Below are 57,671 nucleotides of genomic sequence, written 5' to 3'. Positions count from 1 at the left end.
TAGAAACCCCTGATCGAACCATATTGGATGCCAGATATATATATCTCCTTAGGGGCCATGGATTATACTGTCAATGCTATAGCACTATTTAAGGAATGACGCGTTTTATAAAAATACTGCATAATCAAACAAAGCTATGCTCTGTGTTATCTTAACAGTGCTTTATGTATTTTATCTGCTTTATTATCTGCTTTATCATTCAGAAGCTCATATTAATAAGATTCACCTAATTACAGCCAATCCTTAACTATCAGAAAATCACGATAAAGCGCCTCTTCTGGGCTTCCTTTCTGGGGTTTATAGTCATATTCCCAACGAGCAAGTGGCGGCATAGATATAAAAATTGACTCTATGCGTCCTCCAGAATGAAGGCCAAATAATGTACCGCGATCATATACAAGATTAAATTCAATATAACGACCGCGACGGTAAAGCTGAAAATCACGCTCTCGATTACTCCATGCCAATACTTTTCGTTTTTCAAGAATTGGTATATAAGTATCACAAAAACTCTGTCCTACAGCCTTTGCAAACTGAAAGCTGTGATTAAAACCATGAATACAAAGATCATCAAAGAATAATCCTCCAACACCACGTTGTTCATTTCTATGTCGAAGATAAAAATAGTCATCGCACCATTTCTTATAGCGCACATATAAACCGTCACCAAATGGCTGACAAAGATCATAGGCGCTCTTATGCCAAAACACGACATCCTCAATAAAACCATAGAATGGTGTCAGGTCAAACCCACCACCAAACCACCAAATAGGTTGAGTATTTTTTGGTTTTTTCGCTATAAAGAAACGTATATTAGCATGGCTACTAGGGATATAAGGATTATTAGGATGAATTACTACTGAGATACCTACTGCTTCGAATTTACAACCAGCAAGATCAGGACGGTTTGCGGTGGCAAAGATAGGCATTGAATCTCCATAAACATGCGAGAAGTTAACGCCTATTTGTTCAAATATTGTTCCGTTTTTAAGGATGCAGCTACGTCCTGCTCCTTTTCCTGGTGCTTGCCAAGCATCTCTAATAAAAATACCAGTGCAGTCTACTTTTTCTAGTTTTCGGCAAATATTCTCTTGAAGGGAAAGTAAGAACTCTTTAACTAGAAAGATATCCGGTGTGTCCATCATGGCATCTCACTAATACATACGATACAATGCTAATACATACGATATAATATTGATATTGTAATATAATCAGCGCTAATAATAGCGGCACCGTGATATAAGTTCTAAATTCATTTCATCGGCTCGTAATATTATATTTTTACTTTTAGTGTGCACCAGTATAAGATGTAAAAGTATTTGTATTAGCCTTGTATTGCACAAAACTCTGATTCTGGAACAGAAATAAGATACTGGGTTGTGGAAAGCCAGATCTATTTTGCATGTAACGCGATTACTTTCAAAAAGTACACTCCATACGCGAAAAATCTTCTACTGTTGTTATGTGATAATTTATAATAAAAGTCTAACAATGTATCAAGTGTTTAATGTTGTGATGATATGATCATAGTGTAAATTTTCTTATATTAAACATCAAATAAACATCAAAAACAAAAACTATCAATAGCAGAATGTAAATGTATAATAGAAATATTCTTGTGAGTGTATAGTAAAATTATTTAAAACGCATACAAAATATTGACAATCATTGCCTTATTTTGTTCTGAATGGGTGACAGATTAACCTGTGTATAATATCTGAAATATTCTATATTTTATCAATTTTATAAAGTGTACCTCTCGAGCGCTTGGGTATGTTGAAAAAGAGCAACCTCTTAGCTAGATAGACTATCATTATGAGAATTCCTTGGAAAGTTGAACTTTTTCTAAATTTTCCAAGAACATATCTCTTTAAACCAATCAAGACACTCTGTCTGATGAGAGTAAGACGAGTATCGTATTGTGTTCTATAAAGAAGTTTTACATAATCCATAATGATTATTCACATAGTCAGGCAGTGATGGATGTATTCAATGATAAGATTAAGTATCTATAATCAGCAGTGACACGCCTCGGTCTTGGTTATTCTTTATTAGAGAGAGTATATACAGAAACGAGGGACATGGCTGAAAATACTAGAAGCAGAAGATTATGCTGCTAATATTTAAGTTATTGTTCCCGCCTGCAAGGTGCAATAATTTACCACAAAGTAAATATATTAAATAGATTTTGCATATTATTATGTAGAGTATTTTAACATAAAAATACATAATTAAATCATGACCGCGTATTACCTGAAAAGATAGATGCGTTCATCAAGTGCCATGTGTTTTCTAGCTTATTAGTGCACAAACCAGTCTCAAGAGCACTTAGAGGCGCTAAGTGGGTGACAGACAAGCTATATATCTTAATATTGTAATGTTCATATATTACGATATATCTTCATAAGTGAGAATGTTATTAAGAGCCCCGTCATTTCTGACGGAGCTAGATGTAGTATTAAGGTTGTATTAAGATTTCAGTTTGGATTACGTGAAGAAAGTCAATAACAAACTATAATCAATATTAGATCGCGCTAACGTTCACGGCAGCGGGACCTTTTTGTCCATCTTGAATTTCAAACTCCACGCCTTGACCTTCAGCAAGTGTCTTAAACCCGTTACCCTGAATAGCAGAAAAATGCACAAACACATCTTTGCTGCCATCAGCAGGCGTAATAAAACCAAAACCTTTAGACTCGTTAAACCACTTTACCTGACCTTTAATCTTTGCCATTTTACAAATTCCTTAGAGAGATGATGCGCCCGTGGGCTTTACGTTCAGAAAAACTAGAAACATTACTGCATGAGGCATTAATTAAGGCTCGGCAAGGAAGCGGTATGCAACGTCAACGTCTTTACTCGGATCTTCTTTACTGAAAGATGCTACTCATACACAGAGCTGTATCTCGTTTTGCTAAGATATTTATCACACATCCGTTCATTAATCGCAAGTCATTTTTCATACAGGTTCGGTGATCTCGTAAATAATGCACTTGATCTGTTTAGGTACTGATGGATACTTCAGTTCTTGATAGCAAGTGATATATACCATTATTTTTAGATATTCGAGTTCTTATGAAGATAAAATATACAAGAAGTATTGCAATGAATGACAGTACTACCGTTCACGATATAATATTCTATCCTTAGGAAGATTGTACAGAGATTTTACGAAGACTATAACAACTTTGTTATCAGTAGTTAAAATAGTTAAAATATTTTATGTGTATTTTATGTTAAAATATTCTACAGAACCTATACTTTATAAAAAGTCTACTCGATATATTTACTCTGTAACAATCTATTACACCTACACCTTTATAGGCACGAACAATGACTCAAATATTAGCAGCACAATCTTCTGTTGCTGGTTTTTTTAGACGCCTGGTGTCTACATGTCTTAAATAGCACTTAGCTAGTGTCACAGCACACCATTGATTATTAATAGATACTTAACCTTGGTGCAGCACTAACCTCTGAGTAATATGCATAACCATCCTGTCTGACTCAGAGCTTTCTGTCGTAATGTAAAAATACATCTTGAACAAAATCAGATGAGAGCCTTAAGTGCGGTAGTTTTTCCTGGACAGCACAACACGGATTGGACTAGTTAACGTTTTTGGATAGTGATGATGTATCTGAATAGACAGTACGCTACATCTAGTGATTGATAAATCTGATTTTTGTTACACTACTAGTGTGCGACAAGCAGTATATTACGTTCTATATAAATATCTGAACACTATATAATATTAGAGTTGATCTCTGGTAACTTCTGATAACTTTTGAGTAAAATTTTTAGTTTTATTTGTATTGTTGCTAATTTTTCTTTATATATAATCATGATTACTTATATTTTACTGCCGTGGTTTACTAGCAGATTTATCATATATTTATCATATTATGTTTATGATGTTTATCGGTCTCTTTTGATGTTTATATCAAACTGGAATTTTTATAAAAACTAGATTTTTTAGCAAGGCATGAATGATGTGCATACCGATACTGCTCAATCAGATATTTCCAAATATTTATAGATGTGATTTTTGCTAAATAGCTCTAAAAGTTATTATAGGCTAGTATTAAATGAATTAAATGCTAAATATATCCCTCTCAATATCTAATATCTAGCTATAGCCTCATATCTAGCTATAGCTAGATAAATTACACACACTAAGTTAAGTTTCTAAAATTACGTAAAAACTACGTAAAAAATACGTAAAACAACGTAAAAAAAATGATGTAGGGAGATAGTACATAGGTAGTCCGGTTCATTAAATCTAGTTAGGACCTTTATTGTAGGCTATCATCTTATTTAAGATTATCAAGTATTGATCGATCTGAGCTCTTTAATGCGTAAAAATATGCATATAAAATATATATGCTATGCTGTTCGAATATTTTAAATACTTACCAAGAAATCTCATTAGATATCGTAGTATGCTTGTGAAGGTTTTGATAGACTCTTGATTTAATATATCAGGATACAAAAAATGATGTCATCATAGCAAAATATAGACGTTTAGTGCACAACAAAGAACGGGTATTGGAGAAATAAGAAAGAGAGTGTTAGTGACATTTGAGCACGCTGCGCTAATTAGGACAGTATGTAAATAGATTAGTTTTTAGAAGTCTCTGAGCATCATGTGTATTTGTATGTCTCTGGAAGCTCAGGCTTAAACTAGGGAAGTAATAAACACTCTGTGTAATTACCACCTGACTATACGTAGTAGCACTTTAATATATTAGAATTACAATCTCACGTAAGATACAGTTATGACATGATATTCGGGACAACCGCTGCCACTACTTCAACTAGTGCTTATTGACGTTATTAAAGATGAATGCTATGTATCAACCAGTTCTTTTATTTATCGCTTTACGTTACATGAAAGGTCGTGGCTCTAGAGCAAACCGTTTTGGGTATGTTATATCTTGGCTTTCAGTGCTTGGTTTAACGTTAGGAGTCATGGTTCTTGTAACTGTATCATCAGTAATGAACGGATTAGAAGAGCAATTAGAACATAAAACCCTTGGTTTCATGCCGCAGGCATTCATTACTAGTAAGATTGGTTCAATTAACCCACAACAAATATCTGCTAGCAGATTACATTTCTCAGGGGTGAACCGTATTTCACCTCTTACTACAGGTGAAGTGGTTTTACATGGTGATCACAATCTTGCTGTCGGTGTACTCTTAGGTATTAATCCTAATGAAGATGACCCTTTAGTACCTTTTTTTTTAAATGTGAGACGACAACAGCTTCAGGCTGGGAAATATAATGTAATTGTTGGCGCGGTATTAGCAAATAATCTAGGTTTAAGACCGAACTCAAAAGTGCGTTTACTGGTACCAGCTAGAAGTTGGTGGACACCATTAGGGTGTATACCAAGCCAAAGATTATTTAATGTAATTGGTACTTTTTCTACCAAGACTGATATCGATAGTTATGCAATCCTTCTCAATCAGGAAGATGCATCACACCTAATGCGATATCCAAATGGGCATATCACTGGTTGGCGTCTATGGTTAAACAAACCACTGCAGATCCACGCTATGCCACAAGGAGAGTTACCAAATGGTTTAGTATGGCATGACTGGCGTGAGACAAAAGGAGCTTTGTTTCATGCAGTCAAAATAGAAAAAAACATAATGAGATTATTGCTGAGTTTGATTATTTTAATAGCTGTGTTTAATATTTTTTCATCGCTTTGTCTTCTTATTACAGAGAAAAAATGGGAAGTGGCTATTTTACAAACCCAGGGTTTTAAGCGTGAACAAATTCTGATTATATTTATCTTACAAGGGATTATTATTGGGGTATTGGGGTCTATGATTGGATCTCTGTTAGGGGTAATTTTGGCTACTCAATTACCTCGCTTCATCGCACAAGCAGGGATATTCGGTGAAGGGTTATCATTACCAGTATTAATCTCTGCCTCACAAATAATGATAATCGCCTCTCTTTCTACTGCTATAGCATTTTTGTCCGTTCTATACCCCTCTTATCGTGCTGCTTCTGTTCAGCCTTCTGAGGTTTTACGCTATGAATAAAAAGATTATATTGCAATGCAAGAATCTATGTAAAAGTTATCAGGAAGGCAATGTAAGAACTGATGTTTTGCAAAATATCTCACTTCAAGTGCAAGAGCGAGAGATGATAGCAGTGATTGGTAGTTCTGGATCAGGAAAAAGCACTTTGATGCATTTACTAGGTGGTTTAGACACGCCAACTACTGGTGATGTGTTTTTTAAAGGGGAATCTTTAAATGCAATGTCATCTACAGAAAAATCTGTATTACGTAACAAGGATCTAGGATTTATTTACCAGTTTCATCATCTTTTGCCAGATTTTAGTGCTCTGGAAAACGTAAGTATGCCGCTGCTTATTGCGAATATGACCACAAAAAAAGCTAAGATTAAAGCAGCCGAAATGTTACAATTACTCGGTCTAGAGCATAAAGCCTCCTATCGCCCTTCAAGGTTATCTGGTGGAGAAAGACAGCGAGTCGCTATTGCGCGTGCGTTAGTAAATAACCCCCATATAGTTCTGGCTGATGAGCCCACGGGTAACCTTGATGAACGAAATACTAGTGTTATCTTAAGGTTATTAACTCAAATTAACCAAAATCAAGGTACTGCTTTTTTGGTGGTTACCCATGATTTATATCTAGCAAAAAACTTACCGAGACAACTTGAGATGCATCATGGTTATTTATCTGAACCAAACATTTTAGGAAACGACCAATGATTGGTGGCCTTGCTTGTTTTCTTGGTTTTCGGTTGAGTTACGGAAAGAGCCAAGGCGGCATGACACCTCTTATTGCAGTAGTTTCTACTTTGGGTATTACGCTTAGTATATCGGTGTTAATCATTAGCCTAAGTGTTATGAATGGTTTTGAGCGTGAACTTAACCAACGCATTCTATCAGTAGTTCCTCATGGTGAGATTGAGCTGATTAATCAGGATTGCACCACATGGAGATCTTTATTATCAAAAATAGAAAAAGTACCTGGTGTAGCAGCAGCAGCACCTTATATTCAGTTTACTGGCTTAATTCAAAAAGGCAGTAAGGTGCTCACACTACAGATAAAAGGCGTTGATTCTAGACTAGAAAGCCATGTTAGTGCCATATCATCCTATCTACAAGGATGCGCTTGGAAGAATTTTTCACCAAATAAGCATCAGATTTTAGTTGGACAAGGAGTGGTTAACAGCTTAAGTTTAAAAGTTGGTGACTGGATAACTATGGTAATCCCAAATAGTCATACGGGATATCAAATATTACAACCAAAGTATGTGCGCTTACAGTTGGTCGGAATTCTTAAGCTGAATGGTATGCTTGATCATAGTCTCGCGTATATTCCAATAGAAGATGCTCAAAAATTGTTGTGTATTGGCAGTCATGTTACTGGTATTGCGATTAAAGCACAAAATCCTTTTGAAGCCGATCTGCTTGTCCGTCAGGTTGGACAGGTAAGTGCTTCATATGTATATCTACGTAGCTGGATTAGCACTTATGGTTACATGTATCACGATATTCAGATGATTCGCACTATGATATATCTATCAATAGTATTAGTAATGGGTATCGCTTGTTTTAACATTGTCTCCACACTGGTTATAGCAGTAAAAGATAAACGTCGTCAGATTGCCATCCTACGAACTTTAGGTGCTAATGATTCGTTAATTCAGTCTATTTTTATTTGGTATGGCCTTCTATTAGGGGGAGTATTAGGTAGTTTAGTTGGTGTTATCATAGGGGGTTTGATAGCTCTTAAATTGACATCTATTGTTGAGATTATCGAAAAATTGACAGGATGTGAGTTTCTTTCTGGTGATGTTTATTTTATCGACTTTCTGCCTTCAGAGGTGAAACTGTGTGATATTTGTATTATATTGGTAACATCGATATTGCTTAGCTTGCTGGCTAGCTGGTACCCAGCCCGACAAGCTAGCCGCCTTCATCCTGCGCAAGCTCTGAGCCTCCAGTAGATAAAGACAGGTATTTTTATAACCGGTCGTAGTATTCTCTATTTAAGAAGAGTACACATGGAACCTATGAGTATATGCAAAATAAATTAGTATATGCAAAATAAACATTAAGGTTTGCATGAGATTTTAGTTTTAATTAGTAAGTTATTGCGGCTCGTTGATGTGAATCGCATTATTACACTATAATACGAGACTAGTGCTATCTAGTGACCACCTGTGCCGTGGATTATAGTTTCTAGTGGCTGACTTTTTTAAAATATATGCGCTTAACATTTGATAATGTTAGCTTTTATAACAGGACACATTTTAAAAGGAAATATTTTTCTCTAGTATGAATTTACTCTAAATCAGAATAGTTAATGTCAATAGTATTATATTGAGTTAATAGTATTATATTAGAGTTAATATCATTAGTATTATATTAGAGAGTGGTTCATGGCGTTTATAGTATGTTTAATAGCGTGTTACACCAAAACCAACAAGACAGGTAATCATTCCGTTTAATGTGTACGTTAATTCTTATGGTGATATACAATATCATATCATAAATATCTACTTTTAAGTCATCAAAAGTTGGTTGACTCTCTAAATATGTATTATGGTATGCATGCATATTATTTTATTTGTTTGGTTTTTAAAAATCTAATTGCAGAAAGTCTAAGACGTTTTTAAACAACTGTATTTTAAATAAAGCTAGTTGTGATGTGCTGTATATCAAAATATTATAGGTGTTTTAGTGTTGATCTGTGAAACATAGGCAAACATTGTAATGTATAAGTGTTTTAGTTTGAGTTGCCATTATTAAAGAATTTAAAGCATATTTTGAATGCAATGAACGGCTACCTAGAGATATAACAAAAATTAGATTATAGTAGAATAGGTTATTTAAAAAATGTATCACCCTGTCGGGATAATGTATGAAGAGGTTGATTATGCTAGCAGAAAATTTGCATACTGCACATTCAGTTACACCTGCAGTTACACCTGTCTGGAAAGGATTAACTCTAACGCATAGAGCAGCAGAGCAAATTAGTTATCTCTCATTAAGAGAACCTAATATTAAAGGGGTTCAACTAGATGTAAAAACATCGGGGTGCGCTGGATTGAGTTATACTATGAATTTAGTAACAGAGATATCCACAGATGTTCTAATGTTTAGCCGTAATCGTGCATGTGTGTTTGTCCCATTGAAGGCTATGCCATACATTGATGGTACAGAAGTAGACTATGTATCTATAGGTCTAAATCAGATGTTTAAATTTAATAATCCCTTGGCTCACCAAGCCTGCGGCTGTGGTGAGAGCTTTGCCGTTGAGTGATATCTAATGCTGCATGATAATAACAGATCTGATGATAATCCGATTTTGTCGGGTGCCCATCCAAAATACACAGAGGGTTTTTTTACTCAGCTCAAAACTGAACAGTTTTCAGATGGTATTAACGAAGATATTGTGCGCGCAATTTCATCTAAACGCCACGAGCCTGAATGGATGCTAGCATTTCGTCTAAAAGCATACGCAGCCTGGCTGACAATGGAAGAACCACACTGGCTGAAAGCTCATTATCAAGCATTGAATTATCAAGATTATCGTTACTACTCTGTACCGTCCTGTCGTCAAAGTCGCAGTGATCATCAAACCGCATCAGAAAGCAATATAGGATCTACAGGTACAGGTACACACACGACTAACTATCTCACGAAGGAAGTTGAGGAAACTTTTAATCAGCTTGGAATACCTGTAAGAGAAGGAGACCAGGTAGCTGTTGATGCAATTTTTGATTCAGTATCCGTAGCTACTACCTATCGTGATAAGCTGAAAAAATCAGGCGTTATATTTTGCTCTTTTAGTGAAGCCATTCACGATTATCCTCACCTAGTGCACCAGTATCTTGGGAGTGTAGTCCCCAATAACGATAATTTTTTTGCTGCTTTAAACGCGGCGGTTGCCTCTGACGGGACTTTTATTTATGTTTCGAAGGGTGTGCATTGTCCAATGGAGCTTTCAACCTATTTTCGAATTAATGCAGAAAAAACTGGTCAGTTTGAGCGTACACTGCTTATTGCTGATATAGGGAGCTCTGTGAGTTACCTGGAAGGTTGCTCTGCTCCTATACGTAACACTCAGCAGCTTCATGCCGCTGTAGTGGAAGTTGTCTTGCATCACGGCGCTACCGTGAAATACTCGACAGTTCAAAATTGGTTTTCTGGTAGAGATACGACAGGTGGAATCTTAAATTTTGTTACAAAACGTGCTCTTTGCGTTGGAGAAAGAAGTAAAATGTCTTGGACACAGCTAGAAACTGGTTCAGCGATTACTTGGAAATATCCAAGCGTAATTCTGCGTGGTGATAATTCTATTGGTGAGTTTTTCTCTGTAGCATTAACCAGTGGCTCTCAACAAGCTGATACTGGTACTAAAATGATCCATGTAGGCAAAAATACAAGTTCAACTATTATCTCCAAGGGTATTTCTGCTGGCGATAGTCAGAATACTTATCGTGGCTTAGTTAAAATTACGCCAAATGCTACTTATGCGCGGAATTATACACAATGCGATTCAATGCTAATTGGCTCTCAATGTGGTGCGCATACGTTTCCCTATATTGAGGTAAAAAATAATACCGCTCATCTTGAGCATGAGGCAACAACATCGCGTATCGGTGAAGACCAATTGTTTTATTGTTTACAGCGCGGGATCAATGAAGATGATGCGATTTCAATGATCGTAAACGGTTTTTGTAAAGATGTTTTTTCAGAGCTTCCTTTAGAATTTGCGGTTGAAGCGCAGAAACTACTCACTATCAGTCTTTCACATAGTGTGGGTTAATACTACATATTACAGATAGGTTTCATAAGGACCCGTATGTTAAGAATTCAAGATTTACATGTTAGTGTTGGTGATCATAAAATCCTTAGCGGTTTAAATCTTAACGTAAAACCAGGTGAAGTGCATGCCATTATGGGTCCTAACGGTTCAGGAAAAAGCACCCTTGCTGCCACCTTAGCAGGGCGTAAAGATTACGTAATAGACCATGGAGCAGTGACATTAAAAGGTAAGAATTTACTACAGTTAGACCCGGAAGAGCGTGCGGGAGAAGGAATTTTTGTGGCTTTTCAGTATCCAGTTGAAATTCCTGGAGTGAGTAACAATTTGTTTTTACAAACAGCAGTTAATTCTATACGTAAATACCGTCAAAAAGATGCGCTTGATCGATTTGCTTTTCAAGATGTTTTAAAAGAGAAAATGGGCCTACTAGAAATCCCAGAGGATTTTATGACTCGCTCTATGAATGTTGGATTTTCTGGAGGAGAGAAAAAGCGTAATGATATACTACAGATGTCCCTTTTAGAGCCGGATTTATGCATTTTAGATGAAACTGACTCTGGACTTGATATTGATGCATTAAGAGTTATTTCTAATGGCATTAATAGTCTCCGTAATAATAAGCGTTCATTTATTATTATTACTCATTATCGGCGCATATTAGATTGCATCAAACCATCTTTTGTGCATGTATTATCTCATGGAAGGATTGTAAAATCAGGGGGTTTTTTGCTGGTACAGCAACTGGAGGAACACGGATATGGCTGGCTTGTTGACCAAGAATGAGGAGATATTACAACAATGGAAACATTTGTTAGAAACGAGAGGCAATCTTGATAGTCTGCAAGCACGTCAACACTGGTGTGAAGTTTTACGTTTAGGCTTTCCTGTACAGACGCAAGAAGAGTGGAAACATATACCATTGAATTGGCTATTGGATAAGCAGTTTGTTTCACCAAATCCTGTTATTTTAAGTTTAAACACCATTATAGAACACGCTCTGCCAATTAACGCACTTCGATTAGTTTTTATAGATGGACGCTTGTCATCTGAATTAAGCGATACTGAATATGATCCTTTTACTGTTCATAGGATTCCTAGGGTATCCCAAGAATCGGCGTGTAGCAACTCCATTCATCCTGAATTTTTTTTGCATTTTACAGAGAGTCTAGTGGAGCAGGTTACATTTATTCGCCTTTCTTATGGTAAGAAAGCAACACGTCCATTATACCTATTACATGTTACTACTGGTGGAGATTCTAATCATTGTAGTGCTACTGATAAATTATACACTTCAGGATACCGTTGCCATCTACAACAAGATTCTAATAGTGAGGCCGTAGTTATTGAGCACTTTATTACTTTGAGTAGCTCATCGTGCTTCACTGCCGCACGATTTACTGCAAATATTGGTAATTATGCTAGCTTTAAACATTACTATCTCGCGTTTGAAGATTCTCGTGGTTATCATTTTTCTCATAATGATTTAAACATAGGGTCTCACACCCAAGCAGAAAGTCATAATTTTTTATTAGGATCAATACTGACTCGCCATCAGACTAGTATTAAACTGCATGGGGATAGCTCTAGGTTGATATTGAACAGCTTAATGATACCCATCGGTACAGAAGTATCTGAAAATCGAACTTGGTTAGAGCATGCCAATGCTTTTTGTAACAGTAAGCAGTTACATAAAACGATCGTATTCGACTGCGCAAAAGCAATATTTAATGGAATGCTTCAAGTATCTTTAAAGGCATCAAAAACTCATGCACAGATGAATAACAACAACTTGCTGTTAGGTCCTGCGGCAGAAGTTGATAGTCGACCTCAATTAGAAATTTATAATGACGATGTGCAATGCGGGCATGGAGTAACAATGTCATGCATTAACGAAGAGCAGATATTTTACTTAGGAACACGTGGAATTAAAAAATCTCTTGCACAGCGCATGATGATAGAGGCATTTTCTTCTGAAGTTACGGAGTTCTTGTCTGATTCCCCTCTTAAGGAAGCGGTGCAAAAACGTATTGCTGATCGTGTCAGAGGAGGTGCGTAATGAGTGTGAATATTTCTAATATTCGTTTAGAATTTCCATTATTAGCCAAAGAAGTAAATGGACATCCATTAGTTTATTTAGATAGTGCAGCAAGCGCACAAAAACCGCAGGTTGTCCTTGATGCTGAATCTTATTTTTACCAGCATGAATATGCAGCAGTGCATCGTGGTATTCATACTTTAAGTGCCAATGCTACTACCAGGATGGAAGATATTCGAAAACAGGTCGCGAGTTTTTTACATGCAGCTAGTTCAGAAGAGATAGTATTTGTCAAAGGGGCAACCGAAGCAATTAATCTAGTAGCACATAGCTGGGGTGAGAGTCAACTCCAACCTGGTGATAATATTATTATCACAGAAATGGAGCATCACGCAAATATTGTGCCTTGGCAGATGCTTATAAAGCGTATCAATGCTGAATTACGTTATATTCCTTTGACATGTACTGGGACATTAGATGTAACGCGTTTATCATCATTAATAGATTCTCGTACTCGTTTATTAGCATTAACTCATGTTTCTAATGTATTAGGTACTCAAAATCCGGTAAAAGCAATTATTGCTCAGGCTAAGGCATGCGGAATAGTAACATTAATTGATGGTGCTCAAGCAATTATGCATGATACGATAGATGTTCAGGACCTAGATTGTGATTTTTATGTGTTTTCTGGTCATAAAATTTACGGGCCTTCCGGTATTGGGATCTTATATGGTCGTAAAGCGATTTTAGAATTAATGCCACCATGGGAGGGCGGAGGATCAATGATTTCTACCGTTAGCCTCAGTAAAGAAACAACATATACTACAGCTCCTTGGAGATTTGAAGCTGGCTCACCAAACATTGGGTCTATTATTGGTCTAGGTGCTGCGTTACGATGGGTGAGTGAGCTAGGGATGGATAGTATTATTCAGCATGAAAAGAAACTGATGAGATATGCGCTAAATAAGTTATCAGATGTGCCAGATATAATAATTTATAGCCCCCCGAAAGCTATAGGGGTTGTATCCTTTAATCTTGGCCGTCATCATGCGTTTGACGTAGGTAGTTTTTTAGATCAATATGGTATCGCTATTCGTACTGGCCATCATTGTGCCATGCCATTAATGCAGTATTATGGTGTTTCATCAATGTGTCGTGCCTCATTTGTTCTCTATAATACTGAAGACGAGATAGATCGTTTGGTATCTAGTTTAATTCGCATTCAGCATTTATTAGGTTAAATTATTTAAAACTAATGCGTTAGCGATGCGTGTAAAATATCACTTCTCTATGATAGTCATTAAAATATGTATAAGGTTTTAATAGAGCATGAGATATATGCTAAGATATTTTTCTGCAAATACTGTCAGAATATATAGTTGCAATGACTACCATCTAGCTTGTCTTGCTAGTACTGATGATGTACTTTTAACGCTAATGGTTTTTTTGGATTTTTGTAAGAAAATCAAACATTACATACAACATATGTATGCTTATCATATCAATTTCACAAGCATAATCCTTTTGAAACATTTAGTAATGATAAGCAGTATTTTATAGATTTAGCTCTAATTATTAACACATACATTATGGACGCGCACTAAATATGAGAAATATGAGCCGAGGGGATGCAAGATTACTACTCATGTAGTATATCAGATATCTCTTTACTATGCATATACGATATATGATATCTAAACATTAAATTCGTAAAACAGACAACAGACATGATTACTGCTATTTTCCAAATAAAATGGAAGAATAATAACTTGATTGTGATAGAGCTTACTAGTCTGTTGACTGATATCTTGCTTTTGAGCATCCAGGTTCTTTAAACCTGTGTGACAGCACAGATTGTTGACTTTTGCATTAGATTCTGATTTTTTTCTTTACTATAGTGTAATTCTACCAACGCGCAAGAATTTAAGAACGCTACGAGTATCATGCCGATGATGTATATCGGATGCTGTTTTGTTCTGAAAATTCTCCATTAGATCATCACCCATATAACTATTCAAGTGAGGAAGTATGTCTGTTTTTTTGGATAGAGATATACTAGTTTGTAATTTTCATCGTTGTGCAAATCAGGAAGAAAAGTATTTATATATTATTGAATTAGGCTTGGCTATGCCGGTGCCTTCTAAAGGTCTATATCATTCAAAAAACGTTGTTCCCGGTTGTCAAAGTCAAGTATGGATTTCTGTGGATACTGATAAAGCAGGTTTGGTAATATTAGACGGAGATAGTGATGCAGCACTTGTCAAGGGTTTGTTAGCTATTGTTTTTAGTTGTTATCAACATATGACACCACAAAATCTTATAGATTTTAATATACAATCATGGTTATCAGGTCTGAATCTTATACAACAATTAACGCCATCTCGCTCACATGGTCTGGGGGCTATGATTTATGCTATTCATAAAAAATTGAGATTATTAATAAATAATTAAAAACTCAATGTATTATGTATGTGTTTTTCGTATCTAATACATGACATTCATGATTGTTGTTTCATCAAGCCCACCGTTTATCGATAGTATAAACGAAAGCAAAGCGCTATTGTTTTTACAGCAAGATTATAGATCAAAAAAACTCTAAGAAATTAATTGACAGATGCTTTTAGAGTGCTGCATTACTGTGGCTGTAATCTCTTGTCTGCTAAAATTAGTTATTCATAAACAGGAAATCGAGAGCATAACTCTATTACTTGATTTTTTACGTTTCGACTAATTTCTAGATTTCTTATGTTATCAAGCAGATCACTAACCCAGTCTGCTACTAAGCAGACATCATCTTTTTTCAAACCTCGGCGTGTTACAGCAGCAGATCCAATACGTATGCCAGATGTAATAAATGGATTTTGGGGATCGTTTGGAATACTATTTTTATTGATAGTAATATTAGCACGATTTAAAACATTTTCCGCGACTTGTCCAGTAAGATTTTTATCTATTAAATTTAAAAGAAAGAGGTGATTATGTGTGCAGCCAGAGACTACATTATATCCCCGATTTAAAAAGATCGATACCATTGCTTTAGAGTTTTCGATTATATTCTTTTGATAGGCCTTAAATTCAGGTTCCATTGCTTCCTTAAAGGCTACAGCCTTGCCAGCAATAACATGCAGTAATGGGCCTCCTTGTCCACCAGGAAAAACAGCAGCGTTTAGCTTCTGATAAAATGCTTGATCACCACCTGATGCTAATATTATACCTCCACGAGGACCAGCTAGTGTTTTATGGGTAGTTGAAGTTACAACATGCGCATGGGGTAATGGGTTTGGATAAATATCAGCAGCAATTAACCCAGCAACATGTGCCATGTCAATAACAAGATACGCACCAAAACGGTCAGAAATTTCGCGCATAGCTCTCCAATCACACAAGCCAGAGTAGGCAGAAAATCCACCAATAATCATTTTCGGTTGATGTTTTTTGGCTAGGCTCTCTATTTCATTATAATTAATTTGACCAGCATGATCAGTACCATATGAAATTATATTATAAAGCTTACCTGAAAGATTTACTGGGGACCCATGGCTGAGATGGCCTCCATGAGTTAAATGCATGCTTAGAACAGTATCACCATAATTTAGCAGTGCAGTATAAACAGCAAAATTTGCTTGCGAACCTGAATGGGGTTGGACATTTGCATAATCAGCTCCGAATAGCTTCTTGACACGATCAATAGCTAATTGCTCAATAAGATCTATGTACTGGCATCCACCATAATAGCGTTTTCCGGGGTATCCTTCAGCATATTTATTCGTCAAGTGAGATCCTTGTGCTTGCATGACACGTGGGCTAGTATAATTTTCGGAAGCAATTAGCTCAATATGTTCTTCTTGACGCTGTTTTTCCTTTTCCATAGCATGCCATAAGACAGGATCATAATTAGCAATATTCATTGTTCGTTCAAACATCTGACCTCCATAATTTTAGGTATCGATAATTAATAAGAGATAATCTTATAGAGTGGTATCTCATGCTCATTATTTTTATCTTGATGTTATTTTTGTCTTGATATTAGTTCAGAAACAGAACGAATAAGCTTATATACTATATTGTATTTATGAAATATATTGAAGATCTAGTAACTACTTAATAGAGGCGTCGATACGGTATTTATAAATTTATGCATAATAGCAGACTATTGTAGTATTTTTTATACTGTATAGATAGTTTTCTGTAAAAATTGATACGCATGTGACTATCACAACACCCCTTTTAGTTCAGGATATGATACTGCTCTAATGGCTCTAATATAGATCTTCACGCTATACAACAGTGACACGTAAACATGATACATAGCAATATATGATGGGGCATGCAAAAGTTTAAATTAAAATCATTTAATAAAAAATAATGACAGTTACCTAGCGATTACACTCAGTGATATGTATTTTATTATAAATACTATTATTTACTTATAGCGTTATAGATAACATTTGTATTTGAGAGTGATTATGTACTGAAGTTACTCCTCCTTACCCCAAAAGCTTCTGCTCAAGAAGCTTTTGGGGTAAGGAGGGTTGTTTTTGCATACTACTTGCATACTAACAGTACTGCCAATGATTTCTGAACACCTACAAAGTATAATGTTATGTCGATTAGCTTTTATCGTTCATTTTTACATGAAATCTTTTTATGAGATTTCCGAAGAATGCGATCTAACTATATTATGGTCAATATCAGGCTAATCTGACTAGAATATAATAGCAATAGATTTATGGAATTTCTTTAGGTTATGGAGTGTAACTATGTAAAAACATATTATTCTTTAATGATTTTTATGATGTTCTTGGTGCAAACGATCTATTTTTGTTGATAATATAGCCTTTTGAATTAGTTTTAAGGAGTGATATTCATAAAGGCATGAGACTACTATAGAACAGAGACCGAATCTATAGTACAATAGCGTGGTAAATTCTTAGAAAAAATCTTACTTCAATTTTACTTGAAAATTTAGAATGCTTTCTGGATATGCTTTAATATAACTTATGCGATGAAATACGATAAAATGCCATTACCACAATCAGTCGTACTTTGATGTGGCGCTCTTTCTGCAAAAAAAATCAAAAAATCTTAAAAATTTTTACAAAAGATATCTGTATTTAAAGAGCATATCTTAAATTATGGTTATTTTAATTATAGTGATTTAACATAATAATTATAGTTATTTAACATAATATGTTAGAGATCATTTTATAGCATTAAAGAAATATGTTAGAGATCACTTTATAGCATGAAAGATTACCGAGCAAATGATTAAATATTCAACATTGATGCATTATGTGTATAATACATCAGATCATAATCGATTATTGAGTGCGTTTAGTATCTGCATCGGTAAGATACGCTACTATATATAGATAGATTATTTTATAATATGATCTTGATCAGCTATAGTCATTTAAGGTTATTGCCATATATTAGAAAACAGAAAGTTTAAAATAGCATGGATAACTTTACTTAAATGAATCCAATATGATTAGATATATTATATCTAGGATTGCATAGATTGCACCTATTATATTTTTTAATTTTTAGATTTTTAGATGTAGAGTCTTTGTGTATCTCTATCATCATTGTGTACACATATTAGATATATCTATTATCTATTATTATAGGTTATAGATACACCTAGTGTAGTATAGGTATCCCATTCTTGATAAGAACAGTTCCTATCTGGAACGCCTGTAGTATGACATCATAGTATGACATCAGAGTGTCTCTTATACTATGTGCATTTATATATACACTTTTAAAAAATAATACAGAAGTTTTGATATAAACTTACCATGTAAGAATCAGTACATTATTGTACACATACGCTATGTAGTATAGTATCTCGCGTGTGGTATAATGGCTAATAGAATATTTCAATATAGTAATTATTCTGCAGGTTTAAGATAGTATTTTCTCTACCAAAGGTTTTACTAGCCTATTATTGAAGTAATGATGCTATTTGCCCAAAGCATTTTAATACATCTTAGTTAGCGAGTATCTTGATTATGAATTATAGCGATACTATTGTCGCTGAGGCAACGCCACCAGGGCGCGGCAGCGTTGGGATTCTGCGTGTTTCGGGTAATGAGTCTGCTAGAGTTGCTCAGAAAATTTTAAAAAAGTTACCTCAAGCGCGTTACGCCGAATATCTTGAATTTTACGACCAAGATGATTGCGTTCTGGATAAAGGGATCGCGTTATGGTTTCCTGCGCCATATTCTTTTACTGGTGAGGATGTTTTGGAACTACAAGGGCATGGCGGTCCTGTAATTCTAGATTTAATTCTTAAGAATATCTTGTTAGTACCAGGACTACGAATCGCTAATCCTGGCGAGTTTTCAGAACGTGCGTTTTTAAATAATAAGCTCGACTTAATACAAGCAGAGGCAATTTCTGATTTAATTGATGCTGATTCAGAGCAAGCGGCACGCTCAGCTGCACGATCATTACAGGGGGTATTTTCTGCGCGCATCAGGGATCTTGCAGATGCACTTACTCATCTTCGCATTACAATAGAAACGATGATTAATTTTCCAGATGAAAATATTCATTCTGTACCAGATTCCAGTATAGAATCTCAGTTATACGAATTAATTTCTAAGCTAGATTTGGTTTATAAAGAAGCTCACCTGGGAAATTTACTGCGTGAAGGAAGAAAAGTAGTTATTGCTGGTCAGCCGAATGCCGGAAAATCCAGTCTACTAAATAGACTGTCTGGACGACAATCCGCCATCGTTACTGACATTGAAGGTACAACACGTGACATACTGCATGAATATCTTTATATCGACGGCATGCCATTTCATGTGATTGATACTGCAGGGCTGCGTGACACTAAAGATAAAATAGAGCGTATTGGAATTGAACGCGCTTGGCACGAAATTAAGCAAGCCGATCATATTCTTTTTGTAGTAGACGGAATGACGACAAATTCTATAGATCTTTTTGATATTTGGCCAGATCTTAGCACCAAGTTAGATCAAGTACCGCCTTTTACAATTATACGCAATAAGTCAGATATTACGCATGAATCTCAGGGCGTACAGCAGGTTCGTGGAGGCTCACTAATTTGTTTATCAGCGCGTACTGGGGTAGGTATTCAACATTTACTTGACCATTTAAAGGCTAGCATGCTTGGGTCTGAAACTATAGAAAATAGGTTTCTTGCTCGTCGTCGCCATATACAGGCTCTTAAATTAGCAACAACACATCTTCAGGATTGTCAGCATCATATGCTAGTGCAACTATCGGGAGAAATTTTAGCAGAAGATTTACGTTTAGCACAAAAAGCGTTAAATGAGATTACTGGTGAATTCAGTTCTAATGATTTATTAGGATCTATATTTTCTACTTTTTGTATAGGAAAATAATTCTGATAATACATTGTATATAACTCATTACTGCTATTCCGTAAAAATTATTACACAAGGTAGGAGACGAAATATGCTGTAGGCTGAATAGAATAGAACAGCCTTTCGTGTAGTAGGTTTGTAGTAATTTTATAACAATCAATCTATATCAAAAGCAAAAAATCACAGGGCATAGTCTTCTTCTGTTTACTTATTTTTCATTTTCATACATAGAGGTTATAAAAACAGCATTGGCGTAAAGATTCAGGTAGTGGTATTTCTACCATGGTTTATTATGACAGCAAGTAAAGAATAAGAGCAATAAATTAAAAATTTACAAAATACTCAAGATGTATTTTACGAAAAAATAATATCTAGATGTTTATAGAATACTTTTTTGTATGCTAGCATACAGAATGCAGACAATTGTCTATTTAGGCTTATTCCTATAGTGCGAGGTATAGTGATGAATCAGATTCCAATGACATTAAGGGGTGCGGATAGACTACGAAAAGAGCTAGAAGAGCTCAAAACTATTAAAAGACCTATCATGATTGCTGCTATTGCTGCTGCACGTGAGCATGGAGATCTGAAGGAAAACGCAGAATACCATGCGGCCCGCGAAGAACAAAGTTTTTGTGAAGGTCGCATTCAAGAGTTAGAATCTAAATTATCACGTGCTAATATAATTGATGTAATTAAAATGTCTGGAAATGCTAATGGTCGGGTTATTTTTGGGTCTACCGTTACTATTTTTAATAGAGAGATTCAGAAGGAATCTACATACTGTATTGTCGGTGATGATGAAGCCGATTTCAAGGATAACTTAATATCTATTAATTCTCCTATGGCACGGGGATTAATAGGAAAAACCGCAGGTGACATAACAGTGATATGCACTCCTGGTGGTGATGTGCAATACGACGTTATAAAAGTAGAGTATATCTAATAGTTTGTGTTGATGAATCCTCTCTGCTTTTGATAAAATCACGGATAGTAGCAGTACGTATTACAATCCTGATAGATTTTTTTATCAATAGTAGCGATTGTGTTATTACTTTAATTTCTTGCGGATATTAGTATAATAAGTTTGGAACTATTGTTAGAAATGTTATTATTAGAGATAAGGATACAGATATCTCTGCATACCTTTTTATGTACACTGATTGCGCTATTTACAATAATCATCTCCTGAGTCACTAAGGAGATGCTAAGATTCTTGAGTATACTGTTATCTATCAGATCTGTCTCAATAATTATACCATAGTAGTTTGAGCAGAAGATTTCTTGATATTGCCATGGAAAGGGATCATAACGCACTATAAGACATAGGTCTTATGAACTGTAAGACCGAGCTAAAGAGCGTTTATTTTTAGATATCAGGCGATATAGCATGTCATGAAAATCTATGTAACATGAGCGTTATTAAAATTTCAAACGTTGCAAAAAAGGCTTCCAAATAGTACATGATTTATGCATTAGACTAGTAATACTAGGTACCTGTCTTGATAGTAATGTTAACTACCATCAGCTTCTAGTAGTTACTCTAGGTCCTTAAGTGTTGATCTCTAATATGTTTTATTCAAATGAGAAAAAGGGTTAGCACTAAGGATGGAGATAATTTAAAGCTCTAAAATTTTTAGATAATGTGATTGCATGTATAATGCATATTATTATATATGGTATATCACAAGTCGTTAACATACCTGAGTGATATCTGGCAAAATATAGTATGGATTGTGAACTATTGTATTTATAGTTCATCCATTACGTGGTAACCGAAACATGTATGACTAGCAAAAAACGCTCTTCTAGTTCTAAGCGATGGTTAAAGGAACATTTTTCTGATCAATATGTTTGTCAGGCGCAAAAAAAAGGATTACGCTCCCGATCGTGGTTTAAACTAGATTCTATACAGAAAAGCGATAAAGTGTTCAAAGGCGGGATGACTGTCATTGATTTAGGAGCGGCTCCTGGGGGTTGGTCGCAGTATGTTGCGATGAAAATTCGCCCTGCTAGTTATATTATTGCGTGCGACATCCTGAATATGCATCCTATTTCTGGTGTTGAATTCCTGAAAGGGGATTTTCGAGAGCCATCGGTTATGATGAGCATACTGAAGCGTGTAGCAGGGCGTAAAGTTCAAGTGCTAATGTCTGATATGGCCCCACAGATGACTGGTCATCCTCTAGTGGATATTTCAAGGTCAATGCATTTGTGTGAGCTTGCGCTAGAGATGTGCGGTAAAGTATTAGACCCTGGGGGTTGCTTTGTAGTAAAAGCTTTTCATGGAGAAGGCTTTGAGGAGTATCTCAAGGAAATTCGCAGTCAATTTAAGCAGGTAAGAATTCGTAAACCAGAATCTTCGCGCGTTCATTCACGTGAAGTGTACATTGTAGCTACAGGTCGACAACTATAACCAGAATAAATAGAATGCCTGTCAGTATCTTGGTTATTTTAAGTATACAGGATATATAGTTGATAGTAAGAGCCGAACGCTATTTATTAATACCATTGTAATATGAGGTTAAGCACTTGAGTGATATGGCAAAAAACCTAATTCTCTGGTTAGTTATTGCAGTTGTTCTAATGTCTGTCTTTCAGAGCTTTGGACTCAGCGACTCGAATGGCCGTAGGGTTGATTATTCAACCTTTTTGTCAGAAGTCAATCAAGATCAAGTTCGTGAAGCACGCATCAATGGGCGTGAGATTAATGTTATTAAAAAAAATAGTCATCGATATATTACCTATATTCCTATGCATGACTCAAAGCTACTGGATAATTTATTAAGTAAAAACGTTAAGGTAGTTGGGGAGCCATTAGCAGAACACAGTATTCTAGGGTCGATTTTTATCTCATGGTTTCCCATGCTATTGCTTATTGGTATGTGGGTATTTTTTATGCGCCAAGTACAGGTTGGTGGCGGAAAGGGTGCGATGTTTTTTGGAAAAAGCAAGGCGCGCATGCTAATAGAAGATCAAATAAAAACTACCTTTGCTGATATCGCTGGCTGTGACGAAGCAAAAGGAGAAGTGAGTGAACTGGTAGAGTATCTTCGTGAACCGAGTCGGTTTCAAAAACTTGGTGGTAAAATTCCAAAGGGTTTGCTAATGGTTGGCCCTCCAGGGACTGGTAAGACATTGCTAGCAAAAGCAATCGCCGGTGAAGCTAAGGTTCCATTTTTTACAATTTCTGGATCTGATTTCGTAGAAATGTTTGTTGGGGTAGGCGCATCTCGTGTGCGCGACATGTTTGAACAAGCCAAGAAGTCTTCACCATGTATTATATTTATCGATGAAATTGATGCAGTAGGTCGTCAACGAGGTGCGGGTTTAGGTGGTGGTCATGATGAGCGGGAGCAGACGCTTAATCAGATGCTTGTAGAAATGGATGGTTTTGAAGGTAGCGAAGGTATTATTGTAATTGCAGCAACTAATCGTCCTGACGTACTAGACCCTGCCTTGCTGCGCCCTGGTCGTTTTGATCGACAGGTTGTCGTTGGATTACCCGATGTACGAGGTCGAGAACAAATTCTTAAAGTACATATGCGTTGCGTTCCTTTATCAAATGATATTAATACAGCTATTATTGCCAGAGGTACACCTGGTTTTTCCGGTGCAGATTTAGCAAATTTAGTAAATGAAGCCGCTCTTTTTGCTGCACGTAGCAATAAGCAGATGGTTTCTATGGTTGAGTTTGAAAAAGCTAAAGATAAAATTATGATGGGTGTGGAACGGCGATCCATGGTTATGACAAATAACCAAAAAGAGTCTACTGCATATCATGAGGCTGGTCATGCCATCATCGGTCGTTTGGTCCCAGAACACGATCCAGTACATAAAGTAACTATTATTCCTCGTGGACGTGCGTTAGGTGTAACTTTTTTCCTGCCTGAGGGTGATGTTATTAGTGTTAGTCGACAAAAGCTAGAGAGTCAAATCTCTACCCTATACGGTGGTCGCTTGGCAGAAGAGATTATTTATGGTATGAAGTATGTTTCCACTGGCGCCTCTAATGATATTAAGATGGCCACATCTATTGCTAGAAATATGGTAACGCAGTGGGGTTTTTCAGAAAAACTTGGCCCCCTGTTATATGTAGAAGAGGAAGGCGAGGTTTTCCTTGGTCGCTCTGTCGTAAAAACCAAACATATGTCTGACGAAACGTCACGTATTATTGATCAAGAAGTTAAATCTCTAATTGAAATTAACTATCAACGTGCACGTATGCTCCTATCTAAAAATATAGATATTTTGCATGCTATGAAAGATGCATTAATGAAATATGAAACTATTGATGCACTACAGATTGATGATTTAATGTCACGACGTACGGTGCGTCCTCCAGCAGGATGGGAGGATTCTAGTGATACGGATAATTCTAAGGGTCATGATATATCACAAGATTCATCTGTAGTTGATGAACCAAATACACCAGATTCAGATAATACCACATCAGAGCAATGTACTAAGAAATAATGCGCTGTTTTATTATCTTAAACTGCTTTTAACTGTCACCCATCCTAAATATAAGATGAGTAAATGCATCTTAATTACTAGGAATGCTCTCTAATAATGAAACTCTACGCTAGAAATGTAGTGCTTGATTTGTCATGTCCTCATATCATGGGCGTATTGAACGCTACCCCCGATTCTTTTTTTGATGGTGGTAAACATTACAATCTCGATCAGGCATGCACGCATGTGGAAAAAATGATTAATGCCGGCGCCACAATGATTGATATTGGAGGTGAATCGACTCGCCCCTATGCTTTAGCGGTTAGCGTGGATCAAGAGCTTGCACGTGTGATGCCAATTATTGAATCTATCGTACAGAATTTTGATATCTGGATATCAGTTGATACATCTAAACCAGAAGTAATGAGAGAAGCTGCTCGTGCTGGGGTGCACATGATTAATGATGTTCATGCGTTAAAATTACCTGGTGCACTGCGTGTAGCACAAGAAGTGGATCTACCAATCTGTCTTGTGCATATGCAGGGTCAGCCTTATAATATGCAGTGTTTACCTTGTTACGATAACGTGATTGATGATGTAAAAAGTTTTTTTATAGAGCATATTTCTCGCTGTGAGACGCAGGGGATTCCGAGATCACGATTATTATTAGACCCCGGTTTTGGTTTTGGTAAAAGCATGATACACAATTATAAATTGTTAGCTCATTTAGCAGATTTTCATCAGTTTCACTTACCATTATTGGCAGGTCTGTCTCGTAAAAGTATGATTAGCCAGCTTTTGCATACAAATGCCAAACAATGTTTAATTGGTAGTATTGCTTGCGCTGTGATTGCAGCTATACAAGGTGTCCATATTCTACGCGTGCATGATGTAAGAGAAACCGCAGAAGCACTACACATTGTTTCTGCGGTGCGATCCGCTAAGGACCAAACATATCATGAGAGCATGTAAATATTTTGGTACAGATGGTATTCGCGGTAAAGTGGGAGGTTTACTCATAACCCCAGATTTTGTTTTAAAGTTAGGTTTTGCTGCAGGCAAGGTATTGTCTCGCTGCGGATCTAGAGAGATCATTATTGGAAAAGACACACGTATATCTGGTGACATGCTAGAAGCAGCTCTAGCCTCAGGTCTAGCAGCAGCAGGTTTATCTTCCTCTTTAACGGGACCGATACCAACACCAGGTATTGCATACCTTACTCGTACTTTTCGTGCTGCAGCAGGGGTTGTTATCTCTGCTTCGCATAATCCGTTTTATGATAATGGAATTAAATTTTTTTCAACGAATGGCGAAAAACTTTCTAATGAAGTAGAAGATGCGATTGAATGTGAAATGGACAAATCATTAATGTGCGTAGAACCCGCTTCTTTAGGGCGTTCCAGTCATATTCCTGATGCCGCTTGGCAATATATCGAATTTTGTAAAGGAACTTTTCCTGCCCAACTTACTCTGAATACACTAAAAATTGTAGTGGACTGTGCTCATGGTTCAACATTTCATATCGCACCTAATGTTTTGGAGGCACTGGGGGCAACTATAATCTCTATCGGTGTAACACCTAATGGTGTGAACATCAATAAACAGTGTGGTTCTACTGATCTATGTTTATTACAAAAACGTGTAATTGCAGAGAATGCCGATGTTGGTATCGCTTATGATGGCGATGGCGATCGTGTTATGATGGTTGATCATATGGGATATGCAGTAGATGGTGATCAAATTTTATATTTAATTGCTCGTGAACAGTTACGGCAAAACTTACTTACAGGTGGTGTTGTTGGGACCCTCATGAGTAATCAGGGACTAGAGTTAGCGCTGAACAAACTACGTATTCCATTTTCACGAGCAAAGGTCGGTGATCGGCACGTGCTAGAAATGTTAAACATAAAGGGTTGGCGTATAGGGGCAGAAAATTCTGGTCATATTATTTTATTGGACAAAACAACTACAGGTGATGGAATCATAGCCAGTTTGCAGGTGCTTGCGATTATGCTATACTCTAATAAGAGCTTGCATGATTTATGCGGAGATATTACTCTATTTCCACAAAAATTAGTAAATATTCCATTTAGTGGCAGTCAAAATCCATTAGATGATATCCATATAAAGTTAGTAACTGCTAAAGCTAAAGCAGAGCTACAAGGTAAAGGACGTATTATGCTGCGCACATCAGGTACGGAGCCATTAATACGTATTATGGTTGAGGGTGAAGATGAGTGCCAGGTGAACCTGATCTCTAATTATATTTCTCATGCAGTGCAAGATGTTATGAGCAGTACAAAAACTGACCGTGATAGATGCAAATTATAGCAATAAGAATTGGTTGTGCATTGTGATTTCTTTTATATTACACTATATTGTGCAATAATCGTTATATTCTTCTCTAACTGTCTGGTGTTTTTGCTAAGAGAGATAAAGCATATTTTTACTTAAAGCCTCATATTTTAAAAGTTGTAAATATAATCACAACTGTCATTTAGATTGCATTAAAAATAGATAATAGATACTAACTTGCCCAGGAAAGCGTTGGACTATTTTGATCAATCAAATTATTCGTGAATATATTCTATGGAATTCTTGTGATAATTGTGTAAGATATAGACTTTGATGTATACGCATTTGATAGATATGAAGAGGTTCTTAATTTTATTGCTCTGCATGGTATGACAATGATATTGATAAGTTTAGAATCAATTAAGATTTTATATGTGCGTATGTGATGTTGAGTTGAGACATGTCTAATATAAATAGATGGATGACTCTTATTAGCGGTTGAGATTGACAATAGAATTTCAGAGCGTTACATAATGTGCTTTGGTGAGACTTATTTTTATTGATAGTATTGTATTGATAGAATAGTATAGATATAAAATTTTATGTAGTAGTATCTAACATACTCTGTGTTTCTGAATGAGAAACACCTGAGGTATGCACATTACATTATCAATGCATAGAGCTTTAGGGGTTTATGGTATGAGCATAAGGCTTCTTATTGCAACCATAGTAAACTTTAAAGAGGTTCGTTCCAAGAGATTAGATATTTATGTCTTAACCGTAGACAATAGTAATCTCCTTGATTGGATGACATAGTGATATATATCATATATCACTATGTCATGAGTGTCATTGGTGTCATTAGTAGAATACTACCTGTGTTTTCGGTGCAGACTTCAAAGACTGACATATACTTTTACCTATTAAATTAAAGAGAACAATAAAAACCATTTCAACTCACGCATCAACAATCTAAACATCAGACAAGACAAGATAAGATAAGACAAGGTTTATTATGTATGACGCTCTTTTGATAATTTATTTAGTTATCGCTATTAGTTTAGTGAGCCTGATATTGATACAGCAAAGTCATGGACACGCTATGTGGTCATCATTTGATGCCGGTGCATCACATACTCTATTTGGTTCTCATGGATCAAATAATTTCATTACACGTCGAATAATTCCGATTTTAGCAGTATTATTTTTTTTTCTTAGTTTAATTTTTGGTAATATTAATAGCCGAAAGACTCGAACAACAGATCAATTTATAGGTTTCCCTAAATCAGAGGCCTCTCCGTTAGTAAATGGACCAGTAAAAAAGAATGTTGTTAAGAGTTGACGTTTTAGATAGTTAGCCCGTTCTCTCAGCAGGAAAACGCATTACATTTCAAATATAAAATGTATTGCATCAATATCATTGAATTGCCGTGGTGGTGGAACTGGTAGACACGCTACCTTGAGGTGGTAGTGCCCGTATGGGCTTACGGGTTCAAGTCCCGTCCTCGGTACCAAGTTAAAGTTTTACTTGCTAATTTTTCACGGGAATGCTTATAATAAACAGCGGGGTGGAGCAGTTTGGTAGCTCGTCGGGCTCATAACCCGAAGGTCGTCGGTTCAAATCCGACTCCCGCAACCATTTTCACATCAGTGCTTCGAGAGACAGCATCTGAAATATATTACATATGTCACTCTACCTTAGAATAAGGTCGTTGACGGTGTAGATGCATTATTCACGGGTTTCAAGTAACGGGTTACAAGCGTTGTAATTGCAAAAACCCCGAAATTTTTCGGGGTTTTTTTATTAGAAAGCAGAATAATGGGGCAGGGTGCCCCTTTTTTATATCTATGCCATATACTACATTTGATTTTAACGTCCTACATCAATCATAAGCAGTTAGAAATGGCCATTCCTTGACGCATAGAGCTGGGTTTTCAGATAAGAGTAGCTATTTTTAAGCGTGCTACGCGTGCTACGATTAAAGGAATGCATCTTCCTTTAAAGAACAAACGTAACTATTGTTTGGTACACCTTTGGTACACCATTGATGATTCTTTGATGGATTGTATGATGCCTGTATTTTTACAACATTAGATATATAGTAAGAGCTAAAGTAAGAGCTAAAATTTAGTAAAAATTGTATTTAAAAGCGATGAGTAACGCCTCGATATTGGAAATACATAATGTAGTTGTTAAAGGGTAACATAATGACTGTTACTATACTATAGAGTACAAACAGTATGCGAATTGAGTAATATCTAGAAAAAGAACGTGGTTGTCCACCTTTTAAAGTCCAGATTGAGGCATACTTAAGATGAACAAAGAAATCTTAGCTGTTGTAGAAGCTGTCTCCAATGAAAAGTCGCTTCCACGTGAGAAAATTTTCGAAGCGCTAGAGAGTGCGCTTGCAACAGCTACCAAAAAAAAATATGAAAAGGATATTGATGTACGTGTCAGTATCGATAGAAGAAGTGGCTCTTTTAAAACTTTCCGTCGCTGGTTAATTGTTGAACAAGTTATGCAGCCCACCTGTGAAATTACATTAGCAGCAGCACGCTATGATAATGCGTCTCTTTCTGTCGGTGGATTTGTTGAAGAACAAATCGCATCTGTTACTTTTGATCGTATTACAACTCAGACCGCTAAACAAGTTATTGTTCAAAAAGTGCGTGAAGCTGAACGTGCAATGATTCTTGACAAATTTCGAAAAAAAGAAGGTAAAATTATTACGAGCACGGTCAAAAAAGTTACTCGCGATCATATTTTACTGGAGGTTCGTTTAAATAATGGTTCGAACACTGTTGCTGAAGCATTAGCTCTTCGCGAAGATATGTTACCTCGAGAGAATTTTCGCGTCGGTGATCGTATGCGCGGGGTTTTGTATGCTATTCGCCCTGAGGCGCGGGGTACTCAATTATTTATTAGTCGCTCTAGACCTGAGATGCTTATTGAGCTCTTTCGTATTGAAGTACCGGAGATCGCTGAAGAAGTGTTGGAAATTAAAGCTGCAGTTCGAGACCCGGGTTCTCGGGCTAAGATTGCTGTAAAAACTAATGATAAGCGCATCGATCCTGTAGGTGCCTGTGTAGGTATGCGCGGTGCACGTGTACAGGCAGTGTCTAGTGAACTAGGTGGTGAACGTATTGATATCATACTTTGGGATGATAATCCTGCACAGTTTGTGATTAATGCGATGGCCCCCGCAGATGTCTCGTCAATTGTGGTAGATGAAGATAGTCATACCATGGACATCGCTGTAGAAGCTGAAAATTTAGCCCAGGCAATTGGTCGGAATGGGCAAAATGTACGGTTAGCTTCACAGCTTAGTGGATGGGGTCTGAATGTTATGAAAATGGAGGACTTACAAGCTAAACATCAAGCTGAAGAGCATGCTGCCATTGATGTCTTTACTAAGCATCTCAATATTGATGCAACCTTTGCCACTGCTTTGGTAGAAGAAGGGTTCTCTTCTTTAGAGGAATTTGCTTATGTACCAATTAATGAAATCCTAGCAATGAATGGTCTAGATGCAAGTTACGTAGAAGAATTGCGAAGCCGAGCGAAAGATGTATTGACTACCCTCGCACTTGCCAGAACAGAGGGCCGTGAGATCGCACAACCCTCTGAGGATTTGCTTAACCTCACTGGATTAGATCGGGAGACAGCATTTAAGCTAGCAGCAAAGGGGGTATGCAGTCTGGAAGATCTTGCCGAACAGGGTGTAGATGATCTCTCAGATATTGATGGATTAACTGATACATTTCGCGCGGGTGAACTAATTATGGCTGCACGCAATATATGTTGGTTCGACTCTGACGGGTAATCAACTGTAGCAGGAAGGGACAGAATGACAATAGATGTAACTATAAAATCGTTAGCAGCAGAGATTCAAATGCCAATAGAACGCCTAGTTCAGAAATTTTCTGATGCGGGGATGAAAAAGTCTACGCACGACTCTGTGAGTCAGCGTGAAAAAGAAATGCTACTTTCTTATCTAAATCACGACTATGATGCTAGATCTAGTAAATTAACTTTACAGCGTAAGACGCGAAGCACTTTAAATATTCTTGGCACCGGAGGTAAAAGTAAGTCGGTACATATTGAAGTACGTAAAAAACGCACATATACAAAGAGTATTCTGTCTTCGTCTGAACGAGGAGAAACCATTGCCTGCACTAAACAGGAAGATACAGTCGCACAGGAAAAGCGTATCCTAACAGAGTTAGGAAATAATCAGCCTAAAGTTACAGTTCAATCTAATGTGCAAAAACATACACAACGTCCAGATATTATTTTAGCAAAATCTGAAAAATCTAATAAATCTAAATCTCAAATGATCGATAAAGATCAAGGCCGCACACAAGAACCTGATGATGGATTACGTGTTTCTCAGTCTGAGAAAGCTCGTCGCGAAGCACAATCTGCCGAATTGAAACGCAAGTCTGAGGAAGAAGCGCATCGTAAGATCGAGAAAGCTGCCAAGAAAGTAGCGGAAGCGGCACGTCAAATGGCAGAAGAGAAAGGTGAAGAATGGACGTCAGTAATAAAAGATATTGAAGATGCTACAGATTACCATCTGACTACTTCAACACATGCGCGTGCAGCCGAAGATGAAAATGACGCTCAAGTTGAAGGTGATCGTCGTAGCCGCACTATAAGAACAAGCAAGGGTCATGTGCGCAAAAAAGGCAACAAGCACGCAGAAGCCAAAACTGATCGCGAAGAAGCACGTGCACAAATACGTGGTGGAAAGTTTGGAAAGCGCAAAACGAGTTTGTTACATCAGAGTTTTAATAAACCGGTTCAGATTATTAATCGAGATGTTATTATTGGTGAAACTATTACTGTAGCAGAATTAGCTAACAAAATGGCTGTGAAGGGTTCTCAAGTAATTAAAGCTATGATGAAATTGGGCGCTATGGCAACAATTAATCAGGTTATTGATCAGGATACTGCACAATTAGTAGCAGAGGATATGGGTCATAAAGTTACATTACGTTGTGAAAATGCGCTAGAAGCTGCCTTAATGAGTGATCGTGACACTAATGTTATACGTAAAGCCCGGGCACCAGTTGTGACTATTATGGGTCATGTAGATCACGGTAAAACTTCATTACTAGATTATATTCGGTCTACTAAAGTAGCGCGAGGTGAGGCGGGTGGTATTACTCAGCATATTGGTGCGTATCACGTCGAAACTACAAATGGTATGATAACGTTTTTGGATACACCAGGTCATGCAGCATTTACTGCTATGAGGGCGCGTGGTGCGGAAATTACAGATATTGTGATTCTAGTGGTGGCTGCGGACGATGGTGTTATGCCCCAGACTGCCGAGGCAATTCAGCATGCGCAAGCAGCCAGCGTACCTGTTTTAGTTGCAGTAAATAAATGTGATAAGGCGGAAGCTGATCCAGAGCGCGTTAAAAAAGAATTAACACAATATGGAGTTATCCCGGAGGAGTGGGGAGGTGATAATATTTTTATCAATGTTTCTGCTAAACTTGGTACTGGCATTGATGACCTTTTAAAAGCTATCTTACTACAAGCGGAAGTTTTAGAACTCACTGCAGCACATGAAGGCATGGCAGGTGGTGTAGTTATTGAGTCCTTTTTAGATAAAGGACGAGGTCCAGTAGCGACGATTCTAGTAAGAGAAGGCACACTTAAGAAAGGTGACATTGTTCTGTGTGGTTTGGAGTATGGGCGAATTCGTGGTATGCGGGATGAGATTGGTAGAGAAGTGTTAAGAGCAGGGCCATCTATTCCAGTTGCGATTCTTGGTATGTCTGGTGTACCGGTTTCTGGTGATACAGCAACAGTAGTACGTGACGAAAAGAAGGCACGTGAAGTGGCACTGTATCGACAGGGTAAATTCCGTGAAGTAAAACTAGCTCGACAACAGAAAGTAAAGCTAGAAAAGATGTTTTCTGACATTTCAGAAGGCAAGACATCTGAAATGAATATTGTATTAAAGGCCGACGTGCAGGGTTCAGTCGAAGCAATTTCAGAATCTTTAGTGAAACTGTCTAGTAAAGAAGTACAAGTAAAGATTATTGGTTCTGGTGTGGGCGGCATTACTGAAACTGATGCTACACTGGCAGCTGCATCTAGTGCGATTTTAGTAGGTTTTAATGTTCGCGCTGACGCGACAGCACGGCGAATAGTTGATGAGGAAAACTTAGATCTGCGTTACTATTCTGTAATCTATCACCTCATTGATGAAGTAAAACTAGCTATGAGCGGTATGCTAAGGCCTGAGTATAAACAGCAGATTATAGGTTTAGCAGAGGTACGTAATGTATTCAAATCCCCTCGATTTAGCGCTATTGCTGGTTGCATGGTCACGGAAGGAATTATTAAGCGTCATAATCCAATCCGTGTTTTGCGTAATAATATAGTAATTTATGAAGGTGAGCTAGAATCTTTACGTCGCTTCAAAGAGGATGTTAGTGAAGTTCGTAATGGCATAGAATGTGGTATTGGTGTAAAAAATTATAATGATGTACATATCGGTGATACGATTGAAGTGTTTGAAATTCTTGAGATTCAGCGAACTATCGCTGAATAACTCAATAATTGATAAGATACTAAAGATATGCCAGATATTAGAATGTATAGCAGCATAAAATCGGCGTTCTGATTAAGATTAATATTAAACATTAATAGAATCGCGTATAACTCAGCGAAGTATATAGAGATTTACCAATGGCAAAAGAATTTGATCGACTGAAACGCATTTCTCAAGAGATTAAACGAGAGATCGCAATTATTCTTCAGTCTAAAATAAGAGATCCACGGTTAGACAGAATGATTACTGTATCTAGTGTGAACGTGTCTCGCGATTTAGCATATGCAAAGGTATTTGTGACATTTCTTCAGGATAAAAATAAAGTAGAAATAGCATTTAATTTACAAATTTTATCTGGGGCTGCTAGTCATATACGTACTTTATTGAGTCAAGCAATAAATATTAGAATGACCCCTAAGCTTAGTTTTTACCATGATGATTCCCTATTAACAGGCATGCGTATTGCTAAATTAGTTACTAATGTCACTCAAGGTGATAAAGGGAATCAACTGTTAGAAGAACAAGCATTGGTACTAGGCTCATTGCAATCATGAGCGATTCTTATGATCCGCGTCGTAATGTTCATGGAGTTCTGCTTTTAGATAAACCTTACGGCATCTCCTCAAACCAGGCTGTGCAACAAGTTAAGCGCATATATAATGCGAAGCGGGCAGGACACACTGGCTCACTGGATCCAATAGCAACAGGTATGCTGCCTATCTGTTTAGGTGAGTCCACTAAGTTTGCACAATATTTATTGAATGCAGATAAACATTATCGTGTGATTGCCCGACTCGGGCAAAGGACTGATACAGCAGATGTAAGTGGTGTGCTATTAAGCGAACGTCCAGTGACGTTTAATGCTAATATGCTTGAGGAGGTTCTAGATAGTTTTTGTGGAGACACAGAGCAAATTCCACCCATGTACTCAGCGATAAAATATAAGGGACGTAAATTATACGAGTATGCACGTGCAGGAGTGCATGTTCCAGGTAAATCACGCAAGATTTCGGTGAGTATGCTACAATGTATACGCTATGAGGGAAATGAATTAGAGCTAGATCTGCGTGTATCAAAAGGAACATACATTCGAACTATCATCGATGACCTTGGTGAAAAACTAGGCTGTGGTGCACATGTGTGCTATTTACGTCGCTTACAGGTTTCTAATTATCTTACGACCCAGATGATTACTATGCAGTCTCTTAAGGCTATACTTAATGACAAAAAAGATATCGACTCTAGATCACAAAACCTTCTTGATTCTCTGTTGATGCCTATGGATAGTCCGATCGCTCATTATCCATCGGTTAATTTGTCAAGTATTATGGCTCGATATTTGAAAAATGGTTGCTTAGTATCATTAGTGAATGCTCCAGCCAATGGCTTAGTTCGCGTAACTGAAGGAGTGGAGTCTAATTTTGTTGGAATAGCAGAGATTATCAATAATAGTCTATTGGTACCACGTAGGCTCTTATCTAGATCTTCTTCTTAGATAGTGTATGCAATATTAAGAGATAATCGGAAGCGTTGTATAACATGTACACTTTGTTAAAGTTATTAACAATGCTGACTATGTCTATTTGCGTTTTTTTGCTAACATGCAAGGTTAAGGGCGTGTTGCTGTGATCTGATTAGAGTTGTTACCTTTAACTAAAGATGAAGTGATTATTCCATACTACAATCATTCTAAAACAATCATAAATGTTTATATATTAATTTTATCATGCTAAATGTTCTCACATAATCTATTTTAGTTAATGTATTTTGATATAATGTATTAGAAGTTAGAGTCCTTGTATAGATTTTAGAAAAATTGGAGTTATTTTATGTCTCTAAACACTAGAATGAAAGCACAAATTATTTCTGATTTTGGTCGTCATTCTCATGATAGTGGCGCAACAGAAGTGCAAATTGCACTTCTGACTTCCCAGATTAACCATTTACAGGGTCATTTCTCTCAGCATAAGAAAGATCATCATAGTCGTCGAGGTTTGCTGCGTATGGTATCAAAGCGTCGCAAGTTGCTAGATTATCTCAAACGTCAAAAGATTTCTCGTTATACTCGATTGATTGATATCCTAGGTTTACGACGCTAGTTATAGCGTTGTCTGATCATATTCATGAGTCTCTCAGGAGACTGACTTATTTCTTGAAGCGCTAGAAGAGTGAGAGATAGATGATATCTTTATCATTTAGTATCACTGTAGTGAATGATGATCTTTTGATAAGAGATAAGAAAAAAACTTTATAGTCTAATGACTGTTTTAGTTGAAGCTATTGATATGTTTATATCAAAAAGTGATATAATATTCTATGCAAGTCGACCTAGTCATAATAGGTACTATACCCAAGACTTAATATTAAGGAACTAATTTTGCTTATCCCGATTGTACAAAAATTTCAATATGGTAAAAATATAATTTCTATTGAAACTGGAATGATGGCGCGTCAGGCTACTGCAGCTGTAATGATTAGCATGGACGACACGACGGTATTCGTCACGGTAGTTGGAGAAAAAATAGCAAAATCAGGTCAAAACTTTTTTCCCCTGACTGTAAACTACCAAGAGCGTACTTATTCTGCTGGTCGCATACCTGGTAGTTTTTTTAGGCGTGAAGGGCGTCCAAGTGAAAATGAAATGCTCACCTCACGTTTAATTGATCGTCCAATTCGACCGTTGTTTCCAGCGGGATTTTTTAACGAAGTTCAGGTGATTGCTACCGTAGTCTCTATCAATCCCCAAGTGAACCCAGATATTGTTGCGATGATTGGTGCTTCTGCCGCTTTAGCCTTATCCGGTTTGCCCTTTAACGGACCAATTGGTGCTGCACGTGTTGGTTATCTTAATAATCAGTACGTTTTAAACCCAACCAGTGATGAGTTAAAAGAAAGTACGCTAGATTTAGTAGTTTCTGGCACTAAAAGAGCAGTCTTAATGGTTGAATCTGAAGCTGCGTTATTAAACGAAGATCAAATTTTGGACGCCATAGCATTTGGACATGATCAACAACAGGTCGTAATTGAAAATATTAATTCTTTAGTCGCTTTAGCAGGAAAACCGAAGTGGGATTGGAACCCAGAAATTCTTAATGATACATTGCGTGTTTGTATAGATAAGTTAGCTACATCTCGTTTAAGTGAGGCTTACCATATCACTCAAAAGCAGGAGCGATATATTCAGATAAACCGGATTAAATCTGAAGTAAGTGCAGAAATATTAGCAGACAATCCAGACTTAGATCTTTATGGAGTTAATGCTTATCTATACTCTTTAGAAAGAAATATCGTGCGTAATCGTATTCTGCGTGGCGAACCGCGAATTGATGGTCGCGCAAAAGACATGATTCGTGCTTTAGATATACGTACGGGTATACTGCCGCGTACTCATGGGTCAGCATTATTCACTCGTGGTGAAACTCAAGCATTGGTCACCGCTACACTAGGGACTGCGCGTGATGCGCAAAACCTGGATGAATTGATGGGGGAACGTACTGACAATTTCTTGTTCCACTATAATTTTCCTCCATACTCTGTTGGTGAAATCGGCACTGTCGGTTCACCTAAACGGCGTGAAATTGGGCATGGTCGTTTAGCTAAACGCGGTGTTCTTTCGGTAATGCCAAAAGGAGATTCTTTTCCTTATACAGTACGCGTAGTTTCTGAAATCACCGAATCAAATGGTTCATCTTCTATGGCATCTGTTTGTGGTGCATCCTTAGCATTAATGGATGCTGGTGTACCTATTCAGTCTGCAGTAGCCGGTATCGCTATGGGTTTGGTAAAAGATGATCTCAATTTTGTAGTCCTCTCTGATATTCTAGGTGATGAAGATTACTTAGGTGATATGGATTTCAAAGTAGCAGGCAGCAGAGAGGGAATTAGTGCACTTCAGATGGATATAAAAATTGAAGGGATTACGCGTGAAATTATGAACGTTGCTCTCGCTCAGGCCAAGGGTGCGCGTTTACACATTCTTAGCGTTATGGATCAGGCGCTTAGTAAGCCTCGTGATAACTTATCACAGTTTGCGCCTCGCATGCATAGCATGCAGATCAGTATTGATAAAATAAAAGATTTGATCGGTAAAGGGGGCTCAGTAATTCGGGCACTAACCGAGGAAACGGGAACTAGCATTGAAATTAACGATAATGGTGGAATCAAAATCGCAGCCAATAATGATGAAAAAGCGCAATACGCTATTCGTCGTATTGAGGAGATCACTGCAGAAATTATAGTGGGTCGTATTTATAATGGGAAGGTGACACGTGTTGTTGATTTTGGTGCCTTCGTTGCGATTAGTAGCAGTAAAGAAGGTTTAGTGCATATCTCTCAGATAGCTGATAAACGTATTGAAAAAGTCACTGACTATGTGAAAGTTGGTCAGGAGATTCCAGTAAAAGTATTAGAAATTGATAGACAGGGTCGTGTGCGTTTAAGTATAAAAGACGCTATACAGTAAACATTATCATAGATAATCCTATAGAATCATAAACTTTGTCATAAAGACACAGTCTATTTATTTTGATAGTATTTCACCAATGTTCTCTGTTCATGATTCTATCGATAACATATCATGAAATATGTTTATTTCTTTCTGAAGAGATTATAGATATTTGCAGGATGTCTCTGATTGTATCAGGTGATGATACGAATAGCAAAGCATAAGGTCTAGCACGTGTGCAGCTCCTGCCTAGTATAGGCATTTAGTTGCACCTATGGTAATGATGTGGAGGTAGAGGTAGTAAAATAGTGTACTGATATTGTATGGTGTATTAAGCTTAGATATGATATAGATATAGCATAAAATGCATAGATATAGCATAAAAATGCTATTTTATGACATGTATTGAGAATCGATGATAAAAGTTTTTCTCGAAACACTGTGTGTGTATCATGATGTATACATACTAATTTCTTCTAAGTGAACAGAAGGTTCAGGAGATTCTTGCTGAGATTTTCAAGGTAAACACTGAACAAGAAATAATTATTTATATTTAACTATAAATCGATTTCCGCATTTTTTTGAAAAGCTACTAGTCGAGTCAAAATCAATCTAAATAAAATAGAGAAGTATATTCAATATTCTAAATATCTCAATTATACCACACTGTATTAAAATAAAATAAGTCACCCTAAAATGGAAGAAATAGAAGGATTTTTAAGAAATAGTATTTATCTTTAGAATCTAATCATTGGATTAATATCTAATTACTTATCAGATAACAATTAATCTAGCAGATACTGCCTTAGAGAGACATAAGAGACTTTTATTAGATAGTAATAACAAGAGTAACCTGATATTAAGTTATTCATGTCTCTAAATTTTGCATAATAAGTATTTTATAAATGAGGTTTTTAGTTTATTCAAACCATTAACTTGAGCCGGTTCACACTTTTTAATGAAAATAACTAATAATTTTCACGACGAGTTATGTAGACTGGCCGATGAAAGCTAAGAGGCATATGTACTACATGACGAATCCCCATACTACTTTTTCTTCCCTAGGTCTAAAAGAAGACCTTTTAAAGTCTTTAAACAGCATGGGTTATATTAAACCATCTCCTATTCAAGCTGAATGTATTCCTCATCTCTTAGCCGGAAGAGATGTACTAGGTATGGCGCAGACTGGTAGTGGGAAAACTGCAGCATTTGCATTACCACTAATACATAACATTAATTCAACTATAAAAGTTCCTCAAATCTTAGTATTGGCACCTACTCGTGAGCTAGCCATGCAAGTCTCCGAAGCTATAGCGGCATTCTCTAAAAATATGAGAGGTGTTCATACCGTAGCGCTTTATGGGGGGCAACGTTATGACATTCAGTTACGCGCCCTTCGTCAGGGTCCGCAAGTTGTAGTCGGCACACCAGGTCGTTTACTAGACCATCTGAAACGTGGCACATTAAGTCTATCTCATTTGCGTGGATTAGTATTAGATGAGGCTGATGAAATGCTTCGCATGGGTTTTATTGAAGATGTAGAAACGATTATGTCTCAGATTCCAGATACTCATCAGACTGCATTGTTTTCTGCTACAATGCCAGAAGCGATTCGCCGTATTACTAAACGTTTTATGAAAAATCCACAAGAAATACGTATTCAATCGAATATTACCACAAGGCCAGATATTCATCAGAGCTATTGGCCTGTCTATGGTCGAAAAACAGATGCGCTGACCCGTTTTTTAGAAGCTGAAGATTTTGATGCTGTAATTATTTTTGTACGTACTAAAAATGCAACATTAGAAGTTTCTGAAGCGCTTGAACGCAGTGGCTATAATAGTGCTGCGCTAAATGGTGATATGAATCAAGCGCTACGTGAGCAAACACTGGAACGCTTAAAAGACGGTCGCTTAGATATTTTAATTGCCACTGATGTTGCCGCACGTGGTTTAGATGTTGAACGTATTAGCTTTGTAATTAACTATGACATTCCAATGGATGTAGAGTCTTATGTGCATCGTATTGGGCGCACCGGTCGTGCAGGTCGTAGAGGACGAGCTCTTCTCTTTGTAGAGTCTCGTGAGCGTCGCTTGTTACGTAATATTGAACGTAATATGAAGTTGCATATTCCTGAAGTTGAGCTCCCAAATACGCAAATCTTATCTCAGCGTCGTTTAGCTAGCTTTTCCGAAAAAGTAAAAAAACAACTAGCCGATGGTGATCTAGAAGAATATCGAGCTTTGCTATTTAAAATACAACCTAAAGATACAAGAGACATAGAAACCTTGGCTGCAGCACTATTAAAAATGGCGCAAGGTGAACGACCACTTATTGTTCCTGTGGATCCACCGCAACAGCGTATGCGTCGAGAGCATCGAGACATTAATGAACGGCGCGTTGATCGTTTAGATCGTGGTGTGCGTTCTTTAGAACACTCCAGTCGTTTTCGTAAAGAAAATAGTAATATACGATTATATCGTATTGACTTAGGTCGTGATAACGGCATAGAAGTGCGTCATATTGTTGGTGCAATGGTGAATGAAGGTAATATTAGCAGTCGTGAGATTGGTCATATTAAACTATTTAGTACATATTCAACTATTGAGCTACCAAAAGATATCTCACATACAATTCTTCAGAATATCGCTAGAACACATATTCTTAATAAACCAATGAATATAAAACTCATTGGTGATATACAACCGCGTTATATAAGTCGTAATAAGGATCGTATCCATGAGCGTAGCTCTGGTACTGTTTCTTCGTGTATCGGATTAAGCACGCCTTCTGATAAAGGAGGTAATCGCTATACTACTGAGCGCAAAAGTGAGCGTCGTTTTGGTAATGCTAACGATGGCAAGTATATATCACGTCGTCGTGATAATGTATAAATGATGTACTAGGGTTGAAACTCAGGCGATGATAACTTAATCGCCTGAAAGGTATATCTAGTAGGTATACAAATTACTAGCGAGAGTTAATATAATCAATCGCAGCCTGAACAGTAGTAATTTTTTCAGCTGCCTCATCTGGGATCTCAGTATCAAATTCTTCTTCTAGAGCCATTACTAGTTCTACAGTATCTAGAGAATCTGCACCTAAATCTTCTACAAAAGAGGCAACGTTAATAACTTCCTCCTGTTTAACTCCGAGCTGCTCGCTAATAATTTTTTTAACGCGTTCTTCTATAGTGCTCATATAGTGTTATTTCCTATCACAACTCGCTTGCGCGATGGTTGTTGTAGTGTATAAAATGCTCAAAAAGATGCAACTAAATTTCAGTAAGTTACGAAATCATTTTATATATATTATGTATAATAATGATACATTATCATGATTGCACGGTTAGATCATCAACATTCCACCATTAACGTGTAGTGTCTCTCCAGTAATATACGCGGCTTCGTCAGACGCTAAAAATGCAACGGCATGAGCAATTTCCTCTGCCAGTCCAAGACGACCCACAGGAACTTGTGACATCAGATCCGCCCGCTTTTTCTCACTTAAAGAGCGTGTCATTTCAGTATCAATAAAACCTGGAGACACAACATTAACTGTCACACCACGAGAGGCTATTTCTCTAGCTAGGGATTTACTAAATCCAATGATTCCTGATTTTGCCGCTGCATAATTTGCTTGACCGATATTACCCATGGTGCCAACTATAGAACCAATAGTAATAATGCGTCCTGTGCGTTTCTTAATCATGGCTCTCATGACTGCTTTTGATAAGCGAAATATAGAGGTGAGATTGGTGTTTAAAACATCATACCATTCATCATCTTTCATTCGCATGATTAAATTGTCGCGTATAATTCCTGCGTTATTGACTAATATATCAACTTCACCAAAATCACTGCGAATTTTTTCTAAAACATTCTCAATAGAAGATGCAATCTTTACATTCAATAGTAAACCTTTACCGTGATCACCTAAGTAGTTGCTAATGGTATCTGCACCATACTGACTGGTTGCAGTCCCAAGAACTTTAGCACCATGAGCAGCTAGTGTTTCTGTAATAGCACGTCCAATGCCTCGACTGGCACCAGTAACCATTGCAATCTTGCCTTCGAAATTCATATTATTTTCCTCGTGACTTTTGTAACGCTGCGATGAGGCTATCTTGGTCATTGACTGATATTGATTTCAAAGTTGGTATGATGCGCTTTGTTAGGCCGCTGAGAGTTTTTCCTGGACCGATCTCTAACAATAAAGTAAGGTCTTGTTTCGCAATAAACTCTATACTTTCCGTCCAGCGTACCGGGTTGTATAATTGACGGATTAAAGCTTTTTTTATTGCGTTTGGGGAGGTTTTAATCATAACGTCAACATTATTTACTACTCGATACATTGGTGTCTGGAAATGTATTTGGTCAAGTATAATCGCAAGTTTCTCTGCTGCGGATTTCATCAGGGAACAGTGCGATGGTACGCTTACTGGCAGTGTTAGTATAATTTTTGCCCCCGCAAGCTTACAGGCGATCCCTGCACGTTCTACGGCAGCTTTATGACCAGCAATAACTACTTGATGAGGCGAATTATAATTCACTAAGGATACAATCTGATCATGCGCAGACTCTCGACAAGCTCTAGCTATTGCTGTAGCCTCTAGACCGATAATTACTTGCATGGCACCTGAATTTTCAGGGTACAGCTTCTTGCATGAATTTTCCACGTAGATCTACTAGTTTAATGGCTTCAGTAAATGAAAGAGCTCCTGCACAAACTAAAGCACTGTATTCACCTAAGCTATGCCCTGCTAGTATTGTTGGCATATCTGTGCTTTTGTCTTGCCAAATACGAAAAATAGATACAGATGCCGCTAATATGGCTGCTTGAGTTCTCCAAGTTTGATTTAATAATTGCGTCGGACCTTTTTGTACCAATTTCCACAAATCGTATGCAAGAACATCCGAAGCTTCTGCAAAAGTTTGCTCAACTCTATTATACGCTGTAGCTAAATTAGTTAACATACCTATTTTTTGCGCTCCCTGGCCTGGGAAAAGCATTGCAAATCTCATGATTTTTCCTATTAATTACTGTTGTAATAACTAGAAACGAACTAAAGCTGACCCCCAAGTAAATCCACTACCAAAGGCTTCAAGAAGCAGTAATTGACCGCGTTGAATACGATTATCACGTACTGCTGCATCAAGTGCGGAAGGGACAGAGGCTGCAGAAGTATTACCATGACGGTAAAGAGTAATAATAATTTTAGCCATATCTAACCCTAACTTTCGAGCAGTGGCGCTAATAATGCGCAGGTTCGCTTGATGTGGAACCAGCCAGTCAATATCGGCACAAACAAGATTGTTTACTGCTAGGGTTTCTTCAACGATATGTGCTAGTTTATTTACAGCTATTTTAAAAACCTCATGTCCAGCCATATTAATATAAGAAGGATGCTGTAGCTTCTCGCGGTCCTGGTGCGGTAAAGTTAATAAAGAGCCATATTGTCCATCTGCATGAAGATGTGTGGAAATAATCCCTTGTTCTTTGCTTGGACCTAAAACTACCGCACCAGCGCCATCTCCAAATAAAATTAGTGTTCCACGATCGTGAGGATCTAACATACGAGATAGAATGTCAGAGCCAATTACTAATGCATATTTTATAGAACGATTTTTAATATACTGATCTGCCACACTTAGTGCATAGGTAAAACCAGAACAAGCCGCAGAGAGATCAAAAGATGCTGCATCATTAATTTCTAGCATCTTTTGAATCATGCACGCCGAACTTGGAAAAGCATGACTAGAAGATGTAGTGGCCACGATAATTAGATTAATATCAGTTTTGTTAATACCAGACATTTCTAAAGCGTTAAGTGCTGCCTGAAAACCCATTGTTGCTACATTTTCTTTGCGGTGTGCAATACGTCTCTCACAGATACCAGTACGAGATCTAATCCATTCGTCTGATGTATCTACCATTTTTTCCAGATCGGCATTCGTTCGTATCTGCTTGGGTAGATAGCTACCTGTGCCGATAATCTTTGTATACATGTACTTTAGTCACTCTTTGGTAATGAGATAGCTTGTAGATGTCTAGAGCATCTTTTTTAAAAAGGTTTTCTTCTAAACAGCCTGGTATTCTGCTGAATAGCTGAGATTAATGTATTGTAATTTGTGGAAACATAGTGTTAAATTATTTTGTTCTAAAAGTCTAACAAGCAGGCGTTATTCTCATAATCAGGATTAGTATGTTTGAATTGTATCACGAAATATTTATTGTCTACTCTGTCAAGTAAGCGTTGACAATAGTATTTCTGTGTCCTATATGCAGTCTTGTTCATTTCAGTAGAGACACCCTCTCCTAGCAGCACTAGCTATAGCTTTACCATAACGTTTTCTGCAAAATTATTATAAATTCGCACATCTATTTTACCAGTAAGGAGATGAGTAGTTTGTATACCTCATAGAATGCTTTCTATAGATTTTTAGTTTTTCGTATAGATAAAAAATCCTGAGTAGATCTTAATCTTTTATTTTATATTGTGCCAATATAGATTAACCCTATGCGAGGACTCTTAATAGCTATAGTTTCTTGTGTTACTAATGGAACCATGATGTAGTATTGTACTAGAACAGTAATCTCTAAATTAATCGTATGTTCTATATCTGGAACTGTAGTTTCCTTTGCGTTGGGGTAGAAAATAGTCGTGATTATCGATTGATCAATAGTGTGCAAAGGTTTTAATAAACAATCTTGCTAACCTAATCGTTGTGCTAGTATCGCCAGTACTTAAACATGCGTATGATGTTCCCTTTTGACTCTTTTCGCACGTGAGTCGCATAGAGCGATGATTATACGTTGGAGTAAGCTATATAGGATAAGCATTTCTCTGAACGCCTAATTGATTAGGCATAATGTATAGGCGTTTCGTAACATAGAGCCTGTATTAAACAGTAATCATGGGACTCATCTGGGATTATCTACTAAAAGAATACTCTAATCTAGATTAGATACCAGGGATTTTATTGATACGGGTAATATCATGCTGGAGTCACAATCTTTACCCTTAGCATCTATCGTTCAGGTTAAATTTTTTAAGATATCCCAAAACTTAGCACTCATTAAAGATAAACTTTTTTCCGCAGTAATAACCATCGGCAGTGACATGATGGCGACGATGAGTTTCATTAGATGCTTTATCTACGGAAAGTGTAGGCTTAGCTAAGGCATCATGAGAACGACGCATACCTCGTTTAGAACGAGTAGGTTTATTTTTTTGTACAGCCATTCATCTTTCCTCTTTATAATATACGTGCGGCTATAAATATATGATCGGTCGGTGGTATTGTCTGTTTTGATATGGCGTAAAAATAAAATTTTTATCCATATACATTTTTTGATATTTTCTCTATCAAGTAGAGATAGGACTACAGAGATAGGGCTAGCATAAGTAAAATTTTTATCACCTAATCACTGATATTTCACTTTTGACTGACATAACATTATCGGTCCTACCGGACCGATAATGTTATGTATTATATATTATTAATGCTAAACTAGAGCAGGTAATACCCAAAACATATCAATTTCCTTTAGTGGTGTAATCTTTACACTGTAAAGATTTTAGCGTGATCTATAATTAGGCAATTAAAACACTACATATAATTCAAGTCTTAATATGTAAGATGATAACTCTGATTTTAGATATCTTCACAGGTCGGCGGTATTTTTGTGCTTCCTTTCAAGAATGAGGTAGTATGTTGATTATCTATATTTGAGTTGCTTCTATTAGGTTTGTCCTCAATTTACTCACAACTCCTGATGTATCGAGAAGATACAACCATTTATATTATTATAGTTAGAGTTATAGAATGCAATCTATAATATGCTCTAGTAATATATTATATAATATATGATTATTAAAAGAGACTCTAGCAATTTTGCTAGTGATTTTTTATAAACTTACTAAGTGTTTTATATGCATTATCTATGATAATTCTATGTAGAATTATCATAGATAATGAGAATTGTGATGCGTTATTAACACATAATGCTCTTGATATGTATAGAAAATTATATATATATCGATATATATATCAAGGTATGGCCCTCTATCTACTGATGATACCATCTGTTTTATCTGGTATAGAAATTGATGTATCAAATTCTATATGCATTTTTTTATATATACTGTTATTACACTGAAATTATATTTACATAACAACCCCGTTATGGTCGTGATTATATGCTTATGTGTTTTGATTACGGCAGGATAGTTTAACAATTAAAATTTCAATATAACATATATCAAGAGTATTTTATATACTTGCAATAAGGAATTGGTAAAATCTTAATTCCTTGTTACTAAATGCTTTAGTAGAAAAGCTCCTGTGTGTGTTATAGAAAAGACGCGTTAGTCCAACCCATTAGCTGTTTCCGACTGTTAATTCATATTACTAACCAGATACCTGTAGACATTATATTTTGTGTGCTTCTTGCAGAAATTGGAGACCGCTAATGAAAGCACTATTGTTAATAACAGTAGAAACAATATAATGTCATTATACAGTATATTAACATCTTCTGTGTTTAATCAACGCTCTTAGTTTATGAAATTATTTCATCTGTATAGTAATAACATTGTAAGATGACATAGGGTTTTAAACTGTAAGTGCTATGTGTAAGTAACTAAGTACAAAGATGAAGGTAATTGCATAGCACGTAATATATATCGGCGTGATTGATGAGAGTTTTTGTATAAGCAAACATCATACTTCAGATAACACTAGGTCATATTACACAAGATATGCAGAAGATTGTGATCTTATACATCAGGATATAGATTAAGAGATATGTATATCCAATATAAGTATATGCATCTATCTCAGAAATATTCAGATTATAAGAATTTTTTGTGGGTAATATTTTTTGAGTGAACGCTGATGGTATCTCTATTAGATTTATAATACGCTGATTCTATAGTATACGTGTATAGAATTGTCTTCTATACACGCGCTATAATTGTCTGAATATATAGCTTCTTATTTACATCAATATACCGTTATCTATAAAATAGATAAGTTGCTTACTTTAGTAATGTTGACACGTTCTTTATGAAACACCCAAGACATAACAATGCGTAAATGTTTTTCTAGGTATAGATTGGCGCATCTTGCAAGATATACGTTTTTAGGAAGGTGAGCTAACAGGACTTAACCAAGAATTTCATAAAAACTGTAGTTTATGTTAAATCAACTGAACCAGCGGACTCTTGGTACACTTTATTGAGCCTAAAGTGAATTTTGCTGTTTTGAGGTATCAGTTAATATCACCCGCAGCGTGTCAGCTGCATGACATTGAGATACTGTTTTTTGAATGCCATTATATAAGTCTTTAATTATACATTGATGATGTTTGATTTCATCTTCACCTAACGCTAAAGCAATACGCGCACCTAATTTGTTTGCTCTAGTAAATTGTGTGCTAAAACTGCCGCCACCAAAATTAGTCATTATTTTAAATTCCGGTAGTTTATTTCGGAGATACTCAGAAAAAAGGAGCATAGCATTTTCTGTACCTTGACCCAAATAGATCAGGTAGATATCAACATTTTGTTGGTGTTCTAATAGGGGAGAAACTAAACGAACAAGCAATACCAGGCGTTCTAGTCCAATAGCGCAACCAACTGCAGGAATATCACCTCCACCCAAGAGTTTGACCAAATGATCATATCGTCCTCCTGAGCATACTGCGCCTTGAGCACCAAGGCTATTGGTAATCCACTCAAACACCGTGTTATTATAGTAGTCCAAGCCACGCACAAGACGCTGATTGATACGATAAGAAACACCAGAAAGATCTAGTAAGCGACACAGCTCAGTAAAGTGTTCTCGTGATTTATTATCTAGATAATCCCCAAGCGGTGGTGCATTGTCAAATAATGCTTTTATAGAAGGGTTTTTACTGTCCAATAATCGCATTGGATTAGAATGCATACGGCGTTTAGAGTCGTGATCTAGTATTGAAATATGCTTTTCAAGTATATTAACTAGTGCATGATGATATTTTTTTCGCGCTTCTATTGAACCTATAGAGTTTAGTTCCAAGTGAACATGATTAGCTATACCCAGTAATCGCCAGCACCGAGCAGTCATGAGAATCAGTTCTGCATCAATATTTGGGCCTTTGAGTCCAAATACCTCAGAGCCAATTTGGTAAAATTGTCTATATCGGCCTTTTTGTGGACGTTCATAGCGGAACATGGGTCCCATATACCATAGACGTTGTTCTTGATTATGCAGAAGGCCATGTTCAATACCTGCACGTACACAGCCGGCGGTCCCCTCTGGGCGCAGGGTTATGCTGTTACTATGACGATCATTAAAGTTGTACATTTCTTTATTAATAATATCAGTATCTTCACCAATAGCGCGTTTAAACAAAGGCGTATATTCGATAATTGGAGTGCGAATTTCACTAAAACCGTAGTTTAAAAGTACCTTTTTAAGAACTTTTTCTACATACTGATAGAGAGAGATGTCACCTGGTAGCACATCATTCATGCCACGAATAGCTTGTATTGTTTTCGTCACTACATGTATTCTCTTAAAATGAAAAAACTTAAATAAAATCAGTTTATCTAACTAAGATCTACCATATATATGGTTCCTATTTTGACCATTTACTTTTAATTATTACTCTTAAAAACAAAAAACGTTTTAATTTTAGCGATTTATGATAGTTTTTATATCAATTCGACGGGTAGCACTGATTGTACACGATTTACGTCGAATGTATGCCTCAAGTTGATCAATAATAATCTGATTATCTAGACGCTCACGTAATTGAATGCCATCCTCATAGAGACTGCTGCTTTTTTTTCTACCAGATACTGCTATATCTGCCAGTTTAGCTTCACCAGGGCCATTCACCATGCATCCTATAATAGCAACATTCATTGGTGTTAAAATGTCTGATAAGCGCTCTTCTAGGGTATTTACTACGCTAATTACGTCAAATTCTTGGCGTGAACAAGTTGGACATGCAATAAAATTAATACCTCGTGATCGAATATGTAAAGACTTTAGGATATCAAAGCCAACTTTAACTTCCTCTAGCGGGTTAGCTGCTAGAGAAATACGTAGTGTATCACCAATACCTTCTAATAAAAGCGATCCAACAGCAATTGCTGACTTTACTGCTCCAGCCCGTGCGCCACCAGACTCTGTGATACCTATATGTAGCGGTTGCTCAATTTGTTGCGCTAAGAGACGATATGACTCCATAGCGATAAAAATATCAGATGCTTTTACACTAACTTTAAATGTATTAAAGTTTAACTTATCTAAATAATCAATCTGACGCAAAGCAGAGTCTAATAATGCTTTCGGCGTTGGTTCTTTATACTTTTGTTGTAGATCTTTTTCTAATGACCCACTGTTTATTCCGATTCTGATAGGAATATCATGATATCGCGCGCATTCAACAACAGAACGAATACGTGATTTATTGCCAATATTACCTGGATTAATACGAAGGCAATCTACACCATATTCAGCAACTTTTAAAGCAATCCGATAGTCAAAATGAATATCTGCTACTATTGGTACATTGACTTGTTTTTTGATTGAACGAATAGCCTCTGCAGACTCTATGGTAGGTACTGAGATTCTCACAATATCGACACCGATACGCTCTAGAGCTTTAATCTGACTAACAGTTTCTGCAATATCCGTTGTACAGGTATTTGTCATAGATTGAATAGTAATGGGGGCATTGTCACCCACAGGGACTGTGCCAACATAAATACGTGTTGACTTACGACGTGTAATTTGTTGGACATGAGACATGGTTCCTCCGTAGTTACTTCTCACTTGAGAAAGATCTGTTTTAATGTGATCACCATTAGACAGAAACCTTATCTCATATAGTTGATATTGCTTAATAACTTCGATGCCAATAATGACTAGAGAGGTTTAGCGTCTTTAATGGACGGATGCTGAAAATTAAATAAAGACAGAGTATGGTTTACTGAAATTCTAAAATTTTAAAATTCGTTTTAATAGCTATATATATCGTTAGGTAGTAAGTATATATATTCATATATTTATAATAGATATTGATCGGGAGTGGTTTGATTTTATCTATCACTGATACAAATCGAGGCATATTTACTAGCAGTATTATCACTGATTTAGAACGATCACCACCGCTGATAAGCTAAACTTAAAGAAAGAGACTGGTTATACAGGATGTAAAAAACCAATTATGAATTTTTTAATTTTTAGTATGGAGCTATATGACATATAGGTCAGGTTTTTAATGTCTTTCAAAGACAGTAAGGTTTGTAGAACCTATACCTATAATAGAGATTACAATTAGTGGTCACGTTAATCTAATCAAGATGAATCTGTATGTTTCTAAAAATTAATGATTATCCATTGAGTTTTCTGTGTGCTGACTATTTATGAAAGAGGTATTATCTTGAGTAGCGGTGTTGTTTTGCCAGAAGCATACAATAATTATCACTGAAAAACAGAATACCGCTAACCATATACATATTATTAATAACCTCTCTCTTTGCTTCTTATGCTTATCTAAAGAGTAACTTTTCATTATTGAAACGTGCAATTCTTTTATTGCAGGCCTCTGATCTATTATAGATATTAGCTCTTCTCCAGGGATTCGAACCAGGCGAGCATATGATCTAATATAACCCCGAAGAAAAGTTAATGCTAGCGAGGCAGGTACGTTATCATCTTCAATATCTCGAATTACAGATATTTTTAAGCAAAGACGTTTAGCAACATATTGTTGCGTAAAACCTAGGTTTTCACGGGCACTACGTAGGCGTTCCCCTGCTGAAGTAACTTTGTATATATTTTGAGTGTTGTCAGTATTCATGCGCGAAAAATGCTGCTATTATATTGATAATGAAAAAATTTCGTTAGTTTACGCATCACGCAGAACATGCGATGTGTTATTTTTTTACAAAAACAGATGATAGGCATTACTATAGATCTCACGAGTAAGTAATAAAGGATGTTCTGTGCTTCTTTTTAGATTGACTGGGCTCCTCCGGTTAGAGTGAGCATATATTATTTGTATGAGACTATATACTATACCTTGTAGTATCATATATTTTATCCTTTATGTCACAGATATGCTCTAGCGTTTACAAGTATCTACATATTGTTAGAAGTAGGTGCTGCGCTGGTGACTTATCTTGTGAGGTGTTTGCACAGTCACTGACTATGTCAGAAAAATTATATTTTCTGTCTACAGAATAAGGTGCCACTAAGTCTTTTTTAAGCTTTTTCTTTTGATAACTGCTCGTCTATTCTAGTATGCACTGAGTTTATGCTCAAGTTAGGGTGATATACGTTCTATGTAATAGTAATGGTGACGCTGTCCTATAGATAATTTTACTATTTATCTTATTGCCACATAACACTATCGGAGAAAATCTTCACACTGGGTTGAAACAGGAATAATTTAGATTGAACAAGCATACTTGTTTTTACCTGTCTTGTCTCTCTAATATAGTGCTGAATTGCATCTGAATATCCTTCTACAGTCTTTGAGCTACCGCCTTTTTAAAAATGACTCGCTAAAGTAGCATCTACATATCAAATTTTCACTTTAGGCCTCACTTTAGGCCTATTTTCTTAGCAATACTAGAGAGATATATCGATATCTTCTAAGCTTACCGTAAGGTAAGTCTTTGTTTTAAAAGATCAATATTAGTGTTGATCATATAATGTTATAAAATTTTATACTATTTTATAAGATACGTTTAGTGCGGTTAAAAACATTTCCAGTTAATTGCCCACAGGCTGCATTAATGTCTTCACCGCGCGTTTTACGAACAATAGTAGTAAAGCCATATGCCATTAAAACCTTAGAAAAACGATCAATGCAGCTATTTGAACTGCGATTATAGGATGAGCCGGAAAAAGGATTCCAGGGAATTAAATTAATTTTACATGGAATATCTTTAAGAAGGTTGGCCAATTTGTGCGCATGATCTATTCTGTCATTGATTTGATTTAGCATGACATATTCAATAGTTACCCTCCCTTGGTTAGCTTTAGATTGACTAATATAACGTTGTACCGATATAAGTAAATTCTCAATATTATATTCTTTATTAATGGGCATAATTTGATCGCGGAGTTTATTATCTGCTGCGTGCAAAGAAACTGCTAGCGCAACATCCAATTTATGACACAGTTTGTCTATTGCTGGGGTTATGCCTGAAGTTGAGATAGTCACCCGTCTTTTAGACAAACAGAAACCAAAATCATCTAACATCAGTTCAATTGCTGATATTACATTAGTAAGATTTAGAAGCGGTTCCCCCATACCCATCATAACTACATTAGTAAATGGACGCTGATTAGTACTGGTAGTAACACTGAGTCTTTGTGCTGCGCGCCATACTTGACCAATAATTTCAGATACTAGTAAGTTTCGGTTAAAGCCTTGCTGTGCTGTTGCGCAGAATGTGCATGCTAGTGTGCATCCAACTTGTGAAGATATACATAGTGTGGCGCGATCTTTTTCAGGAATATATACTGTTTCAATGTTCTGATGATCGACCTGCATAGCCCACTTTATCGTACCATCCGATGATTTTTGCTCTTTTACTATCTCGGGTGCACGGATTTCAGCGATAGTTTGTAGTTTAGTGCGAAATAATTTTTTAATATCTGTCATTTGAGAAAAATCAGAACAGTAGTATCGATACATCCATCTCATAACTTGTTCAGTATAAAATGGTGGTGCACTGAGACTAACAAAAAATTGACGCATCTGCTGACGATTTAAATCCAATAGATTTATTCTTTTATTTTTTTGTGTTAGTTGTGTGGGTGATCTAGATAATGGATTGACCATTAACGCCTGCATAAATAGTATTTGACCTTATATTAACCAGTTGGCTCTCGGACCACATGAGACAGCAGAATACATCATTGATAAGCTCTTCCGCTATTATGGAGATTCTTATTGATTATTGATCCAGGGTTATATGAGATTTTAAAATAACCTAAGATTGGTTGATGCATGATTTTAACTATCTTTCTAGTATAGCTTGGTTCCAGTGTTGTAATATTTTATAGAATAGCGAAGACAGCACAATAATCTAGAAACAGTTTGGTTTGATCTTAGAACTTAAGAGATACGCGATACATTTACATTATCGGTAGTTATCTGGAAAAATTCTAGTACCTTAGCTTTGTATTGCTCTAAGAAAAAAATTTTGGATAGAAGATTATGTTAGAGCGTACCAAAAAGCTTTAGTTAATATGAGTTAGCCAAAAAGTTCAATAGAACTAATCTACGCATTATAACATGTGTTATAATGCGTTACGCTCAAGAAATTACACCTCATGTTTTAGAGATAATTTTTAGGAGTAGTATATGGCAGCACGGTTTTGCATTGCAAGATTACAAAGACTTTTACTTTTACCATGACCATGTCATGAGCGAAATGCTCGTGGAAAGATCTCGTTCAAATTAAAGAAAAAATCGATCTCTCGTTCTGCAGATTCAGAGGAATCAGAACCGTGGATCACATTCTCGGTTAGGCTATCTGCATAATCTGCTCGTATAGTACCAGAAAGAGCATGCATTGGGTTTGTTGCACCCATTAGCTCACGGTAAGAATAAATCGCGTTTTCTCCTTCAAGAACAGAAACCATAGATGGGCCTAAAGTCATGCATTGAATAAGATCCTGAAAGAACATTTTACCTTGGTGCTCTGCATAAAACTTTCTAGCTTGTAGTGGAGTTAATCTTATCATTTTACTACCAATAATGATAAGCTTAGCACGTTCTAATCGATAAAAAATTTCACCAATAATGTTTTTTGCTACTGCATGTGGTTTTACGATCGATAAAGTACGTTCAATAGTCATGTAATGCTCTAGTTAATGCAAAAAGAATAGCGTAAGAGCTTTATGTACGCTAGTGAGCGATGCATCATCAATTCTAGGAAATTGACAATTAATTTTAGCGATGATTAATGTGCATAAAATTATGAAATAATCTTGTAAAAGCGTACTGCATGATCCTGTTATCACAGGATAAGAAGAATAATAACACTTATTAGTGCGTTATAGTTTTGGATTGCGTAGAATCCCTCGTCATAGCATAATCTCAAATAGCTTCAATTAGTAATTTTAAAAAATTTATACTGCCTAAAATAAGCAGTGAAAATCACATTTTTAACGAGAAGATAGAGTATTCAAATGCCTTGATGATATCTAATTTATGACATCCAATTGTTTACTATAATATCATCAATTCTACCAGCCAATCTAGATACTTAATAATCTTGTAGTAATTGTAACTCTTTTATTTGTCTAGTCAACTACATCTGAATAAGATGTTTAATGTTTACAACTGGATTAACAATTTCTTGATAATTTATGTTTTTGCAATTAAAGCCAAAGAGGCGCATAAATTCATTTTTATATCCAACTAGGTCAGTTATAGTGTGCAGGTTTTGATTGTTCACCGCAAACCAGAGTTTAATAATTTTTTCCTGAATATCAGGATGTATCTCTGCGTAATCTGCTCGTAAGCGTCCCATGGTGTCTAGAATAGGTGCATTATTATATAAACTATCTTTATATAATCCATATATCTGTTCGATACAACCTTCATGTGTACCTTCTTCCTTAGCTAATCTGAAGAGTAGAGATAAATAAAGAGGCATTACTGGAATGGCAGAACTGGCTTGAGTTACTACTGCCCTGAGTACTGCGACGCGCGCATCACCGTTACCATGTGCTACCAGTTTCTCACGAATTTTTATGCTGTATCGATCGAGATCCTTTTTAGCTTCACCGATTGATCCATTCCAGTAGATATCGTGTGTGATTTGTTCACCTAAATAAGTAAATGCGACAGTTTTAGCGCCTTTTGCTAGTGCACCTTCTTCTAGTAGTGCATTAATCCACATTTGCCAATTTTCTCCACCCATAACAACTATGGTGCTATCAATTTCTTTCTGTGATGCAGGATCTAACGAAATGTCAACAATAGTTTCTGTGTCAGTGTTTAACCCTCGTGTTCTTAATGTTTTACCTATCGGTTTGAGCGTGGAGTAATAAACTTTACCAGTTTTTGGGTGTGTGCAACGCGAACTAGCTAGGCTGTACACTACTAGATCTACCTGTCCTAAATCTTTTTTGATGAGCTCAATAGTTTTCTTTTTAATAAGATCTGAATATGCATCACCATTGATATTTTTTGAGTATAAACCCTCTTTATTTGCTAATTCTTCAAAAGCAGAAGTGTTATACCAACCAGCGCTTCCTGGTTTATTTTGTGTACCTTGGCGCTCTAAAAAGACCCCTATTGTGCTTGCTGAGCAAGCAAAAGCGGAAGAGATTCGAGCTGCTAATCCATATCCCGTTGAAGCACCAATAATTAATGCTCGTTTAGATCCAGATTTTATCTTTTCTCTAGAAAGGACATATTTTACTTGTTGCTCTACATTAGACTTGCAACCTTCAGGGTGGGCTGTAACACATATAAATCCCCGAATACGTGGTTGAATAATCATTCTGGCCTCAATTAAAAATATATCAGATAATTCTATAGTATATCAGATACCGATATAATACAAATAGACTCCAATAGACTGACTATTGATCTAAAATTTACTGCGTAATTTTGGTGTTACGGTTAATTTAATTACTGGAATAGAATGATAATTACACTGAATGTTTCAGTTATCATTCTTAGGATCTTACATGTTACATAGGAATAACATGGACACGTTGGCAATTAAAAGACTGTGCCTATGTTTACATCTTCCGTCCCTAACAGTATTAAGACGCAATGCTTTACTTTATTTTGAGTTGAGATCATGATACTGTATATACAGGTTATGGAATTAAAATAGTATCGTAGTATTCATTACATGAATTAAAATCTAATACTGGTATTATCTCTGTGAGATAAGAATATAAGATTTAAGTGTAGTTTTTTGGTTTTTTAGTTATGGAGTACATACGCTGTCCTAATAATTAAAAGTATTTTTTGCCGTATTTAGAACAATACTCACTATTTAGAAGAACACTCACTAAACAATACGCACTAAGTAATAATACGTAAATGTCTAGACTCAATGTCTATTTTTACTTCTTTTACTTCTTTATGCTGCTCTTGCTTCATGTACTTCATTTACTTCATTTCCTACTTGCATTTACTTCATTTCCTACTTCATTGCCTTCATTATTGCCTTCATTACTTCATTGAATTTTATTTTTCATGCCTTTGCATGCGCTGATTGTAATGTTTTACAGGTTTATTAGGATGCTCTCCAAAAAATGATCAATTTCTTGAATTTGAAAAACATAAAAATTTTAACAATTAAAGCTCATGGATGTTTATCCACTACACTAATGACACTATATTAATATGATAGTGGATTATGATAGTTTTAAATCTATACTGATCGTCAACGAGTACTGGTCGTGATGTTGTAGTTATACGATCATTTTTACTCATATGTATTTTCTTTTCTTTTATATTATGTATATTTATGAAAAGAAAGTAGACCTGAAGAGAGTAGATCTGTATTCAATCAGGAAGCTGACCGATAAGCCGGGTTCTGTCGTGAACAGTCATTCATCTAGGCTAGTAATCACTTACTCGCTCAAGCAGCCCACCCGAGCTCTGTGCGGGTCGCACCTAATGAGCTCCTATTTGGCCTTTCTCCAGGGTGGAGTTTACCATACCACTTTCTGTTACCAGCTGCGTGGTGCGCTCTTACCGCACCATTTCACCCTTACCTAACCTAATTAATTAGGTTATCGGCGGTTTATTTTCTGTTGCACTAGTCGTTGACTTACGCCCCCCAGGTATTACCTGGCACCCGTACCCTATGGAGCCCGGACTTTCCTCCCCCTGAATGTACCATGCTTATGAACACAGGTTACTCAGGCGGCGACTGCTTAGTCAGCTTCGGGGAGCAGTATGACAAGTTTATAGGTATTTGTCACTAATTATTCCGCTTTTATAGATTACTAATAAGTGGTTATAAACAATATTCTATGTTTATTTTTAAGAGTATATGCAAAAACCATTAAAATGTATTACGACATGCTTGTGTATCAATGCTTTGATCATGACTAATATCATAGTGATTTTACAGGTATCGAGGACACAATCAGTCGTGTATTGCTCAGTAAGTGCAAAATATATTATTATTTGAAATTTTGCTTGATTATAGCCTGATTAATAACTAACTCTAGTCTACATCTAGTCTGATTAAATTTTAGATATATTATGAACATCAGATGATAGTTATGATAATAATAATATTAAACGAGCAATTTAATATAGCATGTTACAGTAACATATACCGCTCTTGATGAAATTCGTTAATGAATATATTACAATATATTGTAACAATAATATTGAAACGAGTTTTTTTAGTGAAGATTTCATCAGTAAAGTATATTGATTTTTTAAACATACCGCATTGAGAAGAGAAACGTACATCACAACTAGAAATATCTATTTTATATTAAAAATATATAGTTATTCTGATGATACGACCGTCTTTTAGGTTCATATTAGGTTCATAAAACCACTTATATTATATTGCTAATGCAGGAAATTTTCTTAACCTATATTTAATTTCATAAAAACACCGATACGTAGTGTACACTAAGAAGTGTACTGATACTCTTCGTACAAGAATCTA

The 57,671-nt window shown here is 36.4% G+C and carries 36 protein-coding genes, 2 tRNA genes, 1 other RNA gene and 2 pseudogenes; 26 read left to right on the top strand and 15 right to left on the bottom strand.

The window, feature by feature from the left end; translation table 11 throughout:
* Positions 1-230: 230 nt before the first annotated feature.
* Complete coding sequence (gene hemF, locus CIPSTX3056_RS02720) at positions 231-1,142, bottom strand: oxygen-dependent coproporphyrinogen oxidase (protein ID WP_072666401.1); 912 nt, start codon at positions 1,140-1,142, stop codon at positions 231-233.
* A 1,382-nt stretch (positions 1,143-2,524) separates the two neighbouring features.
* Positions 2,525-2,734 carry a transcription antiterminator/RNA stability regulator CspE gene (gene cspE, locus CIPSTX3056_RS02715; RefSeq protein WP_072666400.1) on the bottom strand — a complete coding sequence of 70 codons (210 nt, stop codon included), beginning with the start codon at positions 2,732-2,734 and terminating at the stop codon, positions 2,525-2,527.
* A 2,115-nt stretch (positions 2,735-4,849) separates the two neighbouring features.
* Between cspE and lolC the strand changes: the two genes are divergently transcribed.
* From lolC to sufE, 9 genes are all read left to right on the top strand, one after another.
* On the top strand, positions 4,850-6,055 hold the full coding sequence (gene lolC / locus CIPSTX3056_RS02705) for a lipoprotein-releasing ABC transporter permease subunit LolC (protein WP_072666399.1): 1,206 nt from the start codon (positions 4,850-4,852) through the stop codon (positions 6,053-6,055).
* Positions 6,048-6,752, top strand: a complete 705-nt coding sequence (lolD, locus tag CIPSTX3056_RS02700; RefSeq protein WP_072666398.1) for a lipoprotein-releasing ABC transporter ATP-binding protein LolD — start codon at positions 6,048-6,050, stop codon at positions 6,750-6,752. The genes lolC and lolD overlap by 8 nt, the downstream gene beginning before the upstream one ends.
* Entirely contained in the window at positions 6,749-7,996 is a 1,248-nt protein-coding gene (gene lolE, locus CIPSTX3056_RS02695) for a lipoprotein-releasing ABC transporter permease subunit LolE (RefSeq protein ID WP_072666397.1), read from the top strand. Before lolD ends, lolE begins: the two co-directional genes overlap by 4 nt.
* 932 nt (positions 7,997-8,928) lie before the next feature.
* Positions 8,929-9,315: an iron-sulfur cluster assembly accessory protein gene (locus CIPSTX3056_RS02690; RefSeq protein WP_072666396.1), complete on the top strand. Its 387-nt coding sequence runs from the start codon at positions 8,929-8,931 to the stop codon at positions 9,313-9,315.
* 6 nt (positions 9,316-9,321) lie between these two features.
* Positions 9,322-10,824: a Fe-S cluster assembly protein SufB gene (sufB, locus tag CIPSTX3056_RS02685; protein WP_072666395.1), complete on the top strand. Its 1,503-nt coding sequence runs from the start codon at positions 9,322-9,324 to the stop codon at positions 10,822-10,824.
* Positions 10,825-10,860: 36 nt separating this feature from the next.
* Complete coding sequence (sufC, locus tag CIPSTX3056_RS02680) at positions 10,861-11,607, top strand: Fe-S cluster assembly ATPase SufC (protein ID WP_072666394.1); 747 nt, start codon at positions 10,861-10,863, stop codon at positions 11,605-11,607.
* A complete protein-coding gene (gene sufD, locus CIPSTX3056_RS02675; protein ID WP_072666393.1) occupies positions 11,582-12,880 on the top strand; it encodes a Fe-S cluster assembly protein SufD in 1,299 nt (432 codons plus the stop codon). Before sufC ends, sufD begins: the two co-directional genes overlap by 26 nt.
* Positions 12,880-14,100, top strand: coding sequence for a cysteine desulfurase SufS (gene sufS, locus CIPSTX3056_RS02670; protein WP_072666392.1), 1,221 nt, complete (start codon positions 12,880-12,882; stop codon positions 14,098-14,100). The genes sufD and sufS overlap by 1 nt, the downstream gene beginning before the upstream one ends.
* 787 nt (positions 14,101-14,887) lie before the next feature.
* Entirely contained in the window at positions 14,888-15,310 is a 423-nt protein-coding gene (gene sufE, locus CIPSTX3056_RS02665) for a cysteine desulfuration protein SufE (protein WP_072666391.1), read from the top strand.
* Positions 15,311-15,528: 218 nt separating this feature from the next.
* Here the strand turns inward: sufE and glyA are convergent, their stop codons facing one another.
* Complete coding sequence (glyA, locus tag CIPSTX3056_RS02660) at positions 15,529-16,782, bottom strand: serine hydroxymethyltransferase (protein WP_072666390.1); 1,254 nt, start codon at positions 16,780-16,782, stop codon at positions 15,529-15,531.
* 2,091 nt (positions 16,783-18,873) lie between these two features.
* Here glyA and mnmE point away from each other — a divergent pair.
* The 17 genes and pseudogenes from mnmE to CIPSTX3056_RS02575 all read left to right on the top strand — a co-directional run bounded on the left by mnmE (position 18,874) and on the right by CIPSTX3056_RS02575 (position 40,881).
* Complete coding sequence (mnmE, locus tag CIPSTX3056_RS02655; protein WP_072666389.1) at positions 18,874-20,238, top strand: tRNA uridine-5-carboxymethylaminomethyl(34) synthesis GTPase MnmE; 1,365 nt, start codon at positions 18,874-18,876, stop codon at positions 20,236-20,238.
* 445 nt (positions 20,239-20,683) lie between these two features.
* Positions 20,684-21,166, top strand: coding sequence for a transcription elongation factor GreA (greA, locus tag CIPSTX3056_RS02650; RefSeq protein WP_072666388.1), 483 nt, complete (start codon positions 20,684-20,686; stop codon positions 21,164-21,166).
* Between the two features lie 840 nt (positions 21,167-22,006).
* Entirely contained in the window at positions 22,007-22,636 is a 630-nt protein-coding gene (gene rlmE / locus CIPSTX3056_RS02645) for a 23S rRNA (uridine(2552)-2'-O)-methyltransferase RlmE (protein ID WP_072666387.1), read from the top strand.
* 125 nt (positions 22,637-22,761) lie between these two features.
* Positions 22,762-24,696 (top strand): ATP-dependent zinc metalloprotease FtsH, encoded by a 1,935-nt coding sequence (ftsH, locus tag CIPSTX3056_RS02640; RefSeq protein ID WP_072666386.1) that lies wholly within the window; start codon positions 22,762-22,764, stop codon positions 24,694-24,696.
* A gap of 96 nt (positions 24,697-24,792) precedes the next feature.
* Positions 24,793-25,647: a dihydropteroate synthase gene (folP, locus tag CIPSTX3056_RS02635; RefSeq protein ID WP_072666385.1), complete on the top strand. Its 855-nt coding sequence runs from the start codon at positions 24,793-24,795 to the stop codon at positions 25,645-25,647.
* Entirely contained in the window at positions 25,634-27,007 is a 1,374-nt protein-coding gene (glmM, locus tag CIPSTX3056_RS02630; RefSeq protein WP_072666384.1) for a phosphoglucosamine mutase, read from the top strand. Before folP ends, glmM begins: the two co-directional genes overlap by 14 nt.
* Before the next feature lie 979 nt (positions 27,008-27,986).
* Positions 27,987-28,223: pseudogene (gene secG / locus CIPSTX3056_RS02625) on the top strand (preprotein translocase subunit SecG); the annotation flags it as partial.
* Between the two features lie 175 nt (positions 28,224-28,398).
* Positions 28,399-28,485, top strand: a tRNA-Leu gene (locus CIPSTX3056_RS02620).
* A 48-nt stretch (positions 28,486-28,533) separates the two neighbouring features.
* A tRNA-Met gene (locus tag CIPSTX3056_RS02615) sits at positions 28,534-28,610 on the top strand.
* Between the two features lie 676 nt (positions 28,611-29,286).
* On the top strand, positions 29,287-30,795 hold the full coding sequence (nusA, locus tag CIPSTX3056_RS02610) for a transcription termination factor NusA (protein ID WP_072666382.1): 1,509 nt from the start codon (positions 29,287-29,289) through the stop codon (positions 30,793-30,795).
* A gap of 24 nt (positions 30,796-30,819) precedes the next feature.
* Positions 30,820-33,543: a translation initiation factor IF-2 gene (gene infB / locus CIPSTX3056_RS02605; protein ID WP_072666381.1), complete on the top strand. Its 2,724-nt coding sequence runs from the start codon at positions 30,820-30,822 to the stop codon at positions 33,541-33,543.
* Positions 33,544-33,680: 137 nt separating this feature from the next.
* Positions 33,681-34,097, top strand: a complete 417-nt coding sequence (gene rbfA, locus CIPSTX3056_RS02600) for a 30S ribosome-binding factor RbfA (protein WP_072666380.1) — start codon at positions 33,681-33,683, stop codon at positions 34,095-34,097.
* A complete protein-coding gene (gene truB / locus CIPSTX3056_RS02595; RefSeq protein WP_072666379.1) occupies positions 34,094-35,038 on the top strand; it encodes a tRNA pseudouridine(55) synthase TruB in 945 nt (314 codons plus the stop codon). The genes rbfA and truB overlap by 4 nt, the downstream gene beginning before the upstream one ends.
* A 334-nt stretch (positions 35,039-35,372) precedes the next feature.
* Positions 35,373-35,642 (top strand): 30S ribosomal protein S15, encoded by a 270-nt coding sequence (gene rpsO, locus CIPSTX3056_RS02590; protein WP_072666378.1) that lies wholly within the window; start codon positions 35,373-35,375, stop codon positions 35,640-35,642.
* A 278-nt stretch (positions 35,643-35,920) separates the two neighbouring features.
* Positions 35,921-38,005 (top strand): polyribonucleotide nucleotidyltransferase, encoded by a 2,085-nt coding sequence (gene pnp / locus CIPSTX3056_RS02585; RefSeq protein ID WP_072666377.1) that lies wholly within the window; start codon positions 35,921-35,923, stop codon positions 38,003-38,005.
* Between the two features lie 940 nt (positions 38,006-38,945).
* Complete coding sequence (yrbN, locus tag CIPSTX3056_RS03490; protein ID WP_125918809.1) at positions 38,946-39,002, top strand: protein YrbN; 57 nt, start codon at positions 38,946-38,948, stop codon at positions 39,000-39,002.
* 16 nt (positions 39,003-39,018) lie between these two features.
* Entirely contained in the window at positions 39,019-40,881 is a 1,863-nt protein-coding gene (locus tag CIPSTX3056_RS02575; protein ID WP_072666376.1) for a DEAD/DEAH family ATP-dependent RNA helicase, read from the top strand.
* A 76-nt stretch (positions 40,882-40,957) separates the two neighbouring features.
* Here the strand turns inward: CIPSTX3056_RS02575 and acpP are convergent, their stop codons facing one another.
* The 12 genes and pseudogenes from acpP to rnpB all read right to left on the bottom strand — a co-directional run bounded on the left by acpP (position 40,958) and on the right by rnpB (position 56,928).
* Positions 40,958-41,188, bottom strand: a complete 231-nt coding sequence (gene acpP, locus CIPSTX3056_RS02570; RefSeq protein WP_072666375.1) for an acyl carrier protein — start codon at positions 41,186-41,188, stop codon at positions 40,958-40,960.
* Positions 41,189-41,335: 147 nt separating this feature from the next.
* Positions 41,336-42,070, bottom strand: a complete 735-nt coding sequence (fabG, locus tag CIPSTX3056_RS02565) for a 3-oxoacyl-ACP reductase FabG (protein ID WP_072666374.1) — start codon at positions 42,068-42,070, stop codon at positions 41,336-41,338.
* Between the two features lies 1 nt (position 42,071).
* Positions 42,072-43,014 (bottom strand): annotated as a pseudogene (gene fabD, locus CIPSTX3056_RS02560) (ACP S-malonyltransferase).
* Positions 43,015-43,041: 27 nt separating this feature from the next.
* The gene (locus CIPSTX3056_RS02555; RefSeq protein ID WP_072666373.1) at positions 43,042-43,995 is read right to left on the bottom strand and encodes a beta-ketoacyl-ACP synthase III; all 954 of its coding nucleotides are present in this window, start codon (positions 43,993-43,995) and stop codon (positions 43,042-43,044) included.
* 1,061 nt (positions 43,996-45,056) lie between these two features.
* The gene (gene rpmF, locus CIPSTX3056_RS02550) at positions 45,057-45,233 is read right to left on the bottom strand and encodes a 50S ribosomal protein L32 (protein WP_072666372.1); all 177 of its coding nucleotides are present in this window, start codon (positions 45,231-45,233) and stop codon (positions 45,057-45,059) included.
* A 2,002-nt stretch (positions 45,234-47,235) separates the two neighbouring features.
* Positions 47,236-48,537 (bottom strand): histidine--tRNA ligase, encoded by a 1,302-nt coding sequence (gene hisS, locus CIPSTX3056_RS02545; protein ID WP_072666371.1) that lies wholly within the window; start codon positions 48,535-48,537, stop codon positions 47,236-47,238.
* 132 nt (positions 48,538-48,669) lie between these two features.
* A complete protein-coding gene (gene ispG / locus CIPSTX3056_RS02540) occupies positions 48,670-49,794 on the bottom strand; it encodes a flavodoxin-dependent (E)-4-hydroxy-3-methylbut-2-enyl-diphosphate synthase (protein WP_072666370.1) in 1,125 nt (374 codons plus the stop codon).
* Positions 49,795-50,371: 577 nt separating this feature from the next.
* Positions 50,372-50,848 carry a helix-turn-helix domain-containing protein gene (locus CIPSTX3056_RS02535; protein ID WP_072666369.1) on the bottom strand — a complete coding sequence of 159 codons (477 nt, stop codon included), beginning with the start codon at positions 50,846-50,848 and terminating at the stop codon, positions 50,372-50,374.
* Between the two features lie 879 nt (positions 50,849-51,727).
* On the bottom strand, positions 51,728-52,855 hold the full coding sequence (gene rlmN, locus CIPSTX3056_RS02530) for a dual-specificity RNA methyltransferase RlmN (RefSeq protein ID WP_072666368.1): 1,128 nt from the start codon (positions 52,853-52,855) through the stop codon (positions 51,728-51,730).
* Positions 52,856-53,427: 572 nt separating this feature from the next.
* Complete coding sequence (ndk, locus tag CIPSTX3056_RS02525; protein ID WP_072666367.1) at positions 53,428-53,865, bottom strand: nucleoside-diphosphate kinase; 438 nt, start codon at positions 53,863-53,865, stop codon at positions 53,428-53,430.
* A 455-nt stretch (positions 53,866-54,320) separates the two neighbouring features.
* On the bottom strand, positions 54,321-55,520 hold the full coding sequence (gene fabV / locus CIPSTX3056_RS02520; protein ID WP_072666366.1) for an enoyl-ACP reductase FabV: 1,200 nt from the start codon (positions 55,518-55,520) through the stop codon (positions 54,321-54,323).
* Positions 55,521-56,546: 1,026 nt separating this feature from the next.
* An RNA gene (rnpB, locus tag CIPSTX3056_RS02515) (RNase P RNA component class A) lies at positions 56,547-56,928 on the bottom strand.
* Between the last annotated feature and the right edge of the window lie 743 nt (positions 56,929-57,671).

Source organism: Candidatus Erwinia haradaeae (assembly GCF_900698965.1).
In the GTDB taxonomy this organism is placed as follows: Bacteria; Pseudomonadota; Gammaproteobacteria; order Enterobacterales; family Enterobacteriaceae; genus Erwinia_E; species Erwinia_E haradaeae_A.
Note: the sequence above shows the minus strand (reverse complement) of the source record. Positions and strands in the feature narration are given on the sequence as shown.

Bases quoted from the DNA above. Each gene is read 5' to 3' on its own strand.
- truB (WP_072666379.1), top strand. From the start codon at position 34,094: ATGAGCGATTCTTATGATCCGCGTCGTAATGTTCATGGAGTTCTGCTT.
- rlmN (WP_072666368.1), bottom strand. From the start codon at position 52,855: ATGCAGGCGTTAATGGTCAATCCATTATCTAGATCACCCACACAACTA.
- ispG (WP_072666370.1), bottom strand. From the start codon at position 49,794: ATGTCTCATGTCCAACAAATTACACGTCGTAAGTCAACACGTATTTAT.
- acpP (WP_072666375.1), bottom strand. From the start codon at position 41,188: ATGAGCACTATAGAAGAACGCGTTAAAAAAATTATTAGCGAGCAGCTC.
- sufC (WP_072666394.1), top strand. From the start codon at position 10,861: ATGTTAAGAATTCAAGATTTACATGTTAGTGTTGGTGATCATAAAATC.
- mnmE (WP_072666389.1), top strand. From the start codon at position 18,874: ATGAATTATAGCGATACTATTGTCGCTGAGGCAACGCCACCAGGGCGC.
- fabG (WP_072666374.1), bottom strand. From the start codon at position 42,070: ATGAATTTCGAAGGCAAGATTGCAATGGTTACTGGTGCCAGTCGAGGC.
- sufD (WP_072666393.1), top strand. From the start codon at position 11,582: ATGGCTGGCTTGTTGACCAAGAATGAGGAGATATTACAACAATGGAAA.
- greA (WP_072666388.1), top strand. From the start codon at position 20,684: ATGAATCAGATTCCAATGACATTAAGGGGTGCGGATAGACTACGAAAA.
- lolC (WP_072666399.1), top strand. From the start codon at position 4,850: ATGTATCAACCAGTTCTTTTATTTATCGCTTTACGTTACATGAAAGGT.
- sufE (WP_072666391.1), top strand. From the start codon at position 14,888: ATGTCTGTTTTTTTGGATAGAGATATACTAGTTTGTAATTTTCATCGT.
- sufB (WP_072666395.1), top strand. From the start codon at position 9,322: ATGCTGCATGATAATAACAGATCTGATGATAATCCGATTTTGTCGGGT.
- rbfA (WP_072666380.1), top strand. From the start codon at position 33,681: ATGGCAAAAGAATTTGATCGACTGAAACGCATTTCTCAAGAGATTAAA.
- folP (WP_072666385.1), top strand. From the start codon at position 24,793: ATGAAACTCTACGCTAGAAATGTAGTGCTTGATTTGTCATGTCCTCAT.
- ndk (WP_072666367.1), bottom strand. From the start codon at position 53,865: ATGACTATTGAACGTACTTTATCGATCGTAAAACCACATGCAGTAGCA.
- CIPSTX3056_RS02535 (WP_072666369.1), bottom strand. From the start codon at position 50,848: ATGAATACTGACAACACTCAAAATATATACAAAGTTACTTCAGCAGGG.
- nusA (WP_072666382.1), top strand. From the start codon at position 29,287: ATGAACAAAGAAATCTTAGCTGTTGTAGAAGCTGTCTCCAATGAAAAG.
- CIPSTX3056_RS02555 (WP_072666373.1), bottom strand. From the start codon at position 43,995: ATGTATACAAAGATTATCGGCACAGGTAGCTATCTACCCAAGCAGATA.
- rlmE (WP_072666387.1), top strand. From the start codon at position 22,007: ATGACTAGCAAAAAACGCTCTTCTAGTTCTAAGCGATGGTTAAAGGAA.
- cspE (WP_072666400.1), bottom strand. From the start codon at position 2,734: ATGGCAAAGATTAAAGGTCAGGTAAAGTGGTTTAACGAGTCTAAAGGT.
- rpsO (WP_072666378.1), top strand. From the start codon at position 35,373: ATGTCTCTAAACACTAGAATGAAAGCACAAATTATTTCTGATTTTGGT.
- infB (WP_072666381.1), top strand. From the start codon at position 30,820: ATGACAATAGATGTAACTATAAAATCGTTAGCAGCAGAGATTCAAATG.
- hemF (WP_072666401.1), bottom strand. From the start codon at position 1,142: ATGGACACACCGGATATCTTTCTAGTTAAAGAGTTCTTACTTTCCCTT.
- CIPSTX3056_RS02690 (WP_072666396.1), top strand. From the start codon at position 8,929: ATGCTAGCAGAAAATTTGCATACTGCACATTCAGTTACACCTGCAGTT.
- glyA (WP_072666390.1), bottom strand. From the start codon at position 16,782: ATGTTTGAACGAACAATGAATATTGCTAATTATGATCCTGTCTTATGG.
- rpmF (WP_072666372.1), bottom strand. From the start codon at position 45,233: ATGGCTGTACAAAAAAATAAACCTACTCGTTCTAAACGAGGTATGCGT.
- ftsH (WP_072666386.1), top strand. From the start codon at position 22,762: ATGGCAAAAAACCTAATTCTCTGGTTAGTTATTGCAGTTGTTCTAATG.
- CIPSTX3056_RS02575 (WP_072666376.1), top strand. From the start codon at position 39,019: ATGACGAATCCCCATACTACTTTTTCTTCCCTAGGTCTAAAAGAAGAC.
- fabV (WP_072666366.1), bottom strand. From the start codon at position 55,520: ATGATTATTCAACCACGTATTCGGGGATTTATATGTGTTACAGCCCAC.
- sufS (WP_072666392.1), top strand. From the start codon at position 12,880: ATGAGTGTGAATATTTCTAATATTCGTTTAGAATTTCCATTATTAGCC.
- lolD (WP_072666398.1), top strand. From the start codon at position 6,048: ATGAATAAAAAGATTATATTGCAATGCAAGAATCTATGTAAAAGTTAT.
- lolE (WP_072666397.1), top strand. From the start codon at position 6,749: ATGATTGGTGGCCTTGCTTGTTTTCTTGGTTTTCGGTTGAGTTACGGA.
- glmM (WP_072666384.1), top strand. From the start codon at position 25,634: ATGAGAGCATGTAAATATTTTGGTACAGATGGTATTCGCGGTAAAGTG.